We start from the raw sequence: 57,671 nt of genomic DNA, 5'->3' as shown, positions 1-57,671 counted from the left end.
ATGTCGCTCGGCGTGGTGCTGCTGCTCGGCTTCGTCGTCATCGGGCAGGTGCGCAACGGCCTGCTCGACGCCAAGGCCAAGGCCGCCCAGAGCCAGGCGGCCGGTGGATTCGCGGTGGCGCGGGAGAGGGCGAACGCGCTCGGCCCCGGTGAGGACGGTGCTGCCACGGACGGCAGGACCGCCCGGAGCTCCTGGCGGTCCGATCTGGTGGACCAGCTGGCCAGTGGCGGCCAGGGGGCGTTCAATCTGGTGGCCCTGAGCCCCGACTCCGAGGACGCGGGCTCCAGCCGTGCACCCCGGACCTCGGGCGGCGTGGACCACACGAGCATTCCCGAGGCCCTGCGGCAAGCCGTCGACCAGGGCACCGGGACGTACGAGACGTACGTCCTGATCAAGTACAACAACGCTGTCCATGATCCGGAGCCCGGGCTCGTCGTCGGTACGCGGCTGAACGACATCGAGGGCAATCCGTACGAGCTGTACTACCTCTTCCCGCTGGCCCAGGAGGAGCAGTCGCTCAGCCTCGTCAGGGGAACGCTTGCCACCGCCGGGCTGTTCGTGGTGGTCCTGCTCGGGGCCATCGCGTGGCTCGTGGTGCGGCAGATCGTCACGCCCGTGCGGATGGCCGCCGGTATCGCCGAGCGGCTGTCGGCGGGCCGGCTCCAGGAGCGGATGAAGGTCACCGGCGAGGACGACATCGCCAGACTGGGCGAGGCCTTCAACAAGATGGCGCAGAATCTCCAGCTGAAGATCCAGCAGCTGGAGGAGCTCTCCAGGATGCAGCGGCGCTTCGTCTCGGACGTCTCGCACGAGCTGCGTACGCCACTGACGACGGTTCGCATGGCCGCCGACGTCATTCATGAGGCGCGCATCGACTTCGACCCGGTGACGGCGCGTTCCGCCGAGCTTCTGGGGGATCAGCTCGACCGCTTCGAGTCGCTGCTGTCCGACCTGCTCGAGATCAGCCGTTTCGACGCGGGAGCGGCGGCGCTGGAGGCCGAGGCGATAGATCTGCGCCAGGTGGTACGGCGGGTGATCGGCGGCGCCGAGCCGCTGGCCGAGCGCAAGGGCACCCGGATAAGGGTGGTCGGCGACGAGCAGCCTGTCGTGGCGGAAGCCGATGCCCGGCGCGTGGAGCGGGTGCTGCGCAACCTGGTCGTCAACGCCGTCGAGCATGGCGAGGGCCGGGACGTGGTGGTCCGGATGGCCGTGGCCGGCGGGGCCGTCGCGATCGCCGTGCGCGACTACGGCGTGGGGCTGAAGCCGGGGGAGGCGACCCGGGTGTTCAACCGGTTCTGGCGGGCCGATCCGGCGCGTGCCCGTACCACCGGCGGCACGGGTCTCGGGCTGTCCATCGCGGTCGAGGACGCCCGGCTGCACGGCGGCTGGCTGCAGGCATGGGGTGAGCCGGGCGGAGGTTCGCAGTTCCGGCTGACCCTCCCGCGTACGGCGGACGAGCCGTTGCGCGGTTCGCCCATACCGCTTGAGCCGGAGGACTCGCGGCAGAACCGGGAGCGCGGCGATTTCGTCGAGCCGAAGGCGAACGGGCAGCTGCTGGCGGCCGTGCCGGTCCAGCCGGTGTCCGACCGGTCGCCGCTGCCTGTACCGCCGCGAGCCCCCATAGCGCCCCGCACGGCGCCCGCCGGGGTGAACCCGGCCGCCCTTCCGGGCAGTGGCGCCCGGGTGGTGGCGCGCCAGGCGAGGGAGCGGCGTGAGGACGACAGCGCACCACAGGTTTCTTCGGAACGTGAGGACACGACTCGTGGGCGCTGACCCCCGCAGGCACGGCCCCCGTCGGGGCGGCCGCACAGGCACGGGTGCGCTGCGCGTGCCCGCGCTGCTCGCCTGCAGCGGTGTGCTGCTGGCGGGGTGCGCTTCGATGCCGGACAGCGGTGACATTCATGCGGTGAAGGCGTCGCAGCGCGCGGACTCCCAGGTGCGGGTGTACGCGGTTCCGCCGAGGCAGGGGGCGACACCCGGCGAGATCGTCGCGGGCTTCCTGGAGGCGATGACCAGTGACGATACGAACTTCGCCACCGCCCGGAAGTATCTGACGCCGGATGCCTCTAGGAAGTGGCGACCGGACGCGAGCACCACAGTGCTGACGGCCGCGCCGGACTCGGGACTGCCCGAACGCGGTCGCGCGGACTACCCGGGCATGAGCTATCCGCTCTTCGGCAAGCAGATCGCGACCGTCGACTCCCAGCACGCCTACCAGGCAATGCCGCCCACCACCTACCGCGAGACCATCCACCTGTCGGAGCAGGCGGGTCCTGACGGCAAGGAGTGGCGGATCGACAGTCTGCCGACAGGGCTGGTGCTCGGAGCGTCCGACTTCCAGCGCAGCTATCGCTCCGTGAACAAGTACTACTTCGCTTCGGGGCGGAACGTGGTTGTCGCCGACCCCGTCTACATCCGGCAGCGGCTGGATCCGGTGACCCGGATGGATCCGGTCACCCAGACGGTCAAGGCACTGCTCGAAGGCCCGACCAACTGGCTGAAGCAGGTGGTCGAATCGCCCTTCCCCACCGGTACGGCGCTGAAAGAGGGCACCAAATCGCTGCCGCTCGACGACCGGAACGCCCTGAAGGTGCCGCTCAATGAGAAGGCGTCCAATGTGGGCCGCCCCGAGTGCGTGCAGCTGGCGGCCCAGATCCTCTTCACCCTCAGGGACCTGACGTCCACTCGGGTCGACCAGGTGGAGCTGCAGCGTGCGGACGGCTCGCAGCTGTGCGTGCTCGACCGTGGCCAGGCGGAGGCGATCGCGCCTGACCACAACTCCGGCAAGCCCATCAACCAGTACTTCGTCGACAAGAAGAACCGGCTGGCGCTGCTGACAGGCGGCGCCAAGGAGATAGGCGAACCGCAGAACGTGCCGGGGCCGTTCGGCGATGGACAGCTGCCGGTCAGTGTCGTCGGCGTGGCCCGCCACGAGCGCACTGCGGCGGCGGTCTCCAAGGACTCCAGCCAGCTCTACGTGACGTCCATCATCTCGGACAGCAGGCCGGGCAGCCCCGTGGTGACGAGCAAGGGCAAGACACCCCTCAACCGCCTCTCGGCGCCCAGCTGGGACGGCCGGGACGATCTGTGGGTGGCCGACCGTGACCCCGGGAACCCGGCGCTGCTGCATCTTGCGGGCGGTACCGGCACACCGCAGGCCGTCAAGATCGTTCCGGGTCTGGACGGGGCGCGCATCGAGGCGGTGAAAGTCTCGGTCGACGGTGTGCGTATCGCGCTGCTGCTGAGCAAGGGCGGGAAGACCACGCTCAAGATAGGCCGCGTGGAGCACCCTGGCCCCAAGGGCAGCCCACTGGTGACCGTCGCGGATCTGCGGCCCGCCGCACCCCAGATGGAGACGGTGACAGCCGTCTCCTGGGCCGGGCCCAGCCGCCTTGTGGTGGTCGGCAAGGAGTCCGGCGGCGTCCAGCAGGTGCGCTACATCCAGACGGACGGTTCCAGCTCGGCCGCCAGCATCCTGCCTGGCCTGAACCAGGTCATGGCTGTCACGGCATCGGACGACGAGAGCCGCCCGCTGGTGGCGTACTCCAAGGACGACGGCATCGTACGGCTGCCGGCCGGCGCCAACTGGCAGACGCTGGTCAAGGAGGGCTCCTCGCCGGTCTACCCGGGGTAGCCGGAGCGGGCAGCGGGAGTCCTCCGGGTGCAGTTGTCCACAGGGGTGGCCGGGCGCCGCCGGTATTGGCAGAGTGGTTGCCATGCGGGCGTGGTGGCGCGAAATCACCGGTCTGGTGCTGCCGGTCGCCTGTGGCGGCTGCGGCACTGCTCGGACCCTGCTGTGCGAGGAGTGCGCACGGGCGCTGTACGGCCCCGCGGCGCGCCGGGCGAGGCCTGTGCCGGAGCCTGCGGGCCTGCCGATGGTGCATGCCGCCGCTCCGTACGAGGATGCGGTACGTGCGGTGTTGCTGGCCCACAAGGAGCGGGGCGTGCTGGGGCTGGCCCGGCCTCTGGGTGCCGCGCTCGCCGGGGCGGTGCGGGCGTCGGTCTCCATGCCGGCCGGGAGAGCGGGTCCGCTGCTGCTCGTACCGGTGCCGTCCGCGCGGCGTGCGGTCAGGGCGCGCGGGCACGATGCGGGGCGGCGGATCGCCATGGCGGCCGCGGGTGAGCTGCGGCGTGGGGGGACAGAGGCGAGGGCTCTGCCGGTGCTGCGGCAGCGGCGGGCGGTGGCCGACCAGTCCGGTCTCACGGCCCGGCAGAGGGTGGCGAACCTGACGGGGGCACTGGAGGTGGTGGCCGGGGGCGGACGGCTTCTGGAAGGCGGCCGGGCGGTGCTGGTGGACGATCTCATGACGACCGGGGCCTCGCTGGCGGAGGCGGCGCGGGCGGTTCGCGCAGCCGCCGGTCCGCGCCCTCCCGGATTCGTACGGCTGAGCGCAGCGGTTGTCGCAGTGCCTCCGCTGTCTTTCGAAACAAACTGGAACTGACCGAGTACTTGCATCGTTGCAGGTAGTGAGGAGGGAAAACCGCCTTAATGGAGGTACGCGCTGGTAGCGGGTGCCGACAGCGGTCCGATGGGGCTATGTTCGGTTGTGAGGGATGGCGAATGCCGTACCTCACCGAATGCACTGTCGAGCTTCCGGCCAGGGATTCGAGGCAGTGAGAACCTCGAAATTTGGTGGGGTGGGCAGCTTGTCGACTGGGGAGGAGGAGGTGAAAGTCGCCAAGTCCGAGGTTCCGGTAATCACCGGCGCCTGGTGCAAGAGGGAGACGCTCCGCAGCCTGCGAGCGGGCGGAGCTATCCGGGAACGGAGTTCTGCGTGGACATCGTCGTCAAGGGCCGCAAGACCGAGGTGCCAGAGCGGTTCCGCAAGCACGTGGCCGAGAAGCTGAAGCTGGAGAAGATCCAGAAGCTCGACGGCAAGGTGATCAGCCTGGACGTCGAGGTGTCCAAGGAGCACAACCCGCGGCAGGCCGACCGTTCCGACCGCGTGGAGATCACACTCCGCTCCCGAGGCCCGGTGATCCGGGCAGAGGCAGCGGCAGGCGACCCGTACGCGGCGCTCGATCTGGCCACGGGCAAGCTGGAGGCGCGGATGCGCAAGCAGCACGACAAGCGTCACAACCGCCGCGGCAACGGCCGCATTTCGGCATCCGAGGTGGCCGATGTCGTTCCCGGCGTCGCCGAGTTGAACGCGAATGGCCGGCCCATCGCCGAAGAGGCACCCCAAGCCATTCCCACCACCAGGATCGGCTCGCTCGAAGTCCAGGGCGAAGGACCGCTGGTGGTCCGCGAGAAGAACCACACGGCAGCCCCGATGACGCTCGACCAGGCCCTCTATGAGATGGAGTTGGTCGGGCACGACTTCTACCTCTTCGTCGACTCCGAGACGAAGCAGCCCAGTGTCGTCTACCGACGTCACGCCTACGACTATGGCGTCATCCACCTGGAGACCGACCCGCTGGCCGGGTCCGAGGGCGGCGGCGCCGGCGGAGCGCTCGGCGGCTGACCCCGTCAGCAGTCAGGTGGTGCCCCTGGAAACGCTCTGTGCGCCCCCAGGGGCACCACCTTGGGACCACAGGATCACCGCTCTGTCGTCCGGGCATGAAAGCATGGCGTCGTAAGCCAACCGATGCGCTGTGCACAGATGTTGGCGGACCACACATGATCTTCAGGCCACGGCCTTCAGGGGGAGGAACGATGGCGGACAGCTTCGGGCCGGTGAATGACGACGCGGGCGACGCAGGTGCCACGGTCGCCGATGCCGGCGCGGACACGGGCGACTCACGCAAGGAGCCGATCCGGGTCCTTGTGGTGGACGACCACGCCCTCTTCCGGCGCGGTCTGGAGATCGTCCTCGCGCAGGAGGAGGACATCCAGGTCGTCGGCGAGGCGGGTGACGGCGCTGAGGCCGTCGACAAGGCCGCCGATCTGTTGCCCGACATCGTGCTGATGGATGTGCGGATGCCCAAGCGCGGCGGCATCGAGGCCTGTACGTCCATCAAGGAGGTGGCCCCCAGCGCGAAGATCATCATGCTGACGATCAGCGACGAGGAGGCCGACCTCTACGACGCGATCAAGGCGGGCGCCACCGGTTATCTCCTCAAGGAGATCTCCACCGACGAGGTGGCCACCGCGATCCGTGCGGTGGCCGACGGGCAGTCGCAGATCAGCCCGTCCATGGCGTCCAAGCTGCTCACCGAGTTCAAGTCGATGATCCAGCGCACCGACGAGCGCCGGCTCGTCCCCGCGCCCCGGCTGACCGAGCGGGAACTGGAAGTGCTCAAGCTCGTCGCCACAGGGATGAACAACCGCGATATCGCCAAGGAGTTGTTCATCTCCGAGAACACCGTGAAGAACCACGTCCGCAACATCCTGGAGAAGCTGCAGTTGCACTCCAGGATGGAGGCCGTGGTCTACGCGATGCGGGAAAAGATCCTCGAGATCCGCTAGCGGCCCCAAGGGGGTAGTCCGCGGTCGGGCGGCGGGCCGGCAGCGGTCAGGCGGAGACGGCGCGGACCAGGTCCGCGGTGAGCTCGGGGCGGTCGACCCGTTCGATTCGTACGGAGTCGCATCCGACCCATTCCGCCGCCTCGCGCAGCGCCCGCGCCATGGGTGCCACCGCCTTCGGAGTGTCCAGGGACACCTGGCGCGCCACCAGCGTCGTCCCCTCCCGGGCCGGGTCGACGCGGCCGAGGAGCTTTCCGCCCGACAGCAGCGGCATCGCGAAATAGCCGTACACCCGCTTGGGCTTGGGGACGTACGCCTCCAGGCGGTGGGTGAAGCCGAAGATCCGCTCGGTGCGCGCCCGCTCCCAGACGAGGGAGTCGAAGGGCGAGAGCAGGGTCGTACGGTGCCGGCCCCGCGGCTCGGAGGCGAGCGCCTGCGGGTCCGCCCAGGCGGGCTTGGACCAGCCCTCGACCGTGACCGGGACAAGACCGGAGTCCGCGACCACCGCGTCGAACTGCTCGCCCTTGAGGCGGTGGTAGTCAGCGATGTCCGCGCGGGTGCCGACACCGAGGGACTGCCCGGCCAGCCGGACGAGCCGGCGCAGGCACTCCGCGTCGTCCAGTTCGTCGTGCAGAAGATCGTCGGGGATGGCGCGCTCGGCGAGGTCGTACACCCGCTTCCAGCTGCGCCGCTCGGTGCACACCACCTCGCCGTACATCAGCGCCCGCTCGACCGCGACCTTCGACCCCGACCAGTCCCACCACTCGCCGCCGTTCTTCGCGCCGCCCAACTCGGTCGCGGTGAGCGGGCCTTCGGCGCGCAGCTGCTTGATCACCTGGTCGTACACACCGTCCGGCAGATCGTGGTTCCAGTGCGGGCGGGCGCGGTAGGAACGGCGGCGGAAGGCGAAGTGCGGCCACTCCTCGACGGGCAGGATGCAGGCCGCGTGCGACCAGTACTCGAAGCTGTGGCCCTCGGTCCAGTACGCGTCCTCGACCGTACGGCGGCCCACCGCGCCCAGGCGGGCGTACGGAATCAGCTCGTGCGAGCGCGCCAGCACCGAGATCGTGTCCAGCTGCACGGCGCCGAGATGCCGCAGCACGCCCCGCACCCCGCCGCGCCGCTCGGGCGCGCCCAGGAACCCCTGGGCACGTAGCGCGATACGGCGGGCCTCGTCGGCGGAGAGTTCGGTGGCCGGAGGCGGCAGCGTCGTCATGCTCCGCACGATAGACGGCGGCACTGACAACCGGCCCGCGGCCGGTGACACCCGGGCCGGAGGGGCCCCGCCTGTGGGCCCAGGGCCCGGTCCCCGGGGCGGCTCAGCTCCGGGCCGGGAGATACGACTGCGCGCTAGGCAGCCCCAGGTCGGACGGGAGCAGGGCGCCGACCCAGGCGTCCCTGAGGACGTCCTTGTTCAGCAGGGCCGCGCGCAGCGTCCCCTCGACCACGAAGCCCGCCTTCTCCGCGACGGCCCGCGAGCCCGCGTTGCCGACCTCCGCGCGCCACTCCAGCCGGGTCGCGCCCAGCCTGCTGAAGGCCCAGTGCGACACAGCCCCCACGCTCTCCGCCATGATGCCGCGCCCCCGGTGCTCCTTGCCCGTCCAGAAGCCGATCTCCCAGGTGCCCGAGAAGGTGCGCAGGGTCACCGCGACCGAGGCCAGCAGCGAGCCGCCCTCGCGCGGCAGCACCGCGAAGGTGCACATCGTGCCGGTGCGCCAGCCGTCCGGAACCATCTGCCCGGTGAACTCGGACGCGTGCTGCCGCTCGTACGGGGACGGGACCGTCGTCCACCGCTGGATGTGGGGATCCTGGCAGGCCTGGTGGACCGCCTCCGTGTCATCGGTGGTGAAGGGGCGCAGCAGCAGGCGCTCGGTGGTGAGAGTGATGGGCTCCATGTCCGGATTCTGGTCAGGACCGCGGGCGGATGCGAGCACTTTTCGTACCTCCCCGGCACCTTCCGCGCGTTCCGCGCGTTCTCTTTTCGGGTGTCAGCAGGCCTGGGCGACGGCGGTCTGGCGGTGGACCTCCCGACCCGGCGGGGTCCTCGCTTACGATGGCCGTTGCGGTGGGGCCCACCTGCCGTGCCCGCGCCAGTGTCCATAACACGACCCAGTGCCAGGCCCGATCGGCAAGGAGACCAACCTCAGTGTCCGTCTTCAACAAGCTCATGCGTGCAGGCGAAGGCAAGATCCTGCGCAAACTGCACCGCATCGCGGACCAGGTCAACTCCATCGAAGAGGACTTCGTCAACCTCTCCGACGCCGAGTTGCGGGCGCTCACGGACGAGTACAAGGAGCGCCACGCAGACGGCGAAAGTCTGGACGACCTGCTCCCCGAGGCGTTCGCGACCGTCCGCGAGGCCGCCAAGCGCGTCCTCGGCCAGCGCCACTACGACGTACAGATGATGGGCGGCGCCGCGCTGCACATGGGATACGTCGCCGAGATGAAGACCGGTGAGGGCAAGACCCTCGTCGGCACCCTCCCCGCCTATCTCAACGCGCTCTCGGGCAAGGGCGTCCACCTGATCACGGTCAACGACTATCTGGCCGAGCGCGACTCCGAGATGATGGGCCGGGTCCACAAGTTCCTTGGCCTGGACGTCGGCTGCATCCTCGCCAACATGACGCCCGCCCAGCGCCGCGAGATGTACAACTGCGACATTACGTACGGAACGAACAATGAGTTCGGCTTCGACTACCTCCGCGACAACATGGCGTGGTCCAAGGACGAGCTCGTCCAGCGCGGCCACAACTACGCGATCGTCGACGAGGTCGACTCGATCCTCGTCGACGAGGCCCGTACGCCGCTGATCATCTCCGGCCCCGCCGACCAGGCCACCAAGTGGTACGGCGACTTCGCCAAGCTGGTCACGCGCCTGTCCAGGGGCGAGGCGGGCAACCAGCTCAAGGGCATCGAGGAGACCGGCGACTACGAGGTCGACGAGAAGAAGCGGACCGTCGCCATCCATGAGCCGGGTGTCGCGAAGGTCGAGGACTGGCTGGGCATCGACAACCTCTACGAGTCGGTGAACACCCCCCTCGTCGGCTACCTGAACAACGGCATCAAGGCCAAGGAACTGTTCAAGAAGGACAAGGACTACGTCGTCATCGACGGCGAAGTCATGATCGTCGACGAGCACACCGGCCGTATCCTCGCCGGCCGCCGCTACAACGAGGGCATGCACCAGGCCATCGAGGCGAAGGAAGGGGTGGACATCAAGGACGAGAACCAGACCCTCGCCACGATCACCCTGCAGAACTTCTTCCGCCTCTACGGCAAGCTCTCCGGCATGACCGGTACGGCCATGACCGAGGCCGCCGAGTTCCACCAGATCTACAAGCTGGGCGTCGTACCGATCCCGACGAACATGCCGATGGTCCGCAAGGACCAGTCCGACCTGATCTACCGGACCGAGGTCGCCAAGTTCGCGGCGGTCGTCGACGACATCGCGGAGAAGCACGAGAAGGGCCAGCCGATCCTGGTCGGCACCACCTCGGTCGAGAAGTCCGAGTACCTCTCGCAGCAGCTCAACAAGCGCGGTGTGCAGCACGAGGTCCTCAACGCCAAGCAGCACGACCGGGAGGCGACGATCGTCGCCCAGGCCGGCCGCAAGGGCGCCGTCACCGTCGCCACGAACATGGCCGGCCGCGGTACGGACATCAAGCTCGGCGGCAACCCCGACGATCTCGCCGAGGCGGAGCTGCGCCAGCGCGGCCTGGACCCCGTCGAGCACGTCGAGGAGTGGGCCGCGGCCCTGCCCGCCGCGCTGGAGCGGGCCGAGCAGGCCGTCCGCGCGGAGCACGACGAGGTCACCGACCTCGGCGGGCTCTATGTGCTGGGCACCGAGCGGCACGAGTCGCGCCGTATCGACAACCAGCTGCGCGGTCGTAGTGGCCGTCAGGGTGACCCGGGCGAGTCCCGTTTCTACCTGTCCCTGGGTGACGACCTGATGCGTCTGTTCAAGGCGCAGATGGTCGAGCGCGTGATGTCCATGGCGAACGTGCCGGACGACGTCCCGATCGAGAACAAGATGGTGACGCGCGCGATCGCGTCGGCCCAGTCGCAGGTCGAGCAGCAGAACTTCGAGACGCGTAAGAACGTCCTGAAGTACGACGAGGTCCTCAACCGGCAGCGCGAGGTCATCTACGGCGAGCGCCGCCGCGTCCTGGAGGGCGAGGACCTGCACGAGCAGGTGCGTCACTTCATGGACGACACCATCGACGCCTACATCCAGGCGGAGACGGTCGAGGGCTTCGCCGAGGAGTGGGACCTGGACCGGCTGTGGGGCGCGTTCAAGCAGCTCTACCCGGTGAAGGCCACCGTCGAGGAGCTGGAGGAGGCGGCCGGCGACCGCGCCGGGATCACCGCCGAGTTCATTGGGGAGTCCATCAAGGACGACATCCACGAGCAGTACGACGAGCGCGAGAAGCAGCTCGGCTCGGACATCATGCGCGAGCTCGAGCGGCGCGTGGTGCTGTCCGTACTGGACCGCAAGTGGCGCGAGCACCTCTACGAGATGGACTACCTGCAGGAGGGCATCGGCCTGCGCGCGATGGCCCAGAAGGACCCGCTGGTCGAGTACCAGCGCGAGGGCTTCGACATGTTCACCGCCATGATGGAGGGCATCAAGGAGGAGTCCGTCGGCTATCTGTTCAACCTGGAGGTCCAGGTCGAGCAGCAGGTCGAGGAGGTCCCGGTGCAGGACGCGGCGGAGCGCCCGTCGCTCGCCAAGAAGGACGCGGTTCCGGCCGGCGCCTCCCGTCCGGAGATCCGAGCGAAGGGGCTCGACGCCCCGCAGCGCCCGGACCGGCTGCACTTCTCCGCTCCCACGGTGGACGGCGAGGGCGGTGTCGTCGAGGGCGACTTCGACAGTGACGGCGGTCCTGCCCGGTCGGACTCGGACGGCATGACGCGTGCCGAGCGTCGCAAGGCGCAGAAGGGCGGCGGGCGCCGCCGCAAGAAGTAGCGCGCCTGTTGATGCGTACCGGCCGGGGCCGGACACCGAATGCGGTGTCCGGCCCCGGCCGTTTTGCCGCTCACGGCGTCCTGGGCCTTGTTCAGGCGGCCCGTCGGGGGCCGACCGGGCAGTCGGGTCAGCAGGGTGCGGACGACGGCTGAGCCGGGCGCGGGTGGCCGCTGGGCCTGCCCCCGCCCCATGGCCGGCGGCAGCTCCCGGGGTGTGCGGTCCCGGGGTGCCCGGCACTGCCGCGTAGGGCCCGGGGCGCGCGGCCCCGGCGTGCCCGGCCCCTGCGCAGGGCGCAGGGGCCTGGGGCGTCGTGCCCATGTGCCGGAGGCCGACGTGCTTCGGGTGCGCGCAGCATGACGCCTGCCCTGCCTGCCGGCGGCCGCTACCCGGCCGCGTGCGCGGCGACGCGCTCACCGCCCAGCTCGACCGCCGCGCAGCGCCAGCGCTGGTCCGCGCCCTGTTCCAGGCGGAAAGCCATCGCGCTGACCCGGTCGCCCGAGCCGATGCGGGCGAAGGCCTCGATCACGCCGGGGCCCGGGTGGTACTCGCCGCAGTGCCGCACAACCGGAGTCACCCGCTCCGCCGGTCGCAGCGGCGCCCCCGGAGCGAGGCACACCAGCTGCTCGTACGCCTCACCGATGGTGTGCCCGAGCATCCAGTGCACCGGACGCTGTCCGCTGAGCACCGCGAGCAGACGGTCGGCGAACCAGTAGTGCGGCTGGTGCTGCCGCCGTGCGCGTGCCATCGCCGCTGCCGCCACGACGGCGGGCCTGCGCTGATCGCGCCGTCCCGCGGGCCGGGTCCTGTCCATGCAGATCGCCCCCGATATGCCGGGCCCGGATTCGATACCGGGCGGTAACTTCACTGGTGATCTTCTACGGGGGCGGGGCGCGCGGCCGCAATGTGTGCGGGCGCCGGCCGGGGTCGAGGAGCAGTTCACCTATCAGGGTGACGAAGGGCGGCCTCGGGCCGTGGCGGGCCGGGGCGCGGGGTATCCCGAGTGACGGTGCGCGAGCCCAGGAGCGGCACCCCGAAGGGGGACGTCGCACGTATCCTGAGGGCGTCTTCCGACTACGAAAGCGGCCAGCCATGCGCGTCTACGTCCCCCTGACCCCTCCCGGTCTCGCAGAGGCGCACAAGGCGGGCAAACTGGGCCCGGGTCCGCTCGTCGCCTATGCCGTCACCCCGGGACTGCGTGAGTGGTACGTCTCCGACGACATCGAGGAGCTCGAGTACGCCGCGCTGAGCCGTGCCGCTGCCGCCTCGCTGCGGCTGCTCGCGGGTGATCCGGCAGCGGCCAGGCGCCGGGTCGTCGTCGCCGTCGACGTACCGGACCAGGACGCGGTCGCCGATCCCGACCGGGTGCTCGTGGCGAGCGCGCTCGGCGAGGTGCGGATCGCGTCCGCGGTGCCGCTGGCCAAGGCGGCGGCGGTGCATGTGGACGCCGACGACGCGGTGGACGATGTGTCGGCGGCGGCGGACGCGCTGGGGGCGGCTGACCAGGGTGACGACGACGCCCAGTTCACGGTGGACGGCGCGGAGGACCACGAGCTGCTCTGGTACGGGGTGCAGGAGATCCCGAACCTCATCGCCTGACCTCGGCGACCCTGACCCACTGGGCCCCCGGCGACCCACTGGCCACCGGCCGCCTGACCTGCGTGATCTCCGATCCGGCGGCCGGTTGTCGGACCCGCCCGGTACGGTTTTCGCATGGGGAAGCACAGCACGCATCTGGTCTGGGACTGGAACGGCACACTGCTCGACGACATCAACGCGGTCATCGGGGCGACCAACGCCGCCTTCGAGGAGATCGGCCTGGAGCCGATCACGCTCGAGCGGTACCGCGAGCTGTACTGCGTACCGATTCCCCGGTTCTACGAGCGGCTGATGGGCCGGCTGCCGTCGGACGCCGAGTGGGAGGTCATGGACGAGGCCTTCCACCGGCACTACAGCGAGCACCGCATCGGCTGCGGGCTGACCGAGGGCGTCGAGGACCTGCTGAGCGAGTGGCGGCTGGCCGGCCGCAGCCAGTCGCTGCTGAGCATGTTCGGGCACGAGCAGCTGGTCCCGGTCGTACGGGGGTACGGCATCGAGAGCCACTTCATACGCGTCGACGGGCGCACCGGACCCTCCGGCGGCACAAAGGCCCTGCACATGGAGCGCCACCTCGCGGCCCTGGTCGGGGTCGCCCCGGACCGCACGGTGGTGATCGGTGACGCGGTCGACGACGCCGTGGCGGCGGCGCACGTCGGCGCGAGGGCCGTGCTCTACACGGGCGGTTCGCACAGCAGGGCCAGCCTGGAGGCGGTGGGCGTGCCCGTGGTGGACAGCCTCGCCGAAGCCGTGGAGGAGGCCGTGCGGCTGGTCGCCTGAGCGGGTAGCGCCGCTGCCGAGACGGCAGCCGGCTGCCTGAGCGGGCACCCCGCCGGCTCGCCGCGTTGTCGTCGGTCGGCATGGCTCCGCCATGCCGACCTCCTCCGCCTTGCGATCGCACGCACCGCAATGACATCAGCCGCTCCGCGCGGGCCGCTCACGCATCCGGCCTGATCCAGACGGAAGACCCTAGGTCACCGGTGCCTTCGCCCGCAGGACCTTCAGGAACTCCCGCATCCACGCGGAGTGGTCGGGCCAGGCGCGCGAGGAGACCAGCGTGCCGTCCACGACCACTTCCACGTCCTGGAAGCTCGCTCCCGCCGCCTGCATGTCCAGCTCCAGAGCCGGGTACGCGGTGACCCTGCGGCCCTCCAGGCTGCCCATCGCCGCCGTCAGCAGCGGCCCGTGGCAGATCTGGGCGACGGGCTTGTCGGCGTCGAAGAAGGACTTCAGGAGCTTGCGGAGCTCGGGGTCGTTGCGCAGATACTCCGGGGCGCGGCCGCCCGGGATCACCAGTGCGGCGTACTGTCCGGGATCGACCTCCGAGAAGGCCAGGTCCGCGGGCCAGGTGTAGCCCGGCTTCTCGGTGTAGGTGTCGAAGCCCGGCTCGAAGTCGTGCACGACGAACTGCAGCTTCTTGCGGGCGGGGGCCGCGATATGGACCTCGTACCCTTCTTCCAGCAGCCGCTGGTACGGGTAGAGGACTTCGAGGGACTCGGCTGCGTCGCCGGTGACGATCAGGATCTTCGCTGTCATGGCTGCTCCCGGTGTCGGGCTGTCGACGGTACTCCCGGATTTGGGGCTGTCGACGGTGTCCGTGTCGTCACCGTCAACGTGCACCGCGAGGGGCTGTTTGCCAAGAGGGCCTGTGTCACTGTCCAGACTGTCAAACTTCGGGCCCCTCTTTTGTACACATACGGCTCATGACGGGTCGGGGGGGCGGGGCGATAGCCTTGACCCGTGATCAGCGCGATACGCCGCGGGGGCAGCGAAGCCCCCGGCCTGCGCCCGGAGTGCCACAGCGCCCGGGTGATCGTTGCTCTCCCCGTTCCGAGCCGGTTGCCTCACTTGGCCGATAACGGCTCGGACGTCTCTCACCGCGGCATAACGTCGACTGCGACCGGACACCCCGCGTCGTTGCGTCGCGCCGCTTTCTTCCCCCTACGTCACGCAACGGCGCGCGACAGGAGCCAGAGGACATGCAGACCAAGCTGGACGAAGCCAAGGCCGAGCTGCTCGAACGGGCTGCCCGGGTAGCTGAGAACAGCCCGCTCGGGGGGCACCTTCCGACTGGGTCCGAACGAGGGGAGCGTCCGGACCAGGGCGCTCTGCTCACGTACCTCCAGCGCTACTACCTGCACACCGCTCCCGAGGACCTCGCCGACCGCGACCCGGTCGACGTTTTCGGCGCGGCCGTTTCCCACTACAGGCTGGCCGAGAACCGCCCCCAGGGGACGGCCAATGTGCGGGTCCACACCCCGACCGTGGAAGAGAACGGGTGGACCTGCAGTCACTCCGTCGTCGAGGTCGTCACCGACGACATGCCCTTCCTCGTCGACTCGGTCACCAATGAGCTCTCCCGCCAGGGCCGTGGCATCCATGTCGTGATCCACCCGCAGGTCATGGTGCGGCGGGATCTGACGGGCAAGCTCATCGAGGTGCTGCCCTCCGAGAGCAACGGCAAGGCGCTTGCGCACGACGCTCTCGTCGAGTCCTGGATCCATGTCGAGGTCGACCGCGAGACCGACCGGGCCGATCTGAAGCAGATGACCACCGATCTGCTGCGGGTCCTGTCCGACGTACGTGAGACCGTCGAGGACTGGGAGAAGATGCGCGACGCCGCGCTGCGCATCGCCGAAGAGCTGCCCAGCGAGCCGACCGCCGACGATCTGCGCGACCAGGAGGTCGACGAGGCGCGGGAGCTGCTGCGCTGGCTCGCCGACGACCACTTCACCTTCCTCGGCTACCGCGAGTACGAGCTCACCGAGAACGACGCGCTGGCCGCCGTCGCCGGCACCGGGCTCGGCATTCTGCGCTCGGACCCCCCGCACAGCGAGGACGAGTCGCACCCGGTCAGCCCCTCCTTCAGCAGACTGCCCGCCGACGCCCGTGCCAAGGCACGCGAGCACAAGCTGCTCGTGCTGACGAAGGCCAACAGCCGCTCGACCGTGCACCGGCCCTCCTACCTCGACTACATCGGGGTGAAGAAGTTCGACGCCGCGGGCAACGTCATCGGTGAGCGCCGCTTCCTGGGCCTGTTCTCCTCCGCCGCGTACACCGAGTCCGTGCGCCGCGTCCCGGTCATCCGCCGCAAGGTCCAGGAGGTGCTCGAGGGCGCGGGCTTCGCGCCCACCAGCCACGACGGCCGCGACCTGCTGCAGATCCTGGAGACCTACCCGCGCGACGAGCTGTTCCAGACCCCGGTCGACCAGCTGCGTTCCATCGTCACGTCCGTCCTCTACCTCCAGGAGCGCCGTCGGCTGCGGCTGTACCTGCGCCAGGACGAGTACGGCCGTTACTACTCCGCCCTCGTCTACCTGCCGCGCGACCGCTTCACCACCGATGTACGGCTGCGCCTGACCGACATCCTGCTGGAGGAGCTGAACGGCCGTACGCCGGTCGACTTCACGGCCCTGCACACCGAATCGGTGCTGTCCAGGCTGCACTTCGTCATCCGCGTCCAGCCCGGCACCGAGCTCCCCGACCTCACCGACGCCGACAAGGACCGCATCGAGGCCCGGCTCGTGGAGGCCGCCCGCTCCTGGGCCGACGGCTTCGGCGAGGCGCTCAACGCCGAGTGCGGCGAGGAGCGCGCCGCCGAGCTGCTGCGCCGTTACGGCAACGCCTTCCCCGAGGGTTACAAGGCCGACCACTCGCCGCGCGCGGCCGTCGCCGACCTCGTCCACATCGATCAGCTGACCCGCTCGGGCAAGGACTTCGCGCTCTCCCTGTACGAGCCGGTCGGCGCGGGCCCCGGCGAGCGCCGCTTCAAGATCTACCGCGGGGGCGAGCAGGTCTCGCTGTCCGCCGTCCTGCCGGTGCTGCAGCGGCTCGGCTGCGAGGTCGTCGACGAGCGGCCGTACGAGCTGCGCTGCTCGGACCGTACGACCGCGTGGATCTACGACTTCGGGCTGCGCCTGCCGCACGCCACGGGCAACGGCGACTATCTCGCCGACGACGCCCGCGAGCGCTTCCAGGACGCGTTCTCCGCGGTCTGGAAGGGCGAGGCCGAGAACGACGGCTTCAACTCCCTCGTCCTCGGCGCCGGGCTGAGCTGGCGGCAGGCGATGGTGCTGCGCGCCTATGCCAAGTACCTGCGCCAGGCCGGTTCGACCTTCAGCCAGGACTACATGGAGGACACCCTCCGTACCAACGTCCACACCACCCGCCTGCTGATCTCCCTCTTCGAGGCCAGGATGTCGCCGGCTCGCCAGCGGGCGGGCACCGAGCTGACCGACGGTCTCCTCGAGGAGCTGGACGGCGCGCTCGACCAGGTCGCGAGCCTGGACGAGGACCGGATCCTGCGCTCCTTCCTCACCGTCATCAAGGCGACGCTGCGGACCAATTACTTCCAGAGCGCCGGCGATGGAAGCGGTATGAGGGGGCAGGAAGCGGTCGGCGGTGAGCAGCACGGCTATGTGTCGATGAAGTTCGACCCGCAGGCCATCCCCGATCTGCCGGCACCCCGCCCGGCGTACGAGATCTGGGTGTACTCCCCGCGCGTCGAAGGTGTGCACCTGCGCTTCGGCAAGGTCGCGCGCGGCGGTCTGCGCTGGTCCGACCGGCGCGAGGACTTCCGTACGGAGATCCTCGGCCTGGTCAAGGCGCAGATGGTGAAGAACACCGTGATCGTGCCGGTCGGCGCGAAGGGCGGCTTCGTCGCCAAGCAGCTCCCGGACCCGTCCGTGGACCGTGACGCCTGGCTCGCCGAGGGCATCGCCTGCTACAAGATCTTCATCTCGGCCCTGCTCGACATCACCGACAACATGGTGGCGGGTGAGGTCGTCCCGCCGGCCGACGTCGTCCGGCACGACGAGGACGACACCTACCTCGTCGTCGCCGCGGACAAGGGCACCGCGTCCTTCTCCGACATCGCCAACGAGGTCGCGGTCGCGTACAACTTCTGGCTCGGGGACGCCTTCGCATCGGGCGGCTCCGCCGGATACGACCACAAGGGCATGGGCATCACGGCCCGCGGTGCCTGGGAGTCCGTCAAGCGGCACTTCCGCGAGCTCGGCATCGACACCCAGACCGAGGACTTCACGGTCGTCGGAGTCGGCGACATGTCCGGCGACGTGTTCGGCAACGGCATGCTGCTCAGCGAGCACATCCGGCTCGTCGCGGCCTTCGACCACCGGCACATCTTCATCGACCCGAATCCGGACGCGGCCACCTCGTACGCCGAGCGACGCCGGCTGTTCGAGCTGCCGCGCAGCTCGTGGGCCGACTACGACAAGGAGCTGCTGTCGCAGGGCGGCGGCATCCACCTCCGTACTGCCAAGTCGATCCCGGTCAACGCGCAGCTGCGCGAGGCCCTCGGCATCGAGCCCGGCATCCTCAAGATGACGCCCGCCGAGCTGATGCAGACGATCCTCAAGGCCCCCGTCGACCTGCTGTGGAACGGCGGCATCGGTACGTACGTCAAGGCCTCCACCGAGTCCAACGCCGACGTCGGCGACAAGGCCAACGACGCGATCCGCGTCAACGGCCAGGACCTGCGTGTCAAGGTCGTCGGCGAGGGCGGCAACCTGGGTCTGACCCAGCTCGGCCGGATCGAGTTCGACCGCAACGGCGGCCACATCAACACCGACGCGATCGACAACAGCGCGGGCGTGGACACCTCCGACCACGAGGTGAACATCAAGATCCTGCTCAACGGCCTGGTCACGGACGGCGACATGACCGTCAAGCAGCGGAACAAGCTGCTCGCCGAGATGACCGACGAGGTCGGCAAGCTGGTGCTGCGCAACAACTACGCGCAGAACGTCGCCCTGTCCAACGCCGTCACGCAGTCGCCTTCGCTGCTCCACGCCCACCAGCGCTTCATGCGGCGGCTGGGGCGGGACGGGAATCTGGACCGGGCGCTGGAGTTCCTGCCCAACGACCGTCAGATCCGCGAGCTGCTCAACGCCGGCAAGGGGCTCAGCCAGCCGGAGCTGTCCGTCCTGCTCGCGTACACCAAGATCACGCTTGCGGAGGAGCTGATCGGGACGGCTCTGCCGGACGACCCGTATCTGCGCCGGCTGCTGCACGCGTACTTCCCCAAGCCGCTGCGCGAGAAGTTCGGCGAGGCGATCGACGGGCACGCGCTGTGCCGCGAGATCGTCACGACGGTGCTGGTCAACGACACCGTGAACACCGGTGGTTCGACCTTCCTGCACCGGCTGCGGGAGGAGACGGGCGCATCGGTCGAGGAGATCGTGCGGGCGCAGACGGCGGCCCGCGAGATCTTCGAACTGAGTGTGGTGTGGGACGCCGTCGAGGCACTCGACAATGTCGTCCCGGCCGACGTCCAGACCCGTATCCGGCTGCACTCGCGCCGCCTCGTCGAGCGCGGTACGCGTTGGCTGCTGGGCAACCGGCCGCAGCCGCTGGTGCTCGCCGAGACCATCGACTTCTTCGCCGAGCGCGTGGAGGAGGTCTGGGCGGAGCTGCCGAAGATGCTGCGCGGCGCTGACCTGGAGTGGTACCAGGGCATCCTGGACGAGCTCACCGAGGCGGGAGTGCCGGAGTCGCTGGCGCTGCGGGTGGCCGGGTTCTCGTCCGCCTTCCCGACGCTCGACATCGTCGCGATCGCGGACCGGACCGAAAAGGAGCCGATGGCGGTCGCCGAGGTGTACTACGACCTCGCGGACCGGCTGCGGATCACGCAGCTGATGGACCGGATCATCGAGCTGCCGCGGGCCGACCGCTGGCAGTCGATGGCCCGCGCCTCCATCCGCGAGGACCTGTACGCGGCGCATGCCGCGCTGACGGCCGACGTGCTCACCGTGGGGAACGGCACCTCGACGCCCGAGGATCGGTTCAAGGCGTGGGAGCAGAAGAGCGGGGCGCTGCTGGGACGGGCGCGCACGACTCTGGAGGAGATCCAGGGCTCCGACGCCTTCGACCTGGCGAACCTGTCGGTCGCGATGCGGACGATGCGGCAGCTGCTGCGTACGCACAGCTGAGCGGTGTCCCCGGGGCCGCTCAGGGTCTTCTCAGTCGCCGGACGGGCTCGTCAACACCGGAGCCCGTCCGGCGACTGACGTCCGCGTGGCCGTGGCCGTCCACAGCCGTCGGCAGGAGAGCGCGGCCGCGGTGACCAGCAGCCCGTTCCGTACGACCATGAGCAGCACGCCGAGCGGAGTGCCGTCCAGGACATCCTGGTAGAGCAGTGGATAGGCGAGCGTGCTCAGCGCGGCTGCCGGCAGCAGCAGGAGTGCGACCGGACGCTGCGTCGTGTGCCGGGAGGTGAGGCAGACCGCGGCGAGGCCGAGCAGCCAGACCATGTACTGCGGGCTGATGACGCGGCTGGTGACGGTGAAGATCAGTACGGCGGCGAGCGAGGCGTCGAAGGGCGTGGCCGTGGTCCAGTACCTGGCCCTGACCCGCCACAGCAGCAGCCAGCCCAGCGCGACGGCGGTCAGCAGCAGCGAGAGCCGCGCCACGCTCGACACATAGGGGCCGGTGAACTCGAAGGCCCCGTACTGGTAGCTGACCTTGCCCGCCCAGCCCGCCTTCCGCGCGAGCTGGAGCGCGGTCCCGCCGAGCGACTCGATCTGGACGCCCCTGGCGCCCTGTTGCCGCAGAAAGTCCAGGGTGTGCGTGAAGCCGAGGGTGAGGGCGGCGAACAGCGCGGCGGCGGAGGCGGCCGCCGAGAGCCAGGCGGCGCGTGTCGTACGTCCCCGGGGTGTGCCGAGCACGGTGAGCAGCGGCCAGACCTTGATCATCGCGCCGAGCCCGGCGAGCGCCCCGCCGAGGCGCGGCCGTCCCCGCATGGCGAGCAGGGCGACCACGGCGATGGCGGTGACCAGCACGTCGTACCGCGCGAAGGGGAGGTGCAGCAGGAGCGGCAGCCCGCACACCCACATCCAGGCGCCGTGCACTCCCGCGCGGGCGAGCGCGAGGGTGACGACCGCGTCGGCGAGGAGGGTGAGTGCGACGAAGGCCTGGAAGTAGGTGAGCCAGGGCAGCGTCCCGGGGGAGAGGAACACCAGCGCGGCGCCGGGCGGGTACTGCCAGGTGACGTCGTCCAGGGGGAACGCGCCCTGGCTGAGCTGCTCGTACCAGCTCCGGTAGAGGGTGTGCACCTCGCCGGCGACTCCGCTGTCGCCGAGCCGGTCGACGATGAGCAGGAGCAGCATCGCGATGCGGGTGGCCGCCCAGACGGCGCCGAGGGCGGTGGCCTGTGCGGAGCCGTGGCGGGGCGGAGAGCCAGGGGCGGGCCGGGCGGAGTCAGGAGCGGGCTGGGCGGAGCCAGGGGCGGGCCGGGCGATCCGATGAGTCGTCATCGGGCCGCACTTTAGCCCGCTTTGGGGCATTTTCTGGCGTATGTCGAGGCTATTTCCTGCCGCCCGTGACCGCCTCGTAGGCCGCGACGACCTCCTTGGCGGGACCGTCCATCCGCAGCGTCCCTGCCTCCAGCCAGATCGCGCGGTCGCAGGTCTGGGTGATCGTTCCGTTGCTGTGGCTGACCAGGAAGACCGTGCCGGCCTCCTGGCGCAGCTCGTCGATGCGCTCCCGGCTGCGTCGTTGGAAGCGGGCGTCGCCGGTGGAGAGCGCCTCGTCGATCAGCAGTACGTCATGGCTCTTCGCGGCGGCGATCGAGAAGCGCAGCCGGGCGCCCATGCCGGAGGAGTACGTGCGCATCGGCAGCGAGATGAAGTCGCCCTTTTCGTTGATCCCCGAGAAGTCGACGATGTCGTCGTAGCGCTCGTGGATCTGCTCGCGGGTCATGCCCATCGCGAGTCCGCCGAGGATGACGTTGCGCTCGCCGGTCAGATCGCCCATCAGCGCGGCGTTCACGCCCAGCAGTGAGGGCTGGCCCTCGGTGAAGACCTTGCCCTTGGTGGGTGGCAGCAGACCCGCGATGGCCTTGAGCAGGGTCGACTTGCCCGAGCCGTTCGAGCCGATCAGGCCGATCGCCTCGCCCTTGTACGCGGCGAAGCTGACGCCCTTGACGGCGTGCACCTCGCGTATGCCGGGGGCAGCCCTGCGGGAGACGATCCGGCTGAGTGCGGTGGTGGCGCTGCCCTTGCCGGTGCGGGAGCCGTGCACCTTGTACGTGATGTGGACACCGTCGACGACGACGGTGGGAACCCTGGAGTCAGCCACGGCCGTACTCCTCCTCTGCCTTCCAGAAGTACAGGAATCCGCCCGCCCCGAAGAGCACTGCCCAGAAGAGGGCCACGGCCCAGACGTGCGGGGGGAGTTGAGCGGCGGTAAAGCTGTCGATGAGCGCGAAGCGCATGAGGTCGATGTAGACCGCGGCCGGGTTGCACTGCAGCGCCAGCTTGACGATGTGCGGCACCTTGTCGTGGCCGAGCACCTTGTCGATCGACCACATCACACCGGAGACGTACATCCAGGTGCGCAGGATGAACGGCATCAGCTGGGCGATGTCCGGGGTCCTGCCGGCCAGCCGCGCCATGATCATCGAAATGCCGGTGTTGAACACGGCCTGCAGGATCAGTGCCGGGACCGCGAGCAGCCAGCCGGCCTGGGGGAGCTGCCCGAAGCAGACCAGGATGGCGAGCAGCGCGGCGAGGGAGAAGAGCAGCTGCTGGAGCTGCTGGAGCGCGATGGCGATCGGCAGACTCGCGCGGGGGAAGTGCAGGGCGCGTACGAGGCCGATGTTGCCGGAGATCGCGCGGGTGCCGGCCATGATCGAGTTGGCGGTGAAGGTCCAGATGAACACGCCGGTGACGAGGAACGGGATGAAGTCGGGCACGTGCTTGCTGGTGTCGAGCAGCATGCCGAAGATGAAGTAGTAGACCGCCGCGTTCAGCAGCGGGGTCATGACCTGCCAGATCTGGCCCAGCTTGGCCTGGCTGTACTGGGCGGTCAGCCGGGCGGTGGCGAAGGCGACGATGAAGTGGCGGCGGGACCAGAGCCCGCCGATGTACGCGCGCAGGGTGGGGCGGGCGCCGCTGACGGTGAGGCCGTGGCGGGCGGCGAGTGCGGCGAGTTCGGACGTGCCGTCCCCGGTGTCCGGGCCCGGTTGGGTCAGCTCTGGGCGGGCCCCTGGGTGAGGCCCGTGAGGCCCTGGGTGAGGCTCGGGGCGGGGCTCCGGCCGGGGCTCTGGCCGGGCGGTCGGCTTGCGTCTCACAGTGCTCGCTTTCGACAGGCGCGGGGGCGGAGACGGGACGGCGCCGGCGATGGGGTGCGATGGAACGGACCCGTATCGTCGCTACGGGAAGAGTAGGACGGAGTTACGTCGCAACGCAACCGTCTCGTCGTGACGCTATGCTCTGTGCATGACCACAGATCCGGGAACACCACGTCGCGCTCCCGCGGGAGCCGCGGTGCTCCGGGAGGACGTGACCGACGCCATTCGCGCGGCCGTCTTCGAGGAGCTGGCCGCCGTGGGCTTCGCACGGATGTCGATCGAGGGGATCGCGCGGCGGGCGGGCGTCGGCAAGACGGCGGTCTACCGGCGGTGGAAGTCGAAACTGTCGCTGGTGCTCGACCTGGTCTCGGCGTTCGCGGCCGAGGGGCTGCCGGCGCCGGCGACGGGTTCGCTCTACGGGGATGTGCGGGCCCTGCTCGAGGTGGCGTCGCACGCCCTGCGCCACCCGGTGGCCTCGCAGGTCATCCCGGACCTGCTGGTGGAGGCGGCACGCCACCCGGAAATCTCCGACGCGATCAAGACGGCGCTGCTGGACCCCCAGCAGGGGGTGGCGGCGCTGGTGGTACGGGACGCGGTGGCCCGCGGCGAACTCCCGGAGCCGACGGACCCCGACAGGGCGCTGGACCTCATCGTGGGGCCGCTGTACTGGCGGCTCGTGGTGGTCCGCGCGGGGCTGCCGAAGGGGTACTTGGACGAACTGGCGCGGGGGGCGGTGGCCGCGCTGCGGGCGTGAGGGGCCGCTTCCCCCTGCCCGCGCTCCCCGCCCGCCCGGTCGCGAACAGCAGGGGACGGCCCGGTCACGCGCTACCGGGCCGTCCCGACGCGCCTCACCCGCACGTCACTTGGTCACACGGTCACTTGACCGCTCCCGCCATCACTCCTGTGACGAACTGGCGCTGGAACGCGAAGAACACCGCCAGCGGGATGATCATCGAGACGAACGCACCCGGCGCCAGCACGTCGATGTTGTTGCCGAACTGCCTGACCTGGCGCTGGAGCGCCACCGTGATCGGCGCGCTCTCCGAGTCCGCGAAGATCAGCGCGACCAGCATGTCGTTCCAGACCCACAGGAACTGGAAGATGCCCAGCGACGCGATCGCCGGGCCGCCCAGGGGCATCACGACACGCGTGAACAGCCGGATCTCGCCCGCTCCGTCCAGCCGCGCCGCCTCCAGCAGCTCCCTCGGGATCTCCGCGAAGAAGTTCCTCAGCAGGAAGATCGCGAACGGGAGGCCGAAAGCCACATGGAAGATGATCACGCCGATCGTCGTCTCGAAGATGCCGATCCTGCCGAACAGCTTCGAGACCGGGATCAGCGCCACCTGGACCGGCACCACCAGAAGGCCGACGACCACCATGAACCACCAGTCGCGGCCGGGGAAGTCCATCCAGGCGAAGGCGTATCCGGCGAGCGAGCCGATCACCACCACCAGGACCGTCGCCGGGACGGTGATCAGCACCGTCGACAGGAGCGAGTCGGTGATCGCCTCGTTGTCGAGGAGTCGCGAGTAGTTCTCGGTCGTGAGCTGCGCGGGCGCCGTGAAGACCTTCCACCACCCGCTCGCGCTGATGTCAGTCGAGTCCCGCAGCGACGAGATCAGCAGCCCGAACGTCGGCATCAGCCAGAACAGGCCCACCAGGACGAGCAACACCCGCATCACGCCACCGCCGGCGCGCGCCGCGATCCGTGCGGAGAGCGGCTGCTTCGCCTTCACCACACCGTCCGTCGTGGTCATCGGCGGCGCTCCCTTCGCATCCTGCGGATGTTGAACAGCATCACCGGCACCACCAGCAGCAACAGCAGTACCGAAATCGCGCTGCCCACACCCAGATTCGAATCCGTGCCGAACGACGAGCGGTACAGCTGCAGCGCCAGGACGTTCGCGTCGTCCTGGGCCGAGCCCGGCGCGATGATGAAGACCAGGTCGAAGATCTTCAGCACATTGATCATCAGCGTGACCAGGACGACCGCGAGTACGGGCGCCAGCAGCGGCACCGTGATCCTGCGGAAGACCTGCCACTCGGTCGCGCCGTCCACCCGTGCCGCCTCCATGAGTTCACGCGGCACGCTCGCCAGGCCCGCCGCGATCAGCACCATCGCGAAGCCCGCCCACATCCACACGTAACTGCCGATGATCGCCGGGGTGACGAGCGAGGGGCCGAGCCAGTTGACTCCGTTGTACGGCTCCCTGAAATTGTCGGCGGGCAGCCGGAGTTGGGCGCCGTCGGCCGACGTGGGGAGGGTGAACGTACCGTCCGCCCCTGCTTTCGCCGTGGCCACCACCTTGCCGTCCTTGACCGCCTCCACCGTGATGCCCTTGAGGCCGAGCTCCTTGGCGTCGATGGAGTTGGGCCTGCCGCCGCCGCCCTTGGTGAAGTCCAGCCAGGCGGTGCCGGTGATCTTCCCGTCGTCCGGCTCCGCCGCCTTCGCGGGCTTCGCGTCGGACGGCATCTTGTCGGGCGCGACACCGACCAGCGGGAGCTGGACCTGCCGGCCCGCCGTGACCGGCTCCTTGGTGAGGAAGGCCCCGCCCGCGGCTGCCTTCAGCGGATGCACCGGCAGCGGATGCGCCTTGGGGAAACCGGCCGACTCCGCGAAGGTGTCATGGACGCCGACCCAGACCGCGTTGGCGGCACCGCGGTCCGGGTCCTGCTCGTACACCAGCCGGAAGATGATGCCGGCGGCGAGCATCGAGATCGCCATCGGCATGAAGACGATCAGCTTGAAGGCGGTGCCCCAGCGCACCCGTTCGGTAAGGACGGCGAAGATCAGACCGAGGGCCGTCGAGACGGTCGGCGCGACCACCACCCAGATCACGTTGTTCTTGACCGCGGTGAGGATGGTGTCCTCGGTGAATATCTCCTTGTAGTTGTCGAGTCCGGCGAAGCTGCTGCCTGCCTGGTCGAAGAAGGACCGGTAGAGCGAGTACCCGATCGGGTAGACCACGAGCGCGCCCAGCAGCACCAGCGCGGGCAGCAGGAAGCCGGCCGCGATGGTTTTACGTGTGCCTGTCACGCTCTTGCGTTTGCCGGGGGGCGTCGGACGTGCCGGGCCCCCCGCCGTCGCCGCGGAGGTCACCACGTCAGCTCTTGTATGCCTTGGCCGCGTCCGCTTCCAGCTTCTGCTGGGTACCGGCGACGTCCTTCGGGTTCTTCAGGAAGTCCTGGAGCGCCTTCCACTCACCCTTGCCGGGAGTGCCGCCGAACGACTGCGGCATCTGGTCCGACATATCGAAGCGGAAGTCGTCGCCCGCCGCGATCAGCGCCTTGGCGATGTCGCGCTGCACATCATTGGGGTACGCGGAGATGTCCAGCGACTTGTTCGGGGAGATGAACCCGCCCGACGCGGCCCAGATCTTCGCGGCGTCCGGTGAGGCGAGGAAGGTGAGCAGCGCCTGCGCGCCCTTGGAGTCCTTCAGCGCCACGGCCGCGTCGCCGCCGGTCACCACCGGGGACTCGGCGCCCACCGCCGGGAACGGGAACACCTTGGCGTCCGTACCGATCTTGGCTTCCGTCTGCGCGATGTTGACCGCGACGAAGTCACCCTCGAAGACCATCGCGCCCTTGGGCTGGTCGCCGCCTGTGAAGGTCTGCGTGACCGACGCCGGGAACTCGGTCTGGAGCGCGCCGTCCGCGCCGCCGGCGATCAGGTTCGGCTTGCCGAAGAGCTCGGCGAGCGTGGTCAGCGCCGTCTTCACGGACGGGTCCGTCCACTTGATCTCGTGCTTGGCCAGCTGGTCGTACTTCTCGGGCCCCGCCTGGGAGAGATAGACGTTCTCGAACCAGTCGGTGAGCGTCCAGCCGTCCGCGCCGCCGACCGAGACCGGGGTGACACCGGAGGCGGAGACCGTCTCGGCCGTGCTCAGGAAGTCCTTCCACGTCTTCGGCTCACTCGCGCCCGCGTTCTCGAAGACCTTGGCGTTGTACCAGACCAGGGACTTGCTGGCGGCCTTGAAGTAGACGCCGTACGGCGTGCCGCCGACCGCGCCGAGATCCTGCCAGCCCTGGGTGAAGTTCTTCGCCAGCTCGGCCTTGGCCTCCGGGCCCAGCGGCTTGGCCCACTTGCGTTCCACGGCCTGCTGGAGCGCGCCGACCTGCGGAAGCAGCGCCACATCCGGGGGACTGCCGCCCGCGATCTTCGTACCGAGGAAGTTGACGATCGGGTCCTGTGCGGGGACGAAGGTGACCGCCGCCCCGGTGCGCTTCTCGAACTCCTTGAGGACCTTGGTGAAGTTCTCCTGCTCGGGGCCGGTCCAGACGGCCGCGACCTGTATCTTCTCGCCGTTCAGCTTGGGCAGTTGGACGGCCGCCGCCGACTCCTTGCCCTTGCTCTCGCCCGGTTTCGTCTTGTTGTCGTCCTCGCTGTCGCCGCAGCCGGCAAGTGCCAGAGCGCCGATGGCGGCGAACACCACAGCGGCCCTGCTCATACGAAGAGTTGTGCGCATCACTGCCCCGTCTCTCCAGTGCCCTGTCCCTGTCCCGTGCCGACAGGTGTACGCCCGGTACTCGGGGGCCGCAATACCGCGCCAGGTGTCAACGAGCCTTTCGTGATGGCCTTGTGACGTGATGTCATGTCAAACCATGCGACTGTGCCGTCGGTCAGGGACGGGCTGGGGTCAGCGGTGGCACCGGAGCCGCGTCCACTGATCGCGCAGCTCGCTCCAGGGCACTGGCCAGAAGCGCCAAGTCCGTTGGCCCATTGCCCAGTTCACGAACGGGCCTGCGGGTCGGCGGATCGCCCATCCGCTCCCACTCGAGCGGCACCACAGTGGGACGCAAGGTCGCCGTACGCGGAATGCGCCCCGTCACCCGGCCGCTCTGGAACGGTGTCACCCGGCCGTCCGGATGCCCGAGCCGGCCCCGCCCGGGGGCAGGGTCCTCAGGCCCCGGCGAGGCGGGCGGGGCGTCCAGCACGATGCGCAGCCGCGCGCCGTTCGCCAGCTCCGTGTCGGCCGTACGGTCCGGACGGGCGGACGTCGCCACCAGATGTACGCCGAGCCGCTCGCCGTCCCGCGCCACGGCCTCCAGGGCCCGTACGACGGAACCGGCCGCGGGCCGCCCGGTGCTGCCGAGGGCCGGGGCGACCAGCGCGTCGAAGTCGTCGACCAGCAGCACGAGCCGGGGCAGCGGGGGCGGCCCCTCCGCCTTCGTACGGGCTCCGGGGCGCAGCCGGAGCGTGCCGCTGGAGGGCGAGTCCAGGTCGCCGCGCTGCTCGGCGGCGCTCGGCGGCCGCTGGCCCACCATCCGGTCCGCCGCCTCGCGCTGCGTGTGCCACTCGGCGAAGCCCACGCTGCCCAGCAGCTCGGACCGCCGCTTCAGCTCGGCCCCCAGCGCCTGCGCGAAGGCCCGCATACGGACCGGGTCCCAGGCGGCCAAGTGCTCGGTGACATGCGGGAGTTCGGTGCAGCAGGCCAGGCCTTCGCCGCGCTCGCCGCCGGCGCCGTCCACCAGCAGCAGACCGAGCCGGTCCGGGCGGCCGGCGGCGGCCAGCGAGGCCGCGACGGAGCGCAGCAGCTCCGTACGGCCGCTGCCCGCCGGGCCCTCGATCAGCAGATGCGGGCCCTCCTCGGTCAGATCGACGGCGAGCGGGCCGCGCGGGCCCGCGCCGAGCACCGCGGTGCCGTCGCCCGCCGATGCCCAGCGCGCCATCAGCGATGCGGGGGTGGCGCGGGCCAGACCCAGCTCGTCGAGGAGCCGCGCGGACCGGGGCAGCGCCGTGGCCCGGCCGGGGTGCGTGCTCCCGCCCTCGGCGCGCAGCGGCGCGAGCGCGCGGCCGAAGCGCTCCGCCCAGGCCGCCGAGACCGCGTCCACCGCGCCGACCCTGCCGTGCCCGGCGGGCTGCCCGCCCGCCGTACGCATCAGCCGCAGCGCCGTCGCCACATCACCGCTCAGCAGGGCGACCGCCCCGCACTCGCGGAAGGCGAGCGAGGCCGCGCACGCCGACTCGTACGTCGCGGCCACCGGCGAGAGGGGCGAGGCGGCCGGGGTCTCGGCCAGACAGATCAGATGGATCCCGGCGGCGGAACCGGCACCGGCGAGGCGGGCCGTCGTCTCGCGCAGCGCGGCGGATCCGGGGTCGCCGTCCACGATGACGACGGTACGAGCCCCTTCGTACCGCGCGGCCGCATCGGCGACGGACCTGCGGTCGGCGCTCGGCCAGCCCGGGCCGAGCGGTCCGTCGTCCAGGCGGCGGGTCAGCTCGGCGCTGCGGGCAGTGGCCTGGTCCCGGTCGTAGGCGAGGAGCAGGCGGCAGTCCTGGCCGTGCGCGGGCCGCAGATGCGGCAGCCAGCCGAGCCAGGCCCACTCGCCCCTGCGCTCCTCCAGGCTCCGGGTCCGGTCCGTGGAGATCAGCACGATCTCCAGGTCGACGGGCGAGTGCAGCGCGGCGAGCTGGGCGACGGCGGACCGGGCCAGACCGGCCAGCCGTGCCCTGGGCCCGGCGAGCCCGAGCGAACCGGCCTCGCGCAGGCCGACGGTCACCGGTACGGAGGGCAGCTCGGCCCGGTCGGTCGTGCCGAGCCGCAGGACGAGCGACTCGGGATGCGCCGGTCCCCGCTCCCAGAGGCGGGGGCCGGGTCCGAGCGCGGTGAGCAGCACCGCGGCCGGATCGGGCCAGCTCTCGACCGCGGGCGCGGCGGGGACCCAGCGGCCCGGCCGGGGCGGGAGCTCGGGCGCGGGCTCGTCCCGGCCACCGGCGAGCCGCCGCGCCCAGGCGCCTATACCGCGTCTGCGGGTGACGCCGTCGGGCATCCGGATGCCGCGGGCGTGGGTGCCCTGCCGCGGAGCCCCGTCGGAGGCGGTACGGCTGTGCGCCTCGAGCGCGCCGCCGGCTCCCCCCTGGGTGCCGTTCGCGTCGGTCGCGTCGGCCGCCCTGGAGTGCGTGGTGTCGCCGATGTCGGAGCCGTAGGTGTACAGGGTCCCCGCGGCACCGTGGGCGGCGCCGGTGGGGGCGGTGGGAGCGATGGGGTCGTACTGGGTGGGCACCCGGGGGTCGGCACCGGGGAGCGCGGGGCCGTGCTCGCCGGGGGCGGAGCTGCGGGGAGCCGACGCGTCGGGACGGAAGTTGCCGGGTGCCGTCCCGGGGCCGTACTCGCCGGATGCCGACCCGCGGGGGCCGGAGCCGCCGGGCGCCGTTCCGCCGGTGCCGTATTCACCAGGTCCTGAGCTGTCGGGGCGGTACCCGCCCGACGCCGGCCCGCGGGCTGTGTATTCGCCAGGCCCGGCGCCGGCCGGGCCGTACCCACCGGATGAGGATCCGCCGGACTCCGGCTCGCCCGCACCAGTCCTCTCCGCGTCCGGCCTGGTCACGCGCAGGTGGCCCTCGCCGTCCGGGGCCGTGGTGAGCGCGGGTGCCCGCTCGCCCGGGGTCAAGCGCAGTGTCGACTCGCCCAGTCGCAGCAGCGCCCCCGCGGGCAGCCGGACCTGGCGCGTGCCCACCGCCGCGCCGTCCAGCGTGGTGCCGTTCGTCGAGCCGAGGTCCGCCACCGTGACCCGGCCGTCCTCGGCGACCGTGACCGCGCAGTGCAGCCGTGAGACGTCCGGGTCGTCCAGCGGTACGTCCGCGTCGGCGGAGCGGCCGATCCTGATCTGGCCGCCGTGCAGCAGATGGACGCCGCCCGCGTCGGGACCCGCCACCACATGGAGCTGGGCCGAGGCGTCCGTACCGGGCGACTCGTCCTCACCCGGGAACTGGAGGGAGAGCACCGCGCCGTCCACCAGCGGCGGCTCGCCGAGGGTGCGGCGCTGGGCGTCGAGCCGCTCCTGGCCCGCGTACAGCACGACGGTGCCCGAGACATCGGGTCCTGAGACGGCCGCTGCCAGGCCGGAGGCCACGGCGGCCAGCGCCGTCCCGGCGGGCGCGGTGATCAGCACGTCGCAGGCACGGCCCGCGAAGGCGTACGGCGCATGCGGCGGGCGTGAGTCATGGCCCGCGGCCGCGGACTGCCCGCTGCGCGGCGCGAGAACGGTCAGCCGGATCTGCATCGCCGTCAGCAATCCCTTCTGCGCGGGGTGCCCGGCAGGGGAGCCGCCTGTGATCGCCCCCACCCGGCAGGTCGGCACACGACGCAGGGCTCCCGCCCCCACGACTGCGTGCTGAGGGGCATCCTCGCACCTGCCACTGACAACACGCCCGGGAGCCACCGGTAAGTGATCTTGATTGGTCGGCTCTGGGCGTAAAAATGCCTGCTTGGGATCTGATCCGGAACGTGAGTGACGTTCGCGGCACGGCCGTTCGGCAACCTTTCGGCAACCATCCGTACGACGTCGGCGTCTTTCTTTCGAACGCCTCTGGGCAGGTGGCCGAAAGACAACCCGGCCGGTGCCCCGTTCGGCGGCACTAAAGTGGGTCGGACACCCGGGCGGGGCACAGTGGCTCGGAACCAGGCAAGGACCACGACCAGCAGGGAGCGCATGACGTGCGGCCGGTAGGCAGCAAGTACCTGCTCGAGGAGCCCCTCGGGCGCGGAGCCACGGGCACCGTCTGGCGAGCCAGTCAGCGGGAGACCGCGGGCGCCGAGGCGGCCGTGGCCGGCCAGCCCGGCGAGACCGTCGCGATCAAGGTCCTCAAGGAGGAGCTCGCGAACGACGCGGACGTGGTGATGCGCTTCCTGCGCGAGCGCTCCGTCCTGCTCCGCCTCACCCACCCGAACATCGTGCGCACCCGCGACCTCGTCGTCGAGGGTGATCTGCTGGCCCTGGTCATGGACCTGATCGACGGCCCGGACCTGCACCGCTACATTCGCGAGAACGGCCCGCTCACCCCGGTCGCCGCCTCTCTGCTGACCGCGCAGATCGCGGACGCGCTCGCCGCCAGCCACGCCGACGGCGTCGTCCACCGCGACCTCAAGCCCGCGAACGTACTGCTCAAGACCGACGCCGACGGCCAGATGCACCCGATGCTGACCGACTTCGGCATCGCGCGCCTCGCGGACTCCCCTGGCCTGACCCGTACGCACGAGTTCGTCGGCACACCCGCGTATGTCGCTCCGGAATCCGCCGAGGGCCGCCCGCAGACCTCCGCCGTCGACATCTACGGCGCGGGCATCCTGCTGTACGAACTGGTCACCGGCAGGCCCCCGTTCGCGGGCGGCACCGCGCTCGAAGTGCTCCACCGCCACCTGAGCGAGGAGCCCCGCCGCCCCACCACCGTGCCCGAGCCCCTGTGGACGGTCATAGAGCGCTGTCTGCGCAAGGAGCCCGCCGAGCGGCCCAGCGCCGAGAACCTCGCCCGCGGGCTGCGCACGGTCGCGGCCGGTATCGGCGTGCACTCCTCGTCCGCGCAGGTCGAGGCCGCACTCGGGGTCGCCGCGCTGCTCGCGCCCGACCCCTCGCCGGCCCCGGTGCCCGCGACCCCGGGCGCGGCAGACCCGACGCAGGTGCTGCCGAACAACGCCGGTTCGTACGACCCCAACGGCGCGACCAGCGTCATGCCGACCAGCGCGGCGAACGCCGGGAACACGGGGAACGCCGACCCGACCGCGGTCATGCCGCCCGTGCCGCCGGGCGGGCCGCGTCCGGAGGACCCGCACCCCTGGCAGTCCCAGCTGCAGGCGGCCCGCGACCGCAACGAGCAGACGCAGGTCCAGTACCTCGACCCGAGCCAGGACCCGCTGCGCCGCCGCCCGCAGCGCCAGCAGCAGCCGCAGGATCGGCGTCCACAGCCTCAGCCGTACGCGCAGCAGCCCCAGCCGTACCCGCCCCAGCGCCAGCAGCAGCCGCAGCGCCAGCAGCAGCGACAGCAGTACGCCCCGCCGCCGCAGCAACAGCAGTACGCGCCCCCGCAGCAGCCGCCGCCCCAGCAGCCCGCCCCGCGGCAGCCGCGTCAGCGCAACCCCAACCGGACGCGGATCCCGGGCCTCGGCTGCCTCAAGGGCTGCCTGGTCAGCGTGGTCCTGATCATCGTCGCGGGCTGGCTGGTCTGGGAGCTGACCCCACTCCAGGGCTGGATCGCGGAGGGCAAGAGCTACTGGGACGCGATCGGCGACGGCATCTCGAAGGTGTCGAACTGGGTCTCGGGCCTCGGCGACTCGGACCCGGCCACCGGCGACACCGGCCCGGGCCCCGGCTCGGACGTCGGCCCCGGCTCGGACGGCGGGCAGTAGCGACTCTGTAGCTTTGTCGACTTCTGCGGGGTGATTTCCCTCGCAGAAGTGAAGGTTGGCGCCATCCGGGGCACACAGCCCCCGGAGGCCCGCGTACGTTACTCGGGTGCGCCTTGCGTGTCCCCGTCGGCCACGGTGTCCGGCCTGCCTTTCGGGCCGGGGGTCCGGGGTTGTCCCCCGGGTGGACACAGCGGGCAACGCCAGCCGCTGAGGGAGCAGTCTTGGCACGGAATATCGGCAGCCGCTACACGGCCCACCAGATCCTGGGGCGGGGCAGCGCCGGCACGGTGTGGCTCGGCGAGGGACCCGAAGGGCCCGTCGCCATCAAGCTGTTGCGCGAGGACCTGGCATCCGACCAGGAGCTCGTCGGACGCTTCGTCCAGGAGCGCACGGCCCTGCTCGGACTCGACCACCCCAAGGTCGTCGGCGTCCGCGACCTCGTCGTCGACGGCAACGACCTCGCGCTCGTCATGGACCTCGTCCGCGGCACGGATCTGCGCACCCGCCTCGACCGCGAGCGCCGCCTCGCCCCCGAAGCGGCCGTCGCGATCATCGCGGACGTCGCCGACGGCCTCGCCGCGGCGCACGCCGCCGGCGTCGTCCACCGCGACGTCAAGCCCGAGAACATCCTGCTCGACATGGAGGGCCCGCTCGGTCCGGCCGGCTCCCACCCCGCGCTGCTCACCGACTTCGGCGTCGCCAAGCTGATCGACACCCCGCGCCGCACCAAGGCACTGCGCCCCGCCGGTGCGAACCCGCAGAACCCGCCGACCCCGTCGGGCATCATCGGCACCCCCGACTACATCGCCCCCGAGATCGTCGAGGGCCTGCCACCCCGGGCCGCGGTCGACATCTACGCCCTCGCCACCGTCCTGTACGAGCTCCTCGCGGGCTTCACACCCTTCGGCGGCGGCCACCCCGGCGCCGTACTGCGCCGCCACGTCACCGAGACCGTGGTCCCCCTCCCGGGCATCCCCGACGAGCTGTGGCAGCTCATCGTCCAGTGCCTGGCCAAGGCCCCCGCCTCCCGGCTCCGCGCCTCCGAACTGGCCACCCGCCTCCACGACCTGCTCCCGCTGATCGCGGGCATGCCGCCGCTGGACGTCGACGAGCCCGATGTCGAGCCCGCCCCGGAGCCGTACGAGGACGCCGCCCCGGCCGCCCGGGACGAGCCCCGCCGCCGCGGAGCGGTCCCCCTCGTCCCCGGCGCGACGCCCGCGGACTCCAACCGCGACACCCACACCTCGATGCGCGTCCCGGCCCCGGACGAGCTGGCGGGCGGCGCCCGCGGTACGGCCCGCGCCCCCCGCACCCCGGGCCAGCGCCGCCCCGGCTCGGCCCGTCACAAGGCGGACGCGGTCCGTAAGCGCCGCATCACGCTGGGAGTCGCGGCGCTGGTCGTGGCCGCGGCGGTGGGCGTCGGCGGCTGGCTGGCGACGAGCGACGGCGACACGGAAGCGCCCCCACAGGACTCCAAGCAGTCGGCGCCCTCCGAGCCCTAGGAAAGGACCGCAGGCCCTGTGGGGTCGGGGTGTCGCGCCCAGCCGTTACGCTGGACCCGTGGCAGTCGTCGATGTATCCGAAGAGCTGAAGTCCCTCTCCTCGACCATGGGGTCGATCGAGGCCGTCCTGGACCTCGAGAAGATGAGGGCAGACATCGCTGTGCTCGAGGAGCAGGCCGCAGCCCCGTCCCTGTGGGACGACCCGGACGCGGCCCAGAAGATCACCAGCAAGCTCTCGCACCTCCAGGCCGAGCTCCGCAAGACGGAGGCGCTCCGCGGGCGGATCGACGACCTGAGCGTGATGTTCGAGCTCGCCGAGGACGAGGGTGACGCGGACGCGCTCGCCGAGGCCGAGTCCGAGCTCATCGCCGTCCGCAAGGCGCTGGACGAGATGGAAGTCCGTACGCTCCTCTCCGGCGAGTACGCCGAACGCGAGGCGCTGGTCAACATCCGCGCCGAGGCCGGCGGCGTCGACGCCTCCGACTTCGCCGAGCGCCTGCAGCGCATGTATCTGCGCTGGGCCGAGCGCCACGGCTACCCGACCGAGGTCTACGAGACCTCGTACGCGGAAGAGGCCGGCATCAAGTCGACCACCTTCGTGGTCAAGGCCCCCTACGCATACGGCACGCTCTCCGTCGAGCAGGGCACGCACCGCCTGGTGCGTATCTCGCCGTTCGACAATCAGGGCCGCCGTCAGACGTCGTTCGCGGGCGTCGAGGTGCTGCCGGTCGTCGAGAAGACCGATCACGTCGAGATCGACGAGTCCGAGCTGCGCGTCGACGTGTACCGCGCCTCCGGCCCCGGCGGTCAGGGCGTCAACACCACTGACTCCGCCGTGCGGTTGACGCACATCCCGACCGGCATCGTCGTCTCCTGTCAGAACGAGCGCTCGCAGATCCAGAACAAGGCGAGCGCGATGAACGTCCTCCAGGCCAAGTTGCTCGAGCGGCGACGCCAGGAGGAGCAGGCCAGGATGGACGCGCTCAAGGACGGGGGCAGCTCCTGGGGCAACCAGATGCGTTCGTACGTCCTGCACCCGTACCAGATGGTCAAGGACCTCCGTACGGAGTTCGAAGTGGGCAATCCGCAGGCCGTACTTGACGGTGAGATCGACGGCTTCCTGGAGGCCGGAATTCGCTGGCGCAAGCAGCAGGAGAAGTAGCGAAGCGCTTTGTCGACAAGGGAACTGCCGCCCCAGGGGCGGCAGTTCCCTTTTATGTCACAGTTGCATCCTCGCAGGTCAGTCAACTGCCCTGATACCGGACATCGCACGCGCAACGACCTTGACGCCCTTGCGAATCTTGGGAAAGCTGACGCGCGGCATGCGTATCTACTGGGGCGCATGAGTTACGGGGGCCGAACGAGAACACCCCCCACGGCAGTTGCCCCGGACGCTGCTCCATTGACTAGATAGCTACTGGGGGTAGCAGCCAGATGATGAAGAAGACGCGGATCCGCGTCGCGCGAATAGCTGCCGGCTCGGTGATCGCCGCCGGTGCGTCGCTGACCGCCGCGGGCGCCGCTCAGGCCGTTGGTGTCGACCTCGAGCTCGGTCCTGTCAAGGCGTCGGCCAAGGCGAACGAGCACGGCCTCGATGCCGGTATCGGTATCAACGAAGGCGAGGGTGACACCGAGGGTGCCACCGAGGGCGGCTCCGGTGGCCCGGGCGGTGTCATCAGCGGCACGACGGGTGACCCGGGTACGTCGGGTGCGACCACGGGTGACCCCGGCACGACCGGTGCCACGACTGGTGACCCGGGTACGACGGGTGCGACCACGGGTGACCCTGGCACGACCGGTGCCACCACGGGTGACCCGGGTACGACGGGTGCGACCACGGGTGACCCCGGCACGACCGGTGCCACCACGGGTGACCCGGGTACGACGGGTGCCACCACGGGTGACCCCGGCACGACCGGTGCCACCACGGGTGACCCGGGTACGACCGGTGCCACCACCGGTGACCCCGGCACGACCGGTGCCACCACCGGTGACCCCGGCACCACCGGTGGCTCGGCCGACGGCGGGACCACCGCTGGTGGCACCACGACCGGTGGGACCGCTGACGGTGGCACGACCACTGACGGTGGCACTGGAACCGACACCGACAGCGCCGGCTCCAAGCCGGTCGAGCAGGGCGAGGCCAAGGAGGAGCTGGCGGAGACCGGCGCCGCCGAGACCACGTTCCTGCTGATCGGTGCCGCGACGATGATCGCCGGTGGCATCGGCTTCCGCATGCTCCCGCGTCTCGTCGGCGGCGGGCGCACCATCGCCTGAGCGACCCAGCACACGCAGTACATACAGAGAAGGGCCCGGGGTGCGCTACAGCACCCCGGGCCCTCCTTTACGTCTTTGCGTGCTCCGTGCGTCTACGCGGTCTGGTGCGCGGCCAGCAGCGCCACCGCCGCAACCAGCACCACCAGCAGAGTCAGCAGCGCCACCGGGCTCAGGCCGCCGAGGGGGCCCTCCTGCTGCAGCCGCTCGCGGTTCGCCCGGCATACCGGGCAGCGGCCCTCGTTCACCGGGGCCGCGCAGTTGGCGCACACCAATCGGTCGTAGGTCATGCGCTCTCCTCCTCACGCGCGCCAGCAATGTCGGCGCGGACCGTAAGCACAGTTCTCTCCCGACAACGCTCAGGGAAACGCAACTGTTCCCCTACCACTGTGCCAGCTCTCGTGCGTTTCGGCGCGCCCCGCCGGATTGACCCGTTACGCGAACGGACAAAATGGGCATCTCGTGACGCCGACTGCGCGCCCCATCCGGCTTCGCGTAAGGTCACGCACACCTACTCCCGGCCGACCGTGGTGCACCCGTGATCCGATTCGACAACGTCTCCAAGATCTACCCCAAGCAGAGCCGCCCAGCCCTGCGCGACGTCTCACTCGACATCGCCAAGGGGGAGTTCGTCTTCCTCGTCGGCTCGTCCGGTTCCGGCAAGTCGACCTTCCTGCGGCTGGTTCTGCGCGAAGAGCGTGCCAGTCAGGGTCTGGTCCACGTCCTCGGCAAGGACCTGGCCAGGCTGTCGAACTGGAAGGTGCCGCAGATGCGCCGCCAGCTCGGCACGGTCTTCCAGGACTTCCGCCTCCTCCCCAACAAGACCGTCGCCGAGAACGTGGCGTTCGCGCAGGAGGTCATCGGCAAGCCGCGCGGTGAGATCCGCAAGGCCGTGCCCCAGGTCCTCGACCTCGTCGGCCTCGGCGGCAAGGAGGACCGGATGCCCGGTGAGCTCTCCGGCGGTGAGCAGCAGCGCGTCGCGATCGCGCGGGCCTTCGTCAACCGCCCCATGCTGCTGATCGCGGACGAGCCGACCGGAAACCTCGACCCGCAGACCTCCGTGGGCATCATGAAGCTGCTGGACCGGATCAACCGGACCGGCACCACCGTGATCATGGCGACCCACGACCAGAACATCGTCGACCAGATGCGCAAGCGCGTCATCGAGCTCGAGAAGGGCCGTCTCGTACGCGACCAGGCACGCGGCGTCTACGGCTACCAGCACTGAGCACGTAGAGCGACACGACTGAAAGGCTGAAGGACTCGCTATGCGCGCCCAGTTCGTACTGTCGGAGATCGGCGTCGGTCTCCGCCGCAATCTCACGATGACCTTCGCCGTCATCGTTTCCGTAGCCCTCTCACTCGCCCTGTTCGGCGGTGCGCTGCTCATGCGCGAGCAGGTCAGCACGATGAAGGACTTCTGGTACGACAAGGTCAACGTCTCGATCTTCCTCTGCAACAAGAACGACGCGGCGACCCCGTCGGCGACCTCCAAGTGCGCCAAGGGCGCCGTCACCGCGCTGCAGAAGAAGCAGATCGACAGCGATCTCAAGAAGATGGACGTGGTCGACACCGTCCACCTCGAGACGGCCGAAGAGGCGTACAAGCACTACCGGGAGCAGTACGGCGACACCCCCATCGCCACCACCATCACGCCGGACCAGATGCAGGAGTCGTTCCGCGTCAAGCTGGAGGACCCGGAGAAGTACAAGGTGGTCGCGACCGCCTTCGCCGGCCGGGACGGGGTGCAGTCCGTCCAGGACCAGCGCAACATCCTGGAGAATCTCTTCTCCCTCATGAACGGCATGAATATCGCCGCGCTCTTCGTGATGGCGCTGATGCTGCTGATTGCGCTGATGCTGATCGTCAACACCGTGCGCGTTTCGGCGTTCAGCCGCCGTCGTGAGACGGGCATCATGCGGCTTGTGGGAGCATCCAGCTTCTACATCCAGATGCCGTTCATCATGGAGGCCGCCTTCGCCGGTCTGCTGGGCGGTCTGGTCGCCTCCGCCATGCTGCTGGTGGGCAGATACTTCCTGATCGACCATGGTCTGGCGCTCTCCGAGAAGATGCAGCTGATCAACTTCATCGGCTGGGACGCGGTGGTCACCAAGCTGCCACTGGTGATCGCGATCGGGCTGCTGATGCCCGCTGTGGCCGCTTTCATCGCTTTGCGCAAGTACCTCAAGGTGTGACAAGGGCCAAGGGCGTCGTACGGCCAACCGCCGTACGGCGCCCTTGGCTTGTCCTAGAGTGGCAGCCATGCCGGGCCCGGAGTTCTGCCCTCGGCCCCGCCGCATCCGCCGCGGGGCGGCCCTGACATTGGTATTCGCAAGCGTTCTCGCCACCGCGGCCGCCACCAACGGTCTGCCGCGCGACGACGAGAACGCGCCCCGCCCCCTCTCCGCCCGCGCCGCTGCCGCGACCGTCGACCGCGAGGTCGTCGCCCGCGCCGCCGCCGAGGCGATGGCGGACGGCAAGTCCGGTACGAAGGCGGCCGAGGAGGTCGTCAGCCGCAGCGGGGACCGCTGGGGCGCGGTGTACGACAAGGCCGAGTACGAGGAGTTCGAGCAGTCCCTCGACGGCGAGTACACGGGCGTGGGCCTGGGGGCCAGGCGCGACGGCGACGGGCACGTGGAAGTGGCCAGGGTCCAGCCCGGCGGCCCCGCCGACAAGGCGGGCATCCGGGCAGGCGACCGGCTCGGGACGATCGACGGCCTGCGGATCGACAAGCGTCCGGTCACCGAGGTCGTGGCGCTGCTGCGTGGCGACGACCGTACGAAGGTCGTCCTGGGGCTGGAGCGAGACGGCCGGAAATGGGCCGAGACCCTGCTGCGGGCCACGCTGGCCACCGAGGCGGTCATCGTCCGTAACCTCGACGACGGCGCCGTCATGATCAAGGTCGCCTCGTTCACCAAGGGCTCGGGCGCTCAGGTCCGGGACGCGGTCCGGGACGCCCCCGCGGGCGCCGGCGTCCTGCTCGATCTGCGCGGCAACGCCGGCGGCCTGGTCGCCGAGGCCGTCACCGCCGCCTCCGCCTTCCTGGACGGCGGCCTGGTCGCCACGTACGACATAAGGGGCGAGCAGCGGGCCCTGTACGCGACACCCGGCGGTGACACCGACAGACCCGTGGTCGCGCTCGTCGACGGCGGCACGATGAGCGCCGCCGAGCTGGTCACCGGGGCGCTGCAGGACCGCGGGCGGGCGATCACCGTCGGTTCGCGCACCTTCGGCAAGGGCTCGGTGCAGATGCCCAGCCGCCTTCCGGACGGCTCCGTCGCCGAGCTGACCGTGGGCCACTACCGCACTCCGGCGGGCCACAGCGTCGACGGCCGGGGCATCACACCGGACCTCGCCGCGAGCGAGCGTGCCGAGGAACGGGCCCGGACGGTGCTGAGTGGCCTCGGGGGCACATCGTAAAAAGGTTGCGGTGTAGTGCGAAAATGATCGGACTATGGCTAAGGAAACAGGGCGCAAGCTGATCGCGCAGAACAAGAAGGCGCGGCACGACTACCACATCCTCGACACCTACGAGTGCGGTCTCGTGCTGACGGGTACCGAGGTGAAGTCGCTGCGCCAGGGGCGGGCCTCGCTCGTGGACGGCTTCGTCCAGATCGACAATCACGAGGCGTGGCTGCACAACGTGCATGTGCCCGAGTACACCCAGGGGACGTGGACCAACCACAGCGCGCGGCGCAAGCGGAAACTGCTGATGCACCGGGCCGAGATCGACAAGCTCGAGTCGAAGACCCAGGAGACCGGGCACACGATCGTGCCGCTGGCGCTGTACTTCAAGGACGGCCGGGCCAAGGTCGAGATCGCGCTGGCGAAGGGCAAGAAGGAGTACGACAAGCGGCAGACGCTGCGGGAGAAGCAGGACCGGCGGGAGACGGACCGCGTGATCTCGGCGGCGAAGCGGCGCGAGCGGGCCTGAGCGGTGGGCGCGGGGGAATAGGCTGGCACCGTCGGGCGTTGGTCACGTACGATGGCAGCTGCACCTCACGGGGTGTGCACCACCTTGAAAAATGAACATGGGGATGATCGGTTTCGACAGCGGATGTCGAAGCAGGGGAAGCGAGCCGAGGAAGCGGCAATGATCTCGTTAACCATATGTCGCAACCAATAATCGCCACTTCCAAGAGCGATTCCCGCGCCTTCGCGCTCGCTGCCTAATTAGCAGCTAGCGAAGGCCTTCGGGTGTCAGCCCGGGGCTGTTCCCGACCCGGATCCTGGCATCAGCTAGGGGACTAAACCTCTAAGCCCGGTCACGGGGCTTAGAGGGAAACCAAACAGTGACTGAGCCCGTCGGAGACTTGTTCGCGTGATCTCCGGGGCTGAGAAAATCGCAGCGAACTGCGCTCGGAGAAGCCCTGATTCTGCACCGTTGGACGCGGGTTCGATTCCCGCCATCTCCACAATTCCCATGTTGAGACGAAGGCCCGGCTGTTACGACAGCCGGGCCTTCGTCGTGCGCTCACCCGCATGTGCTCACCCGCGTGCGCTCAGCTCAGGGCCGGACGGACCGGCTCCCCGGGCGGGTTCCCCGGCGGGCCGCCGGCGACAGCAGCAGCGCCAGGGCCGCGGCGGCGACCGGCAGCGCGTATCCGGCGGCCGCGCCCGCCTCCTCCACCAGCCGGCCGCTGGTGGCCGAGCCGGCCGCGATGCCGCCGAGGATCGCGGTGACAGCGAGCGTCATGCCCTCGTTCAGGCTGTCCCGCGGGGTCAGCCGCTGGATCAGGGTCATGCCGGTGACCATGGTCGGGGCGGTCGCCGCGCCCGCGAACAGCAGTGCCGCGGCGAGCACGGTGGCCGAGCCCGTACGGGAGGCGAGCAGCGGCAGCGTCATCAGCGCGGTCATCGCGGCGAGGCAGCCCGTCAGCCTGCCCGGCACGCTGCGGGCCGGGCGCACCGATCCGTACAGCAGGCCCGCCACGCACGATCCTGCGGCCTGCAGCGCGAGCAGACCTCCCGCCGCAGGGCCGTCCAGATACGCGAGCGTGGTGACCTCCAGCGCGCCGAAGACCGCGCCCGTGGCGAGGAAGACGGCGAGCAGTGGCACCATCCCGGCCGTACGGAGCGGGGAGCGGGCCCGCGTCGGGTGCGCGGCCACCGGCGGCTCCGTCGACCGCTGGGCCGCGAAGATCAGCACGCCGGTGAGCAGCAGGACCACGCCGGTCAGGGTGCCCGCCTCGGGGAAGAACGCGGAGCACAGGAACGCCGCGAGCACCGGGCCGAGCATGAAGCACAGCTCATCCGCGGCCTGCTCGAAGGCGTTCGCGGTGTGCTGCGCGGCCGCGTCGCCCTGGTGGAGATGGGCCCAGCGGGCGCGGGACATGCCGCCGGTGTTGGGTGTGGTGGCGGTCGCGGCGTACGCGGCGAAGAGGGTCCAGTCGGGCGCACCGAGGTGTACGCACAGCAGCAGGGCGAGCGAGCCGAGCGCGGCGAGGGCGGCGGCGGGCACGGCGATGCGGGCCTGCCCGTGCCGGTCCACGAGCCGCGCGGTCCACGGCGCGACCAGCGCGGTGACGGCGAGACCGGTGGCGGTGACGGCTCCGGCGAGGGCGTAGGAGCCGCGGGATCCGGCGATCATGATGACGGCGCTGACGCTGAACATGCCCATGGGGAGGCGGGCGAGGAGGTTGCCGGCGGTGAAGGCTGCGGCGCCCTTCGGCTCGAAGAGCCGTCGGTAGGGCGAGCGTCCACCGCCGGGGCCCTGCCCCGGACCCCGCGCGGGGGCTCCGCCCCCGGTTCGGGAAGGGGCGGGCAGGGGAACAGGCCCGTCGCAGGCGTCGGCGGAAGGCGCCTGCGGGGCGTCGGATTGCGGCATGCGGCCACCCTCCCCGTGCGCGGCGCACACCGTCCAACACCTGCTCAGACCCCATTGACACACCCTCGTTGTAAATTCGCCCCGTGCCCCGAGACCTCGACCCCCGCCTCCTCCGCGCCTTCACCGCCGTCGCCGACGAGCTGCACTTCACCCGTGCCGCCGCCGCGCTGTATGTCGCGCAGCAGGCCCTCAGCCGCGATATCCGGCGCCTGGAGCGGGAGCTGGGCGTCGAGCTGTTCGTACGGACCACCCGGCAGGTGACACTCACGGGTGACGGCGAGCGGCTGCTGCCGTACGCGCGCGGGGTGTTGCAGGCCCAGGACGAGCTGCTGGCCGCCGCATCGGGGTCGGCGCGGCCGCTCCTCGTCGACCTCAACAGCGAAGGCATGGCATCCGGCCGCGTCCTGGCGCGGGCGCGCGAACTCGCCCCGGAGTGTGAGCTGATGGCCCGCTTCGAGAGCGGGCTGACAGGCGCCGCCGCCGAGATCATCGCGGGGCGGCTCGATGTCTCCTTCGGGCGTTTCGCCGGCCTCGAACCCGGCGTACGGGCGCTGCTGTCCCACCAGCCCGTGCGGTACGAGCCGATGGCCGTGCTGCTGCCGGTCGACCACCCTCTCGCAGCGCGTTCGCGGATCCCGCTGGACGCGCTCGCGGGCGAGACCGTGTACGCCGGGGCCGGCAATCCGGGGACCCTGGAGTGGACGGATCTGGCGCGGCGGCTCTTCGCCGGACGGGGGATCGCCGTCGCGGCGTCCGCGCCCATGGCCGTGGGCGTCGAGGAGTTCCGCCGAGTGATGGCCAAGTGGCGTAACCCGGTTCTGGCGGTGGTCGACTTTCCGGCCATGCCGGACACCGTGCTGCGCCCGATCGTCGATCCCGTACCGCTGTCACCGCTCTCGCTCGTGTGGCGCAAAGGCGTGTGTCATCCCGGCGTTGACGCGCTTCGAGCAGCGGCCGACGAACTTGCCGGGCGTGAGGGGTGGCTGGAACACGACCCTTCCTGCTGGTTGCCCGAATGTGACAAGTCGACCATGTGTGACAACAACTGACACATGGTCACGAGAGCCACCGGTGTGCGCTACATTCTGGGTCCGGTCGCGGTGAGTCAGGGACGCTCGGGTGGGGTGGGGATCCAATCCGACGAAAACCGGTCAGTCGTACGCGTGCCCGAAATTCAGCCAGTGGGGATGTGTGCGCAGCGGTGGACAATTGGCGAGAAGATTCCCGTATCGGTCATTCGCATGAGCCGAACGAAGTGACCTTCCAACTGGACGGACTTGGCCGGGAAGTAGGGGATCTGCCTCCCGGCCCGACCTCGCAGGAGGGCTCCGACGGGCCCGTGTTCGTCGACGAGAGCGGTCGCCGGAGCAAGAAGTTACGCCGCCTCGGCTGGGTCCTCGCCATCGTCTGTGCCTGCTACGCCGTGGCTCTGGTCGCGGCCCTCCTCGGCGGCAGTTCCAGCGCGCCCTGGCTCCCCGGCATCGGCCGGCCCGGCGGGGAGCGGACCGACAAGGTCGAGATCCAGCCCGCCCCGAGCGACCGCGCATCCGCGGTGGTCACCCCCGGCGCCCCGGCCCCCACCTACTCCACCGGCGCCCTGCTGCCGCAGCCGTCGGGTGGCGCTTCCAGGGGCGTTGCGGGCGGTGCTCCGGCCGGGCTGCCGGGCAGTCCCGGCCCCGGCGCCTCTGCCTTCCTGTCCCCCCAGCCCTCCGGTGGCGGCCTTCCGGAGCCGGGCGGGCCCGTGGCCTCCCCCTCGCCGGGCCGTGGCGCGAGCGACCTCGGACCCGGACCCGCGCCGGAGGGCTCTCCCCCCGCTCCTGTGCCTTCCGATCCCGGCCCCAGCGGCTCCCCCTCCGAGCCACCCCTGCAAGAAGGCACGGTCTAGGCCGTGTCCAGCAGCAGGGCCTCGCGGCAGCGGGCGGTACGGCGACAGGGACAACAACGGGGACAACAGCGGCGACAGCGGCAGGGGCTCGCGCGCGTCGTCCGCCGCAGACTGCCCATGCGTCATCTGCTGCCCGTGCTCTTTCTGGTCGCGCTCTTCGCCATGCTCATGCTGCGCGGCTATGTACACAGCGAGGTCCTCGCCGACCACCGCGTACGCCCACCGGCGCCCACCGGCCAGGTCCCGGCGGAGATCCTGGCGGGCGGTCCTGTCATCGACGTGCGCGACCAGGCCGCTCCCAAGGCGCTGAGCATCCCCGACCACCAGCTCGTGCTGACCTTCGACGACGGCCCTGACCCCCTCTGGACGCCGAAGGTCCTCGATGCGCTGAAGCGGTACAAGGCGCACGGCGTGTTCTTCGTCACAGGCGCCATGGCCTCCCGCCACCCGGACCTGGTGGAGCGGATGGTGCGGGAGGGGCACGAGATCGGTCTGCACACCTTCAACCACCCCGACCTCTCCTTCCGGTCCACCTCCCGCATCGACTGGGAGCTCTCGTCCAGCCAGCTGGCCATCGCGGGTGCGGCCGGTATCCGCACCTCGCTCTTCCGCCCGCCGTACTCCTCCTTCTCAGGCGCCCTGGACAACAGGACCTGGCCGGTCACGCAGTACATCGGCAGCCGCGGCTACATCACCGCCTTCAACAACACCGACTCCGAGGACTGGAAGCGCCCCGGCGTCGACGCGATCATCAAGCGCGCGACGCCCACGGGCACCGAGGGCTCGATCGTGCTGATGCACGACTCCGGCGGCGACCGTTCCCAGACCGTCGCGGCTCTGGAGCGCTTCCTGCCGCAGATGAAGGCCAGGGGCTACCGCTTCGCGAACCTCACCGAGGCGCTCGGCGCCCCCAGCGCCCACACCCCGGTCACCGGATCCGAGCTGTGGCAGGGAAGGGCCTTCGTCGCCGCCGTGTCCGTCTCCGAGCACACCACCGACGTCCTGGTCGTCGCTCTCGCCGCGATCGGTGTGCTGGTCTTCGCGCGCTTCGGGCTGATGCTGCTGCTCTCCTTCGCGCACGCCCGCAAGGTGCGCAGGCCCGGCTTCAGCTGGGGCCCGCCCATCACGGAACCGGTGTCCGTGCTGGTCCCCGCGTACAACGAACGCGAATGCATCGCCAATACGGTCCGTTCGCTGATGGCGAGCGACCACCCCATCGAGGTCATCGTCATCGACGACGGCTCCACGGACGGCACCGCGGACCTCGTCGACGCGCTCGGGCAGCCCGGCGTCCGTGTCGTACGGCAGCCCAACTCTGGCAAGCCCGCCGCCCTCAACAACGGCATCCGGCACGCCCGCCACGAGATCGTCGTGATGATGGACGGCGACACCGTCTTCGAGCCGTCGACCGTGCGCGAACTGGTCCAGCCCTTCGGCGACATGCGCGTCGGCGCGGTCGCGGGCAACGCCAAGGTCGGCAACCGCGACAGCCTGATCGGGGCCTGGCAGCACATCGAGTACGTCATGGGCTTCAACCTCGACCGCCGGATGTACGACCTTCTGCGCTGCATGCCCACCATCCCCGGCGCGGTCGGCGCCTTCCGCCGCCAGGCCCTGGAACGGGTCGGCGGCATGAGCGAGGACACCCTCGCCGAGGACACCGACATCACCATGGCCATGCACCGCGACGGCTGGCGCGTCGTCTACGCCGAGCGGGCCCGCGCCTGGACCGAGGCCCCGGAGAGCGTGCAGCAGCTCTGGTCGCAGCGCTACCGCTGGTCGTACGGCACGATGCAGGCGATCTGGAAGCACCGCCGCGCGCTGGTGGAAAGGGGCCCCTCGGGCCGCTTCGGCCGGGTCGGCCTGCCGCTGGTCTCGCTGTTCATGGTGCTTGCGCCGCTGCTGGCCCCGCTGATCGACGTCTTCCTGCTGTACGGACTGGTCTTCGGCCCCACCGAGAAGACGATCGCCGCATGGCTCGGAGTCCTCGCGATCCAGGCCGTCTGCGCCGCGTACGCCTTCCGGCTCGACCGCGAGCGCATGGTGCATCTGATCTCGCTGCCTCTTCAGCAGATCCTGTACCGGCAGCTGATGTACGTCGTGCTGCTGCAGTCCTGGATCACCGCGCTGACCGGCGGCCGGCTGCGCTGGCAGAAGCTGCGGCGTACGGGAACGGTGGCGGCGCCCGGCCTGCCGAGCCCCCGGAGCGCCGAGGACCGGAGGCCGGTCGCGTGATCCCCCGTACCGCCGAAGCGCCGGCGGCCCCCACCGTCCCCCAGCTCCCGGGCCGCGACCACTACTTCGATCTGCTGCGGGCCCTCGCCCTCTTCCGGGTCGTCCTCTACCACCTGGTGGGCTGGGCCTGGCTGCCGCTGCTCTTCCCCTCCATGGGGGTGATGTTCGCGCTCGCAGGTGCCCTGATGGCCCGCTCCCTCAAGCGCCCCGCGCTCCAGGTCATCCGCGGCCGCGTACGGCGTCTGCTGCCCCCGCTGTGGATCCTGGGCGCGGTCGGCGGCACCGCCATGGTCGTGGCCGGCTGGCGTCCGGGCCTGTCCGCGCTCTTGTGGATCCTGCCGCTGAGCGACCCGCCATTCCTGGGCGCCGAGTGGGCCGCGGACCTCGCCGAGCCGCTCTGGTATCTGCGTGCCTACCTCTGGTACGTACTGCTGTCGCCGCTGCTTCTGCGCTGTCTGCGCAGACTCCCGTGGCCGACGCTGCTCGCCCCGCTCGCCCTCTCGGCCGTTCTGAGCTTCGGCTATCTGGCACTGCCCGGCCGGATCGACTCCGCGCTCACCGACTTCTCCACCTTCGGCGCGTGCTGGATTCTCGGGATGGCCCGCCAGGAGGGCATCCTGAGCCGGCTGCCCCGCTACGCCGTGCCGTCCCTTGCGCCGGCCGTGATGCTGGCCGGCCTGTGGTGGGCGGCGCGGCACAACTTCTCCGCGGACAGCGAACTGGACAGCATCCCGACGGCGCAGGCGCTCTGGTCGTTCGGGGCCGTGCTTCTGCTGCTGCACGTCAGCCCCTCGTGGGACAGCCTGCCGCCCCGGCTGCGCCGCTGGGACCGCGTGGTCACGCTGCTCAACTCCCGTGCGGTGACGGTCTATCTCTGGCACAACATCTGCATCTTCGCCGCCGCGTCGCTCTGGGACCGGATGTGGAGCATCGACGTACTGGGCGAGAGTGTGCCCTGGCTGCTGGAGAGCTGGGTCCCGGAGCTTCTGCTCGCCTGGGCGCTGATCGCGCTGTGTATCCTGCTGTTCGGCTGGGCCGAGGACTTCGCGGCCGGGCGCGGCCCGCGCCTGTGGCCGGACAGGACCTAAGCGGCCCCGGGGAAGTCCGGGCGGCGTCGCGGGCCGATGGCTGTCGCCTGGCTGCGTTGTCGTCAGTCGCCGACGCTCCGCGTGGACTCCTTCCTCCGCCTTGCCAGACTCGGCCCTCGACCCTCCCCCGTAGCCCTGCGGGCACGGGAGGTACCCCCACCTTCACCCACCCGGACATCCCCGACACCGCTTAGCGGGGCTCACACAGGCCCCGGCCACCTGGTGAGAGCAAGGTTTCGCACCGGTCACCTCACGCCACCGGGGCTGAAACGCGCCGTTCATAGCGTCCCTTCCACGACCCGAGAACCGTGGAGGCGCGTGATGGCAAGCCGGTGGATCGAACAGTGGGACCCGGAGGACGAGGCGTTCTGGGAGGCGCGAGGGGAGAGCATCGCCCGGCGCAATCTGGTCTTCTCCATCCTTTCCGAACATATCGGGTTCTCGATCTGGACCCTGTGGTCCGTCCTGGTCCTGTTCATGGGACCCGAGTACGGGATCGACCCCGCCGGGAAGTTCTTCCTGGTGGCCATGGCCACGCTGGTCGGGGCCTTCATCCGGGTCCCGTACACCTTCGCCGTCGCCCGATTCGGCGGCCGCAACTGGACCATCGTCGCCGCGTCGATGCTCATCCTGCCGACGGCCGCCGCCTTCGTGGTGATGGAGCCCGGGACCTCGTACACCACCTTCATGCTGGTCGCGATGCTCACCGGCGTGGGCGGCGGGAACTTCGCTTCCTCCATGACCAACATCAACTCCTTCTTCCCGCTGCGGAAGAAGGGCTGGGCGCTCGGGCTGAACGCGGGCGGCGGCAACATCGGGGTGCCCGTCGTGCAGCTGGCCGGGCTCGCGGTCATCGGCGCGGCCGGCGGACCGCGCGTGCTGCTCGGGATCTACCTCCCCTTCATCGCCCTCTCCGCGATCTGCGCCGCCCTCTTCATGGACAATCTCGCCCCGGTCAAGAATGACACCGGGGCGGCGAAGGACGCCGTACGCGATCCGCACACCTGGATCATGTCCTTCCTCTACATCGGCACCTTCGGGTCGTTCATCGGCTACAGCTTCGCCTTCGGCCTGGTCCTGCAGACGCAGTTCGGGCGTACGCCGCTGCAGGCCGCGTCCATCACCTTCATCGGGCCGCTGCTCGGCTCGCTGATCCGGCCGGTCGGCGGCCGGCTCGCCGACCGCTTCGGCGGCGCGCGCATCACCCTGTGGAACTTCCTCGGCATGGGCGTGGCCACGGGGGTCGTCGTACTCGCCTCCGTGGAGAAGTCGCTGGCGCTCTTCACCACCGCGTTCATCGTGCTCTTCGTGCTGACCGGGGTCGGCAACGGCTCCACGTACAAGATGATCCCCGGCATCTTCCACGCGAAGGCGGTCGCGAAGGGCATGAGCGGCGAGGCGGCGGCCGCGTACGGGCGGCGGCTGTCCGGTGCGTCCATGGGGCTGATCGGCGCGGTGGGTGCGCTCGGCGGGCTCGGCATCAACCTCGCCTTCCGCCAGTCCTTCCTCACCGCGGGCACCGGCACATCGGCGTTCGTCGCCTTCCTCGCCTTCTACGCGGCCTGTTTCGCCGTGACATGGGCGGTATACCTTCGCCGGACCGCCACCGCCGTGCAGCCGGTTGCGGAGGCGAAGCCGCAGCTCAGCTACGCGGAGGTGTAACACGGGGGAAATCCAGGAGAACCGGGCCCGTCACGCACCGTTGGCAGGCTCGGTCGCCCCGTCCGTACACCGGACCGGTGGGTCAGAGTAGGGACGACCAGATGCGCAATCAACAGCACGGGCCGCTCGCGGGATTCACCGTCGGCGTGACCGCCGCCCGGCGTGCCGACGAGCTCGGCGCGCTGCTCCGCAGGCGCGGCGCCGCCGTCATCCACGCCCCCGCCCTGCGTATCGTTCCGCTCGCCGACGATGCCGAACTCCTCGCCGCCACCAAGGAGCTGATCGACCACGCGCCCGATGTCGTGGTCGCCACCACCGCGATCGGCTTCCGCGGCTGGGTGGAGGCCGCCGACGGCTGGGGGTGCGGGGAGGAGCTGCTGGCCCGGCTGCGCGGCGTGGAACTGCTGGCGCGCGGGCCGAAGGTGCGGGGCGCGGTCCGTGCCGCCGGGCTCACCGAGGAGTGGTCCCCGGCCTCCGAGTCCATGGCCGAGGTGCTCGACCGGCTGCTGGGGGAGGGGGTCGGGGGCCGCCGGATCGCGCTCCAGCTGCACGGCGAGCCGCTCCCCGGGTTCGTCGAGTCGCTACGGGCCGGGGGCGCCGATGTCGTCGTCGTACCGGTCTACCGGTGGATGGCGCCGGAGAACCTCGACCCCCTCGACCGGCTGCTCGACGCGACCGTCGCCCGCGCCCTGGACGCCCTCAGCTTCACCAGCGCACCGGCCGCCGCGTCGCTGCTCTCCCGCGCCGAGACCCGTGGTCAGCTGCCCGAGCTGCTGCGCGCCCTGGACCACGATGTACTGGCGGCCTGCGTGGGGCCGGTCACCGCGCTGCCGCTGCAGGCCGAGGGAGTCTCCACGGTGCAGCCCGAGCGCTTCCGGCTCGGCCCGCTCGTCCAGGTGCTCGGCCTTGAGCTGCCCTCCCGCGCCCGCACGCTCCCGGTCGCGGGCCGCCGCATGGAGATCCGGGGCCACGCGGTCCTGGTCGACGACGATCTGCGGCCCGTGCCGCCCGCCGGAATGGCCCTGCTGCGCGCTCTGTCCCGGCGGCCCGGCTGGGTGGTTTCCCGCTCCGATCTGCTGCGGGCGCTGCCGGGCTCGGGCCGCGACGAGCACGCCGTCGAGACGGCGATGGCCCGGCTGCGTACGGCGCTGGGCGCGCCCAAGCTGATCCAGACCGTCGTCAAGCGGGGCTACCGGCTGGCCCTGGACCCGGCGGCCGACACGAAGTACGCCGACGCCTGACGCAGTATCACGCTTGCCCCCTGCCCCGTTCCAGTCCTCCCGCCCGCCGCACGCAGGTTGAGGAGGGGTTCCGGCGGCGCCCCGGGACGGGCACTCTGAGAGGGACAGCTCCCACCGGCACCCTCCGACCGAGGCGGTGACAGGCGCATGACGGCGGGCATGGGCTCGTACGACTGGCGGTTCGACTCCGGACGGATCTGCCTGGACCTGGTGGCGACCTCGGGGTCGGCCCCCGACGCGGGAGAACCGCTGGCGGAAGCCGGCCGCCTCGGCCAGTGGCTGGTGGGGGCGGGCCTGGTGCCCGCCGGCACACCGCTGCCGGCCGTCGACGGCCAGTGGGCTGCCCGCTTCATCGAGCTGCGGGACTGTCTGGGCCGGCTGGTGCGGGCCGAGATCGACGACCAGTACGCCGAGCCCGCCCTGGAGCGCGTCAATGTCCTCGCGGCCGGACCGCCGCCCGGGATCAGGGCCGTACGGACCGGCGACGGCTCTCTCGTACGGGCGCTGAGCGCCGCACCCGAGTGCGCCGCACTGCTCGCCGCGATCGCCCGCGACGCCGTGGAGCTGCTCACCGACCCGGTGGCCCGCGCCCGGCTGCGGCAGTGCGAGGGCGACAACTGCCGCCGCGTCTATCTGGACACCTCGCGGGGACGGCGGCGCCGCTGGTGCTCCAGCGAGGTCTGCGGGAACCGCGAGCGGGTCGCCAGACACCGTCGCCGGGCCGCGGTGGCCAGGGCCTGAGGCCGGTCTGGAACCGTGCCGGGACCCGGCCGGGGACCTTGCCGGGACCCGTCTGGAGCCGTGCCGGGACCCGGCCGGGGACCGTTCCGGGACCCCTCGTAAAAGATCTTGAAAGTTTTCTCCCGGGCGTTGAGTGATGCGTCTGCCGTCCCCGTAGTGATGGGGGAGAAGCAGTCAGCCGAAATCAGGGTCTCGACCGGGAGGTTCAGGTGCGCAAGGATGCGGCCGTGGCCGATGACCGTCCGCAAAGGGCCCGCCATCGAAGCGAGAAGCCACGCATCGACTCCTCAGCACCTGACGAGGAACTCATGCGCGCGCTGTATCGCGAACATGCGGGACCATTGCTCGCCTATGTACTGCGCCTCGTCGCCGGCGATCGCCAGCGTGCCGAGGACGTCGTACAGGAGACGCTCATCCGTGCCTGGAAGAACGCCGGTCAGCTCAACCGAGCGACCGGCTCTGTCCGACCCTGGCTGGTGACGGTGGCACGCCGCATCGTCATCGACGGTCACCGCAGCCGGCAGGCCCGGCCGCAGGAGGTCGATCCGTCGCCGCTGGAGGTCATGCCCGCGGAGGACGAGATCGACAAGGCGTTGTGGCTGATGACGCTCTCAGATGCACTCGATGATTTGACGCCTGCCCACAGGGAAGTCCTTGTCGAGACGTATTTCAAGGGACGTACGGTCAATGAGGCGGCCGAGACGCTCGGCATACCCAGCGGAACGGTGCGCTCCCGGGTGTTCTACGCACTGCGTTCCATGAAGCTCGCTCTGGAGGAGAGGGGGGTCACGGCATGACCATGTACGAGCAGGAATCCGTACACGACGCCGTCGGCGCGTATGTGCTCGGCATCCTGGACGACGCGGACGCCTCCGCCTTCGAGGCGCATCTGGCAGGCTGCGACATCTGCGCCACCCACCTCGAGGAGTTCTCCGGGATGGAGCCGATGCTGGCCATGCTGGCGGAAGCCCCTTCACCGGTCCAGCAGCCGAACGTGCTGAACATGCGCGGCCTGCATGCCATGCCGGGAGCGGGCTTCCCGCAGCAGCGGCCCGTTCCGGTGGTGCCCACCGCACCCAGCCCGCAGCTGCTCGGCGGACTGCTCGACGAGGTCGCCGCCAAGCGGGCGGCCAAGCGCCGGCGCGGGATGTACATGGTCGCGGCCGCCGCGGCGCTGATCATCGGCGGTCCCGCCGTCGCGGTCGTCGCCACGTCGGACGACACGAAGAATCCCGTGGCCGGCGCGGACCCGCACCCCACCAGTCCCGCAGAGGACGCCTTCTTCAACCACATGGACGAGAAGGTCAGGGCGACGGACGCGACGACCAAGGTCAGCGCGACCGTCGGCCTGGAGAAGAAGGGCTGGGGCACCCACACCGTTCTCGAACTGAAGAACGTCAAGGGTCCGCTGAAGTGCAACCTGATCGCCGTCTCCAAGACCGGCGAGGAGGAGGTCGTGACCTCCTGGGCTGTGCCGAAGTGGGGTTACGGCATCCCGGACAGCCCGGTCACGGCGGCGAAGAACCCGCTCTACGTCCATGGCGGCGCGGCGATGGACCGCAATGACATCGACCACTTCGAGGTCCGTACGTTCGAAGGCAAGCGACTGGTGGAGGTCGAAGCCTGACATTTTCGCCCCCTTCGCGTACGGTTGACGGCTGCCCAGTGCACGTCAGAAGGGGGCCTCGGTGGCCGCGCAGGATGCCGCTGTTGATTCCAAGCCCGGATCAGCCGTCGACACGGTCCGGGACCGTGAAATCGGTGTCGAGCAGGAACATCTGGACCAGGTCTACCGCCGCCTCGAGGAGAAGATCCACGAGGCGGAATTCCTGATGAGCGACGCCGCCAAACGCGGCCAGGTCGGTACGCCCGGCGCGCTCGCCGAGCGGGACGCCCAGGTCTTCCGGGCCGGCGTCCACCTCAACCGCCTGAACAACGAGTTCGAGGACTTCCTCTTCGGACGGATCGATCTGCTGCGCGGCAAGGACGGCGAGAAAGGCCCGGACGGGGCTTTCACCTCGATCGAGCCCGCCGACGACGCCGTACGCGTGGACGGCACCGCCGAGATCGGGGAGACGCTGCACATCGGCCGTATCGGAGTCCTGGACTCCGACTACGCGCCGCTGGTCATCGACTGGCGCGCCCCGGCCGCGGCCCCGTTCTACCGCTCGACACCGGTCGATCCGGGCCGGGTGGTACGCCGGCGGGTCATCCGCTCCAAGGGCCGCAAGGTCCTCGGTGTCGAGGACGACCTGATGCGCCCGGAGCTGACCGCCACCCTGGACGGGGCGGAGCTCCCGGTCATCGGCGACGGCGCCCTGATGGCGGCCCTCGGGCAGGCCCGCAGCCACACCATGCGGGACATCGTCGCCTCCATCCAGGCGGAGCAGGACCTGGTGATCCGTGCCCCCGCCGCGTCCGTGACGTATGTCGAGGGCGGTCCGGGTACCGGCAAGACCGCGGTGGCCCTGCACCGGGCGGCGTATCTGCTCTACCAGGACCGCAGGAGATACGCGGGCGGCATCCTGATCGTCTCGCCGACCCCTCTGCTCGTCGCGTACACCGAGGGCGTACTGCCGTCGCTGGGCGAGGAGGGGCAGGTCGCGATCCGCGCGGTCGGCAATCTGGTCGACGGCGCCGAGGCCACGGCGTACGACGAACCGGCCGTGGCCCGTATCAAGGGTTCCTCGCGGATGCTGAAGGTGCTCCGCAAGGCCGCACGGGGCGCGCTGGAGCTGTCGGGGCCCCCGGCGCCACGGGAGGGGCAGCTCGCCTTCGGCGAGGAACTCCAGGCCCCCTCCGGGCCGCCCGACCGGCTGCGCGTCGTCGCCTTCGGCCGCCGGATCGAGATCGAGGCCGCCGAGCTCAACCGCATCCGCCACAACGTCCTGGGCGGCACCACCCCGGTCAATCTGCTGCGCCCGCGCGCCCGCAGGATGCTGCTGGACGCCCTGTGGTCGAAGTCCGGCTCCGGGGGACGGGGCGCGTCCGGCGACCGCGAGCTCGCCGCCGAACTGCGCTCCTCCTTCGACGACGACGTATCCGCCGAGGACAGCTTCATCGCGTTCCTCGACGCGTGGTGGCCGGAACTGACCCCGCGCGGCGTGCTCGTCGCGATGGCCGACGAGCGCCGCCTCGGCCGCTGGGCGCGGAGCGTGCTCAACCCGGGCGAGGTGCGCCGCCTCGCCCGCTCCCTGCGGCGGTTCGGCAGCGAAGGACGCGGCCCCCTCTCGGTGCACGACGTGGCGCTCCTGGACGAGCTGGGGACGCTGCTCGGCACCCCGGCCCGGCCCAGGAAGAAGCGCGAGTACGACCCCCTGGACGCGCTCACCGGTCTCGAGGAGCTGATGCCGCACCGCGAGGAGACCCAGCGCGAGCGGGCGGAACGGCTGGCCCTGGAACGTACCGAGTACGCGCATGTCATCGTCGACGAGGCGCAGGACCTCACCCCGATGCAGTGGCGGATGGTCGGCCGCCGCGGCCGGCAGGCGACCTGGACGGTCGTCGGCGATCCGGCGCAGTCCTCCTGGTCGTCGCCGGACGAGGCGGCACAGGCGCGCGACGAGGCGCTGGGCAGCCGCCCGCGTCGCCGTTTCGAACTGACTGTCAACTACCGCAACCCGGCGGAGATCGCCGAGCTGGCGGCCAAGGTGCTGGCGCTCGCGATGCCCGGCATGAAGTCCCCGTCCGCGGTCCGCTCCACGGGCGTGCAGCCGCGCTTCGCCGTCGTCCGGGACGGGGATCTGGCCTCGGCCGTACGGGAGGAGGCTCAGCGCCTGCTGGACCGCGTCGACGGCACCGTCGGCGTCGTCGTCGCGATGAACCGCCGCGAGCAGGCGGCGCGCTGGCTGGCCGGACTCGGCGAACGGGTGGTGGCACTCGGCTCGCTGGAGGCGAAGGGACTGGAGTACGACGCGACGGTCGTCGTCTCGCCCGCGGAGATCGCGGACGAGTCACCGGCCGGGCTGCGGGTGCTGTACGTGGCGCTGACCCGGGCGACCCAGCAGCTCACGGTGGTCTCGGACCGGCGGGACGAGCCGGACGCACAGGGCGTACCGGACCTTCTGCGGGACTGACCGCGGGCACGTTCGCCGACCGGTCCCCGACCGTTCACCGGCTGATCGGGAGTCAACGTGCGATGCGGGAATCGCTTACCGGGGTGGTTTGTTAGCCTGGGGGTGGCACCGGCTCGATCCAAGCCCCCGGGCCCAACCTTCGTCGCTACGAGCGACCACTTGCCGCGAGGCGAGCATGGCGGGCCGGTGCCACTTGTTTTTGCGGAGATCAGGTCCGCGTCACCACACGGTGACGCGGACCTGTTTCATTGAGGGCTTCCACCTGGGGTGTCGTATCTCGTATGGTGGAAAGTAGTTTCCGAAAACTCAATGACCACTATTACCTGCTACCCGCAGGTAGGTGCGACCATCGGAACGCGTCGCCGGGCAACAGCCGCGGCCGCATGGCAATGAAGCTAGCGAAAGCAGAGGAACCCGGTCATGGCAACGGCGCCCAGCGTCTCGTACTCGATGACGGTCCGGCTGGAGGTTCCCGCGAGCGGTACCGCGGTCTCCCAGCTCACCACGGCCGTGGAGTCCTCCGGCGGCTCCGTGACCGGCCTGGATGTGACCGCTTCCGGCCACGAGAAGCTGCGGATCGACGTCACGATCGCAGCCAGCTCGACCACGCACGCCGACGAGATCGTCGAAGAGCTGCGCAAGATCGAGGGCGTCGTCCTCGGCAAGGTCTCCGACCGTACGTTCCTGATGCACCTCGGCGGCAAGATCGAGATGCAGTCCAAGCACCCCATCCGCAACCGTGACGATCTCTCGATGATCTACACGCCGGGTGTGGCGCGGGTCTGTATGGCGATCGCCGAGAACCCCGAGGACGCCCGCCGGCTCACCATCAAGCGCAACTCCGTCGCCGTGGTGACCGACGGCTCCGCCGTCCTCGGCCTCGGCAACATCGGCCCCATGGCCGCGCTCCCGGTGATGGAGGGCAAGGCGGCCCTCTTCAAGCGCTTCGCCGGCATCGACGCCTGGCCGCTCTGCCTGGACACCCAGGACACCGACGAAATCGTCGCAATCGTCAAGGCGATCGCCCCCGGCTTCGCGGGCATCAACCTCGAGGACATCTCCGCACCCCGCTGCTTCGAGATCGAGGCGCGGCTGCGCGAGGCCCTGGACATCCCGGTCTTCCACGACGACCAGCACGGCACCGCGATCGTCGTCCTCGCCGCACTGACCAACGCGCTGCGCGTGGTCGGCAAGGCGGTCGGTGACGTACGGGTCGTCATGTCCGGCGCCGGCGCTGCCGGTACGGCCATCCTGAAACTGCTGATCGCGGCGGGTGTCAAGCACGCCGTCGTCGCCGACATCCACGGTGTCGTGCACGCCGGCCGCGAGGATCTCCGCTCCGCCACGCCCGAGTCGCCGCTGCGCTGGATCGCCGACAACACCAACCCCGAAGGTGTCACCGGCACGCTGAAGGAAGCGGTCGCCGGCGCGGATGTCTTCATCGGAGTCTCCGCCCCGAACGTGCTGGGCGCGGAGGATGTCGCCGCGATGGCGGACGGCGCGATCGTGTTCGCGCTCGCGAACCCCGACCCCGAGGTCGACCCGGCAATCGCCCGCCAGACGGCCGCAGTTGTCGCCACCGGCCGCTCCGACTTCCCGAACCAGATCAACAATGTGCTGGTCTTCCCGGGAGTCTTCCGCGGCCTGCTGGACGCTCAGTCCCGCACCGTCAACACGGAGATGATGCTCGCGGCGGCGAGCGCCCTGGCGGAGACCGTCACCGAGGACGAGCTCAACCCGAACTACATCATCCCGTCGGTCTTCAACGAGAAGGTCGCGGGAGCGGTCGCGGGAGCGGTCCGCAACGCCGCGAAGGCGGCCGACGGGCTGTGACAGCCCCGGGAGCCCACGGGGAATCCACACTCTCCGCAGGACCCACCACGGCCCCGCCCCACGGTGCGCACGACCGCGGTGCCTCCTCACGTCGGGCTGACACCCGGCGCGTCGCGAGTCGCGGGGCC

General features: G+C 70.5%; 42 protein-coding genes and 1 other RNA gene (1 of these 43 only partly in view). 30 read left to right on the top strand and 13 right to left on the bottom strand.

Annotated elements, in window-relative coordinates; all coding sequences use genetic code 11:
* The 5 genes from mtrB to SLUN_RS15365 form a co-directional block, all read left to right on the top strand.
* Nucleotides 1-1,773: the 3' portion of an MtrAB system histidine kinase MtrB gene (gene mtrB, locus SLUN_RS15390; RefSeq protein ID WP_108149030.1), read on the top strand. Its footprint begins 246 nt before the window's first position; 1,773 of the gene's 2,019 nt are visible here — the last part of the coding sequence; its start codon lies off the left edge, out of view; its stop codon occupies nt 1,771-1,773.
* Entirely contained in the window at nt 1,763-3,634 is a 1,872-nt protein-coding gene (locus SLUN_RS15385) for an LpqB family beta-propeller domain-containing protein (protein WP_371413831.1), read from the top strand. The genes mtrB and SLUN_RS15385 overlap by 11 nt, the downstream gene beginning before the upstream one ends.
* An 82-nt stretch (nt 3,635-3,716) precedes the next feature.
* Nucleotides 3,717-4,442 (top strand): ComF family protein, encoded by a 726-nt coding sequence (locus tag SLUN_RS15380; protein ID WP_108149029.1) that lies wholly within the window; start codon nt 3,717-3,719, stop codon nt 4,440-4,442.
* 333 nt (nt 4,443-4,775) lie between these two features.
* Nucleotides 4,776-5,465, top strand: a complete 690-nt coding sequence (gene hpf, locus SLUN_RS15370; protein ID WP_108149027.1) for a ribosome hibernation-promoting factor, HPF/YfiA family — start codon at nt 4,776-4,778, stop codon at nt 5,463-5,465.
* A gap of 191 nt (nt 5,466-5,656) precedes the next feature.
* Nucleotides 5,657-6,409 carry a response regulator gene (locus SLUN_RS15365; protein WP_108149026.1) on the top strand — a complete coding sequence of 251 codons (753 nt, stop codon included), beginning with the start codon at nt 5,657-5,659 and terminating at the stop codon, nt 6,407-6,409.
* Nucleotides 6,410-6,455: 46 nt separating this feature from the next.
* Here the strand turns inward: SLUN_RS15365 and SLUN_RS15360 are convergent, their stop codons facing one another.
* Together SLUN_RS15360 and SLUN_RS15355 are read right to left on the bottom strand one after the other, a co-directional pair.
* Nucleotides 6,456-7,622 carry a winged helix-turn-helix domain-containing protein gene (locus tag SLUN_RS15360; protein ID WP_108149025.1) on the bottom strand — a complete coding sequence of 389 codons (1,167 nt, stop codon included), beginning with the start codon at nt 7,620-7,622 and terminating at the stop codon, nt 6,456-6,458.
* A 103-nt stretch (nt 7,623-7,725) separates the two neighbouring features.
* Complete coding sequence (locus SLUN_RS15355) at nt 7,726-8,301, bottom strand: GNAT family N-acetyltransferase (RefSeq protein WP_108154763.1); 576 nt, start codon at nt 8,299-8,301, stop codon at nt 7,726-7,728.
* Nucleotides 8,302-8,552: 251 nt separating this feature from the next.
* On the opposite strand from SLUN_RS15355, the gene secA reads away from it, so the two are divergent.
* A complete protein-coding gene (gene secA / locus SLUN_RS15350; RefSeq protein WP_108149024.1) occupies nt 8,553-11,372 on the top strand; it encodes a preprotein translocase subunit SecA in 2,820 nt (939 codons plus the stop codon).
* Between the two features lie 382 nt (nt 11,373-11,754).
* Here the strand turns inward: secA and SLUN_RS15345 are convergent, their stop codons facing one another.
* On the bottom strand, nt 11,755-12,183 hold the full coding sequence (locus tag SLUN_RS15345) for an Rv3235 family protein (protein ID WP_175257022.1): 429 nt from the start codon (nt 12,181-12,183) through the stop codon (nt 11,755-11,757).
* Nucleotides 12,184-12,461: 278 nt separating this feature from the next.
* Between SLUN_RS15345 and SLUN_RS15340 the strand changes: the two genes are divergently transcribed.
* On the top strand, nt 12,462-12,968 hold the full coding sequence (locus SLUN_RS15340; protein ID WP_108149022.1) for a DUF6912 family protein: 507 nt from the start codon (nt 12,462-12,464) through the stop codon (nt 12,966-12,968).
* A 114-nt stretch (nt 12,969-13,082) separates the two neighbouring features.
* Nucleotides 13,083-13,745: an HAD family hydrolase gene (locus SLUN_RS15335; protein ID WP_108149021.1), complete on the top strand. Its 663-nt coding sequence runs from the start codon at nt 13,083-13,085 to the stop codon at nt 13,743-13,745.
* A gap of 189 nt (nt 13,746-13,934) precedes the next feature.
* On the opposite strand, the gene SLUN_RS15330 is transcribed toward SLUN_RS15335, so the two are convergent.
* The gene (locus SLUN_RS15330) at nt 13,935-14,501 is read right to left on the bottom strand and encodes a DJ-1/PfpI family protein (RefSeq protein ID WP_108149020.1); all 567 of its coding nucleotides are present in this window, start codon (nt 14,499-14,501) and stop codon (nt 13,935-13,937) included.
* Nucleotides 14,502-14,944: 443 nt separating this feature from the next.
* On the opposite strand from SLUN_RS15330, the gene SLUN_RS15325 reads away from it, so the two are divergent.
* Nucleotides 14,945-19,915, top strand: coding sequence for an NAD-glutamate dehydrogenase (locus SLUN_RS15325; RefSeq protein WP_108149019.1), 4,971 nt, complete (start codon nt 14,945-14,947; stop codon nt 19,913-19,915).
* Nucleotides 19,916-19,945: 30 nt separating this feature from the next.
* On the opposite strand, the gene SLUN_RS15320 is transcribed toward SLUN_RS15325, so the two are convergent.
* The 3 genes from SLUN_RS15320 to SLUN_RS15310 are packed head-to-tail and all read right to left on the bottom strand — an operon-like array spanning nt 19,946 to nt 22,956.
* Nucleotides 19,946-21,238, bottom strand: a complete 1,293-nt coding sequence (locus SLUN_RS15320) for a glycosyltransferase 87 family protein (RefSeq protein ID WP_254710135.1) — start codon at nt 21,236-21,238, stop codon at nt 19,946-19,948.
* A 49-nt stretch (nt 21,239-21,287) separates the two neighbouring features.
* Nucleotides 21,288-22,061 carry an ABC transporter ATP-binding protein gene (locus SLUN_RS15315; protein ID WP_108149017.1) on the bottom strand — a complete coding sequence of 258 codons (774 nt, stop codon included), beginning with the start codon at nt 22,059-22,061 and terminating at the stop codon, nt 21,288-21,290.
* Entirely contained in the window at nt 22,054-22,956 is a 903-nt protein-coding gene (locus SLUN_RS15310; RefSeq protein ID WP_108154762.1) for an ABC transporter permease, read from the bottom strand. Before SLUN_RS15310 ends, SLUN_RS15315 begins: the two co-directional genes overlap by 8 nt.
* A gap of 247 nt (nt 22,957-23,203) precedes the next feature.
* On the opposite strand from SLUN_RS15310, the gene SLUN_RS15305 reads away from it, so the two are divergent.
* A complete protein-coding gene (locus SLUN_RS15305; RefSeq protein WP_108149016.1) occupies nt 23,204-23,809 on the top strand; it encodes a TetR/AcrR family transcriptional regulator in 606 nt (201 codons plus the stop codon).
* A 121-nt stretch (nt 23,810-23,930) separates the two neighbouring features.
* Here SLUN_RS15305 and SLUN_RS15300 read toward each other — a convergent pair whose 3' ends face one another.
* From SLUN_RS15300 to SLUN_RS15285, 4 genes are all read right to left on the bottom strand, one after another.
* A complete protein-coding gene (locus SLUN_RS15300) occupies nt 23,931-24,812 on the bottom strand; it encodes a carbohydrate ABC transporter permease (RefSeq protein WP_108149015.1) in 882 nt (293 codons plus the stop codon).
* Complete coding sequence (locus SLUN_RS15295) at nt 24,809-26,158, bottom strand: carbohydrate ABC transporter permease (RefSeq protein ID WP_108149014.1); 1,350 nt, start codon at nt 26,156-26,158, stop codon at nt 24,809-24,811. The genes SLUN_RS15300 and SLUN_RS15295 overlap by 4 nt, the downstream gene beginning before the upstream one ends.
* Nucleotide 26,159: 1 nt before the next feature.
* On the bottom strand, nt 26,160-27,521 hold the full coding sequence (locus tag SLUN_RS15290; protein WP_108154761.1) for an ABC transporter substrate-binding protein: 1,362 nt from the start codon (nt 27,519-27,521) through the stop codon (nt 26,160-26,162).
* 154 nt (nt 27,522-27,675) lie between these two features.
* Nucleotides 27,676-31,059 (bottom strand): FHA domain-containing protein, encoded by a 3,384-nt coding sequence (locus SLUN_RS15285; RefSeq protein WP_108149013.1) that lies wholly within the window; start codon nt 31,057-31,059, stop codon nt 27,676-27,678.
* A 434-nt stretch (nt 31,060-31,493) separates the two neighbouring features.
* On the opposite strand from SLUN_RS15285, the gene SLUN_RS15280 reads away from it, so the two are divergent.
* The 4 genes from SLUN_RS15280 to SLUN_RS15265 all read left to right on the top strand — a co-directional run bounded on the left by SLUN_RS15280 (nt 31,494) and on the right by SLUN_RS15265 (nt 36,958).
* Nucleotides 31,494-33,179, top strand: coding sequence for a serine/threonine-protein kinase (locus SLUN_RS15280; RefSeq protein WP_108149012.1), 1,686 nt, complete (start codon nt 31,494-31,496; stop codon nt 33,177-33,179).
* A 221-nt stretch (nt 33,180-33,400) separates the two neighbouring features.
* Nucleotides 33,401-34,681 (top strand): serine/threonine-protein kinase, encoded by a 1,281-nt coding sequence (locus SLUN_RS15275; RefSeq protein WP_108149011.1) that lies wholly within the window; start codon nt 33,401-33,403, stop codon nt 34,679-34,681.
* Between the two features lie 58 nt (nt 34,682-34,739).
* A complete protein-coding gene (gene prfB / locus SLUN_RS15270) occupies nt 34,740-35,843 on the top strand; it encodes a peptide chain release factor 2 (RefSeq protein WP_108149010.1) in 1,104 nt (367 codons plus the stop codon).
* Between the two features lie 272 nt (nt 35,844-36,115).
* On the top strand, nt 36,116-36,958 hold the full coding sequence (locus SLUN_RS15265) for a hypothetical protein (RefSeq protein ID WP_108149009.1): 843 nt from the start codon (nt 36,116-36,118) through the stop codon (nt 36,956-36,958).
* Nucleotides 36,959-37,050: 92 nt separating this feature from the next.
* Here SLUN_RS15265 and SLUN_RS15260 read toward each other — a convergent pair whose 3' ends face one another.
* On the bottom strand, nt 37,051-37,245 hold the full coding sequence (locus SLUN_RS15260; RefSeq protein WP_108149008.1) for a hypothetical protein: 195 nt from the start codon (nt 37,243-37,245) through the stop codon (nt 37,051-37,053).
* 248 nt (nt 37,246-37,493) lie between these two features.
* Here SLUN_RS15260 and ftsE point away from each other — a divergent pair, with 248 nt between their 5' ends.
* The 5 genes from ftsE (at nt 37,494) to ssrA (ending at nt 41,373) form a co-directional block, all read left to right on the top strand.
* Nucleotides 37,494-38,183: a cell division ATP-binding protein FtsE gene (ftsE, locus tag SLUN_RS15255; protein ID WP_108149007.1), complete on the top strand. Its 690-nt coding sequence runs from the start codon at nt 37,494-37,496 to the stop codon at nt 38,181-38,183.
* A 40-nt stretch (nt 38,184-38,223) separates the two neighbouring features.
* On the top strand, nt 38,224-39,150 hold the full coding sequence (gene ftsX / locus SLUN_RS15250) for a permease-like cell division protein FtsX (RefSeq protein WP_108149006.1): 927 nt from the start codon (nt 38,224-38,226) through the stop codon (nt 39,148-39,150).
* Between the two features lie 67 nt (nt 39,151-39,217).
* Nucleotides 39,218-40,375 carry a S41 family peptidase gene (locus tag SLUN_RS15245; protein ID WP_108149005.1) on the top strand — a complete coding sequence of 386 codons (1,158 nt, stop codon included), beginning with the start codon at nt 39,218-39,220 and terminating at the stop codon, nt 40,373-40,375.
* Nucleotides 40,376-40,409: 34 nt separating this feature from the next.
* Nucleotides 40,410-40,889: an SsrA-binding protein SmpB gene (gene smpB, locus SLUN_RS15240; RefSeq protein ID WP_108149004.1), complete on the top strand. Its 480-nt coding sequence runs from the start codon at nt 40,410-40,412 to the stop codon at nt 40,887-40,889.
* A gap of 99 nt (nt 40,890-40,988) precedes the next feature.
* Nucleotides 40,989-41,373, top strand: a transfer-messenger RNA (tmRNA) gene (gene ssrA, locus SLUN_RS15235).
* A gap of 89 nt (nt 41,374-41,462) precedes the next feature.
* Here ssrA and SLUN_RS15230 read toward each other — a convergent pair.
* Complete coding sequence (locus tag SLUN_RS15230) at nt 41,463-42,782, bottom strand: MFS transporter (RefSeq protein ID WP_254710315.1); 1,320 nt, start codon at nt 42,780-42,782, stop codon at nt 41,463-41,465.
* A gap of 83 nt (nt 42,783-42,865) precedes the next feature.
* Here SLUN_RS15230 and SLUN_RS15225 point away from each other — a divergent pair, with 83 nt between their 5' ends.
* From SLUN_RS15225 to SLUN_RS15175, 11 genes are all read left to right on the top strand, one after another.
* A complete protein-coding gene (locus SLUN_RS15225) occupies nt 42,866-43,831 on the top strand; it encodes a LysR family transcriptional regulator (RefSeq protein ID WP_108149002.1) in 966 nt (321 codons plus the stop codon).
* 206 nt (nt 43,832-44,037) lie between these two features.
* Nucleotides 44,038-44,667: a hypothetical protein gene (locus tag SLUN_RS15220; protein WP_257153733.1), complete on the top strand. Its 630-nt coding sequence runs from the start codon at nt 44,038-44,040 to the stop codon at nt 44,665-44,667.
* 117 nt (nt 44,668-44,784) lie between these two features.
* A complete protein-coding gene (locus SLUN_RS15215) occupies nt 44,785-46,902 on the top strand; it encodes a bifunctional polysaccharide deacetylase/glycosyltransferase family 2 protein (RefSeq protein WP_108149000.1) in 2,118 nt (705 codons plus the stop codon).
* A complete protein-coding gene (locus SLUN_RS15210; RefSeq protein WP_371413912.1) occupies nt 46,902-47,990 on the top strand; it encodes an acyltransferase family protein in 1,089 nt (362 codons plus the stop codon). The genes SLUN_RS15215 and SLUN_RS15210 overlap by 1 nt, the downstream gene beginning before the upstream one ends.
* A 321-nt stretch (nt 47,991-48,311) precedes the next feature.
* Complete coding sequence (locus tag SLUN_RS15205; protein WP_108148998.1) at nt 48,312-49,652, top strand: nitrate/nitrite transporter; 1,341 nt, start codon at nt 48,312-48,314, stop codon at nt 49,650-49,652.
* Nucleotides 49,653-49,753: 101 nt separating this feature from the next.
* Nucleotides 49,754-50,893, top strand: a complete 1,140-nt coding sequence (locus tag SLUN_RS15200) for a uroporphyrinogen-III synthase (protein ID WP_108148997.1) — start codon at nt 49,754-49,756, stop codon at nt 50,891-50,893.
* A gap of 147 nt (nt 50,894-51,040) precedes the next feature.
* Entirely contained in the window at nt 51,041-51,634 is a 594-nt protein-coding gene (locus SLUN_RS15195) for a CGNR zinc finger domain-containing protein (protein WP_108148996.1), read from the top strand.
* 209 nt (nt 51,635-51,843) lie between these two features.
* A complete protein-coding gene (locus tag SLUN_RS15190) occupies nt 51,844-52,431 on the top strand; it encodes a sigma-70 family RNA polymerase sigma factor (protein WP_108148995.1) in 588 nt (195 codons plus the stop codon).
* Nucleotides 52,428-53,261 (top strand): anti-sigma factor family protein, encoded by an 834-nt coding sequence (locus SLUN_RS15185; RefSeq protein WP_108148994.1) that lies wholly within the window; start codon nt 52,428-52,430, stop codon nt 53,259-53,261. Before SLUN_RS15190 ends, SLUN_RS15185 begins: the two co-directional genes overlap by 4 nt.
* A gap of 61 nt (nt 53,262-53,322) precedes the next feature.
* Nucleotides 53,323-55,710: a HelD family protein gene (locus SLUN_RS15180; RefSeq protein WP_257153732.1), complete on the top strand. Its 2,388-nt coding sequence runs from the start codon at nt 53,323-53,325 to the stop codon at nt 55,708-55,710.
* A 420-nt stretch (nt 55,711-56,130) separates the two neighbouring features.
* Complete coding sequence (locus SLUN_RS15175; protein WP_108148992.1) at nt 56,131-57,543, top strand: NAD-dependent malic enzyme; 1,413 nt, start codon at nt 56,131-56,133, stop codon at nt 57,541-57,543.
* The last annotated feature ends 128 nt before the right edge of the window (nt 57,544-57,671 follow it).

It is taken from the genome of Streptomyces lunaelactis (genome assembly GCF_003054555.1).
Lineage (GTDB): Bacteria > Actinomycetota > Actinomycetes > Streptomycetales > Streptomycetaceae > Streptomyces > Streptomyces lunaelactis.
This window is presented reverse-complemented; position numbering and strand designations above follow the sequence as displayed.

Coding starts and splice junctions, on each gene's coding strand:
- SLUN_RS15355 (WP_108154763.1), bottom strand. CDS start 8,301: ATGGAGCCCATCACTCTCACCACCGAGCGCCTGCTGCTGCGCCCCTTC.
- SLUN_RS15340 (WP_108149022.1), top strand. CDS start 12,462: ATGCGCGTCTACGTCCCCCTGACCCCTCCCGGTCTCGCAGAGGCGCAC.
- SLUN_RS15290 (WP_108154761.1), bottom strand. CDS start 27,521: ATGCGCACAACTCTTCGTATGAGCAGGGCCGCTGTGGTGTTCGCCGCC.
- SLUN_RS15245 (WP_108149005.1), top strand. CDS start 39,218: ATGCCGGGCCCGGAGTTCTGCCCTCGGCCCCGCCGCATCCGCCGCGGG.
- smpB (WP_108149004.1), top strand. CDS start 40,410: ATGGCTAAGGAAACAGGGCGCAAGCTGATCGCGCAGAACAAGAAGGCG.
- SLUN_RS15185 (WP_108148994.1), top strand. CDS start 52,428: ATGACCATGTACGAGCAGGAATCCGTACACGACGCCGTCGGCGCGTAT.
- SLUN_RS15360 (WP_108149025.1), bottom strand. CDS start 7,622: ATGACGACGCTGCCGCCTCCGGCCACCGAACTCTCCGCCGACGAGGCC.
- SLUN_RS15175 (WP_108148992.1), top strand. CDS start 56,131: ATGGCAACGGCGCCCAGCGTCTCGTACTCGATGACGGTCCGGCTGGAG.
- SLUN_RS15200 (WP_108148997.1), top strand. CDS start 49,754: ATGCGCAATCAACAGCACGGGCCGCTCGCGGGATTCACCGTCGGCGTG.
- SLUN_RS15215 (WP_108149000.1), top strand. CDS start 44,785: ATGCGTCATCTGCTGCCCGTGCTCTTTCTGGTCGCGCTCTTCGCCATG.
- SLUN_RS15230 (WP_254710315.1), bottom strand. CDS start 42,782: ATGCCGCAATCCGACGCCCCGCAGGCGCCTTCCGCCGACGCCTGCGAC.
- SLUN_RS15335 (WP_108149021.1), top strand. CDS start 13,083: ATGGGGAAGCACAGCACGCATCTGGTCTGGGACTGGAACGGCACACTG.
- SLUN_RS15305 (WP_108149016.1), top strand. CDS start 23,204: ATGACCACAGATCCGGGAACACCACGTCGCGCTCCCGCGGGAGCCGCG.
- SLUN_RS15380 (WP_108149029.1), top strand. CDS start 3,717: ATGCGGGCGTGGTGGCGCGAAATCACCGGTCTGGTGCTGCCGGTCGCC.
- SLUN_RS15345 (WP_175257022.1), bottom strand. CDS start 12,183: ATGGACAGGACCCGGCCCGCGGGACGGCGCGATCAGCGCAGGCCCGCC.
- ftsX (WP_108149006.1), top strand. CDS start 38,224: ATGCGCGCCCAGTTCGTACTGTCGGAGATCGGCGTCGGTCTCCGCCGC.
- SLUN_RS15285 (WP_108149013.1), bottom strand. CDS start 31,059: ATGCAGATCCGGCTGACCGTTCTCGCGCCGCGCAGCGGGCAGTCCGCG.
- SLUN_RS15325 (WP_108149019.1), top strand. CDS start 14,945: ATGCAGACCAAGCTGGACGAAGCCAAGGCCGAGCTGCTCGAACGGGCT.
- SLUN_RS15195 (WP_108148996.1), top strand. CDS start 51,041: ATGACGGCGGGCATGGGCTCGTACGACTGGCGGTTCGACTCCGGACGG.
- SLUN_RS15205 (WP_108148998.1), top strand. CDS start 48,312: ATGGCAAGCCGGTGGATCGAACAGTGGGACCCGGAGGACGAGGCGTTC.
- SLUN_RS15260 (WP_108149008.1), bottom strand. CDS start 37,245: ATGACCTACGACCGATTGGTGTGCGCCAACTGCGCGGCCCCGGTGAAC.
- SLUN_RS15330 (WP_108149020.1), bottom strand. CDS start 14,501: ATGACAGCGAAGATCCTGATCGTCACCGGCGACGCAGCCGAGTCCCTC.
- SLUN_RS15320 (WP_254710135.1), bottom strand. CDS start 21,238: ATGACGACTCATCGGATCGCCCGGCCCGCCCCTGGCTCCGCCCAGCCC.
- SLUN_RS15365 (WP_108149026.1), top strand. CDS start 5,657: ATGGCGGACAGCTTCGGGCCGGTGAATGACGACGCGGGCGACGCAGGT.
- SLUN_RS15300 (WP_108149015.1), bottom strand. CDS start 24,812: ATGACCACGACGGACGGTGTGGTGAAGGCGAAGCAGCCGCTCTCCGCA.
- SLUN_RS15265 (WP_108149009.1), top strand. CDS start 36,116: ATGATGAAGAAGACGCGGATCCGCGTCGCGCGAATAGCTGCCGGCTCG.